This is a genomic window from Paracoccus laeviglucosivorans, assembly GCF_900182695.1.
GTDB lineage: Bacteria > Pseudomonadota > Alphaproteobacteria > Rhodobacterales > Rhodobacteraceae > Paracoccus > Paracoccus laeviglucosivorans.
Genome location: NZ_FXTK01000019.1, coordinates 1 through 57671, shown reverse-complemented (window position 1 = coordinate 57671; position 57671 = coordinate 1). Strand labels below are relative to the sequence as shown.

Sequence of the window (57671 nt, the reverse complement as noted above, 5' to 3'; positions counted from 1 at the left end):
GCGATCCTGCGCACCGTCCAGACCGCGCCAAACGGTATATTTCGCGTTCTGCGTGATGGGTATGAAGAAATGCTGGACGCTCTGCGATCGGGGCGGCTGGATTATGTATGTACCACCGTGCGCGACGGCATCCCCCCAGATATAGAGGGGCTGGCGCTGGGTCAGACGGTCACGCGCGTTTTCTGTCGACAGGATCATCCGCTGATGCAGGGTGCGCCGCGCTCGCTGGCAGAACTTGCGCGTTACCCTTGGGTCGGGCCGCCTGCAGAAACCGGCGCGGCGCAGGCGTTTCGTGATACTTTCAGCCAAGCAGGGCTTGAGCCGCCGATCTTTTCGGTTGAAACCGTTTCGACAGAATGGACCGGGCGGCGGCTGGCGCAAAGCGATTATCTGGCGCTGTTCACCGTGCTTGCGACAGGCACGGATTACGGACTTAAGGATTTCGCCTCATTGCCAATGCTGATAATCGGCGCCCCCCGCACGGTCTGGCTGATCCACCGCAAAGGGTGGGAACCCACTCGCCTGCAAAACCTGTTTGCCGAAAATATTCTGGGCTGAATCTCATAATGCGGGCCTAGCCGTGGGGCATGTTCTGCCGCTGAAACTGACACGTCTGAGGTTAAAGTTTCAGGCTATTTGGCAACTGTATCTGTCAAATTGGATGGGCCGCGCCGGTTGCGCCCCAAGAATTTTTCGATCAGGGGAAATATATCGGCCAAGGGTACGAATATCTCGCACGCCATCGTCGATGGCCCGTTCCAAGACCAGAATTAATCTCGCGAAAGGAAAGCCTTGGTTCTGCAGCGAACAGGAAGCCATCGCGGCGGGATGGCTTGTGCCGGATGATCTCTGCTGGCTCTGTCGGTTCGCCAGCACAGCCTTCCGTCAAGGTCGCCTTGTTCCCCCGCTTCTGGCTGACACGCAGGTAACATCCGGGATCGAGCCATGGCAAAACCACCGGTCCGATTGATCATGGTGAGGGTCAGCAACGGATCGCCTCCTCTCAAGGCTGAAGCTGGAACCGGCAACCCGCAAAGTCTATCAGACCCGCGACGAAAGGCACACGAACGTCTTTGACTACGTGGAGCGCTTTGAACCCGCATCGGCGCTACTCGAAACAGGCAGCAGCTTAGCGCCCGCTGTTAGCCCAGCGTTCCCGGACACATCACCCCAGCGCCATACCTGCGCAAGGCAGACGGCAGACCTGCTCCAAGCCACCACCCTGACGATTGCGGATCAGGATATGGCCGCCGAAACGTTCAATTATCTCGCGCGCGATGGCAAGACCCAGACCCGCGCCGGGAAAGACCTTGCGACGGGCCTGATCGACACGGAAAAACGGCTCAAAGACACGATCCAGCAAATCCTCGGGGATGCCCTGCCCGCGATCCAGAATACGGACGACCGCATCCTGCCCCTCGATTGTCATGGCAAGTTCGGCTCCGCCACCATGGGTCGCGGCATTGGCAATCAGGTTGCGCAGGGCACGTTTCAGCGCCATTGGCCCCACCGTCACGCTGACCGGCGGCAGCACGGAGCGCGTCACCTGATGACCCAGCATCCGCAACTCGTCGGATATCTCGCCCAGCATACGATCCAGCCGCACCTGCTCCAGCCCATCGGCGCCGATTTCCTCGCGCACCAGCCGGATCGCGCTGTCTGCGATCAAGTCGAGTTCCTCAAGATCGGCCAGCCATTTGGCGCGGTCGGTATCATCCTCGATGAATTCGGCGCGCAGGCGCATCCGGGTCATCGGTGTGCGCAGGTCGTGCCCCGCCGCAGCGACCAGCCGCATCCGGCTTTCCATCGCATGCCGAAGCTGCGCGGACAGCCGGTTCAGCGCCTTGGCCGCCGCGCGCACTTCGGCCGTGCCTGCTTCGGGAATATGGCCGATCAGCCCGTCGGGTCCGATACGGTCCGCCGCTCCTTCCAAAAGATGCAAGGGCCGCGTCAGGCGGCGCGAGACGTGGATCGCGATCGCCGCGCTGCCGATAGCGATCAGCGTCAGCCACAGGGCAAGCACCTTCCAGCGACCGGGTGGCGGCGACAGGTCGGGGATTTCCATGACCAGCCAGCCATCGTCGCCCGCAGGAACGGATGCGGTCAGCGACTCCTGCCCCTCGCGTCGCGTCACCTGCACTTCAAGCGGTTCGCCGGTATACATCAGCGCGCGGCGCAGGAAATCGGTCATGCGGGGATCGGGAACGCCTTGCGCGGCTTCGGGATGCAAGGTGTCGCGGTCCTGCGGCTGGCCGTGACCCATCAGCGCCAGCGTCATGTGGATTTGCCGCGCCACCGGCTCCATCGTGGCGCGCGGTGATGGTGGCTGCATTACGCGCGTCGCGGTGAAGGTCGCCAGCATGACAACCGAGAAGATCGACACGATCAACAAAACGGCGATCCGCGTCTGTAACGAGTTCACGGCGCCACCTCATGCGTGACCGGCGCGGCAAGCTGATAGCCGCCATTTCTGACCGTACGAAAGATTGCCGCGGGTTCGCGTTCGGCCAGCTTGCGGCGCAGCCTGCTCATCAGCACGTCGATAGAACGATCCAGCGGATCGCGGTCGCGGCCCTGCGTCAGGTCTAAAAGCTGGTCGCGCGACAAAAGCCTGCCGGGACGGTCCAGAAATACGCGCAGCAGATCGAATTCCGCGCCGGTCAGCTCAATTTCGGTCCCGTCGGCGGCCAGCACGTTGCGCTGACTGGGATCGACTCGGAACCCGGCAAAGGCATAGATGCGGTGTTCCGGCGCGGGTGCATCGTCATGGCCGCGACGGCGCAGCACCGCCTTGATCCGCGCGACCAGTTCGCGGGGATTGAAGGGCTTTCCCAGATAATCATCTGCCCCCAGTTCAAGCCCGATGATGCGGTCCACGTCCTCTTTCAGTGCGGTCAACAAGATCACGCGCAGGTCGGGACGGTGTTCGTGCAGGCTGCGGCAGATATCCAGACCCGAGCCATCGGGCAGCATCACGTCCAGAACGATCAGGTCCGGGCTGCTATCCGCGACCCGGCTTTCGCATTCGCGCCGGTCGGCCGCGGTCGAGACGCGAAAACCCTGCCCCTCAAGATAGCGGCGCAGCAGGTTGCGGATTTCGGGATCGTCATCGACGATCAGGATATGGTTCATCGTCAGGTCCGGGGCTGGGATCGCGACCGTTCTATCCGGTTTCGCATCCCCGCGCTGCGCCAAATTTGTGACGAAACTTTGCTGGCGGTGGGTCCGAAACGCTGGGTTACAAATCCGGCCCGCATGGAAAGGTTTCGTCACGCGCCAGACCTATGACGGCAAAGCAATGGCCCTAGCCCTGTCTTCATGGATGAATGACGGAAGGCTTGTCATATGAAGACATTTGCAATCAGCGCAATTGTCGCCGCCGCTGCGCTCGGGGCCGTGACCGCTCCGGTCGCAGTGCAGGCACAGCGCGCCGAAACAATACGCTCCGCAGGGCCTGACATGCCCCTGCCCCAATCGCCGGGCATTGCACTGGCGGCACATCTGGCGGCAGCGCAGGTCTATCTGGGCATTGCCCCCGCCCAGCAGGAAGCGTGGCAGATTTATTGTCAGGCCCTGATCGCGTTTCTTGAACCCCCGCCCGCTGAGCCTGATGCGAAAGCCAGCCTGCATTCGGAACGCATGGCGCATGACGTGCTGCGCCGTGCGGACAAGGCGCAGGCCTTGCTGGACGGCGCCGCAGCCCTGCGCGGCGTTCTGGAGCCCGATCAGATCGCGCGCCTGGAACGCAGCGAACCGGGCGGCGCGTCCGCCCGGACCACCACACCCCCCAATCTCAACAAACCTAAACCCGAGTGAGCCAGCGATGAAACTGCAACGCCTTTTGATGATTTCCACCGTGGCTTTGGCCGGGCTTGGTGCCGGTCAGGCCGCTTTTGCCGATCAGCGCCCTGACGGCCCGCCGCCGGAATGTCGCCAGCACGACAAGAAATGCCCCAAGCCCAAGGATGCCCGTCACGCCCCGCCGCCGGCTGAGGGTGGGCGTCGCGAAGCGCACCCCAACCAGCTGGAGGCAGTGCGCATCGGTGATGACGCGCGCGACGGCCGGGTCTTCAAGCCGCAGAAGCACGGCAACCTGCGCGCCGCCCCGCGCGGTCAGGAATACCGCGTGATCCGCGACCAGCTGGCGCTTGTCAGGAAAAAGGACGGGCGCGTCCTCTCGGTCCTTGGCCCCATGCAGGAGCGCCGCTGATGACTGTGCTGACGGCAAGACGACTGACGATTTCGGCGGCACTTGTGCTGGTCCACATCCTGTCCACGCCCGCCCTTGCAGGGCCAGGGCACCAGACCCCGGATTGCGCGGCGCAAAAGGTCTGCAAAAGCGAGCTAAAGGCCGATACCAAGTCCAAAGGCCCCAAACGTGGCGAGACGATACATGGCGGACGCAGCCTGAACACAGCAGAACAGCGCCATCTGGCCAAGCCCAACACCGGACGCGCCTATCGCGTGGTCGAAGATCGCGTGGTGCTGGTCGATCAGAAAAGCATGAAGATCGTTCAGGTGCTGGGCATGGCATCGGACCTGCTGCACTAGGACGCGGCTTAGGGATACTAACGGCGGTCGGAATACTTCCGGCCGCCGCTTTTTCATGTCAACGCCCGCGATATGTGGCGGGCACCGTCTGCAAGATCGTCCCATCGGCGCGGGTCAGTAGAAAGGCGCCGGAAACCAGCAGCCAGCGCTGGCCTTCCTCGGGTTCGTTCAGCGCATGATTGCGGTAATCGACGATCTGCGCCATGCCGTCATAACGGATGCCGGGCTGATAGCCGGTCGCCGCCACAGCCGCAGTCGCGGGATAGCGAAACACATGCTCGACCGGTTGTTCGGGGCCACTGCAGGCCGCAAGGCCCGAAAGCAGGATCAGCGCAAGCGCAGGCTTCATGGTTATTCCTTTCATGGATATGTCAGATGGGGCGATCAGCCCCGTGCCAGGGCTGCTACCGGATCAAGCCGCGAAGCGCTGGCCGCAGGCAGATAGCCAAAGGCGAGTCCGATGCCGCAGGAACTGGCCATGGCCGCCACGATGGACAGCGGCGAATAGACCAGCGTGAAATCTCCGCCAAAGCGTTCAAAGACCTGCCCGGACCCCAGCGCGAACAGCACGCCCGCGATACCGCCGATGATGCAGACCAGCACCGCCTCGATCAGGAATTGCGCGCGGATATCGGAACGCCGCGCACCCACCGCCATCCGCACGCCGATTTCTGTAATGCGTTCGGTGACGGAAACCAGCATGATGTTCATCACCCCGATCCCGCCCACCAGCAATGAAATCACAGCAATCGCCGCGATCAGCAGCGTCATGGTTTGCGTGGTGCTGGTGATTGTCTGGCGGATTTCGTCATTGTTGACGATGAAGAAATCCTTGCCGCCGTGGCGCTGGGTCAGAAAGCTGGTGACGGATTGCTGCGCCAGCGCCATGTCGGTATCGTCACTGACCCGCAACGTCAGACCGCTGACGATGGTGGTGCCCAGATAACGCGCCTGCACCGTGGTATATGGCGCATATATCGTCAGGCTGGTGCTGCCGCCCGGTCCGTTCTGGCGCGCTTTCGCGATGCCGATGACGCGCAGCGGAACCTGCCCTGCCATGAACGTCTTGCCCAGCGGGTCTTCGTCGGCAAACAGCGCGGCGCGGGTGTTTTCGTCGATCACGACGTCCTGGCTCATCTGTTGCACGGCGTTGGCGTCAAAGGCGCGGCCTGCGGTCAGAGTGATACCCGCCACGTCGAAATATTGCTCGCTGACGCCGCTGATCTGTGCGCTTGCCTCGGTCGCGCCATAGCGCAGCGTGGGGCTGGTGCTGACCGTGGGGCTCACCGATGCAACAAAGGGCTGGCGGGCAAGCTGCACGCCATCCTCGCTGACCAGCGTTGTCACCCGCCCCGAACGCATGTCGCCAAAGTTTTCGCCGGGGAATATCTGCAAGGTATTGGTCCCCAGCCCCGAGATGTTTTGCAACACCTGCTGGCGCGACCCTTCGCCAAGCGCCACCACCGACACGACCGAGGCGATGCCGATGATGATGCCCAGCATGGTCAGAAAACTGCGCAGCTTATGCGCGCACATGGCCAGCACGGCCATTCGCGCCGCTTCGGCCAGCTGTCCAATGCCGGGGCTGGCGGCAGGTGGCTGCGCCACCAGCGCGGCGCGGCCTTGGACCAAGCCGCTATCCGCGATGACCTGACCCTCCGCGATTTCGATGATCCGGTTCGCGCGGGCGGCGACCTTGGCATCATGGGTCACGATGATGACCGTGCGTCCGTCGCGGCGGTGCAACTCCTCAAGAATGGCCAGCACTTCGTCGCCGCTACGGCTGTCCAAGGCACCGGTGGGTTCGTCGGCCAGAATGATGCGGGCGTCGTTGACCAGCGCCCGCGCGATCGACACACGCTGCTGCTGGCCGCCTGACAACTGTCCGGGGCGATGGTTCAGCCGATCTCCCATGCCCAACCGACCCAGCAGCGCCGCTGCTTTTTCGTGCCGCGCATGTGGCGACATGCCGCGATAGATCGCCGGAACCTCGACATTGCCAAGCGCCGTCATCTCCGGCAGCAGATGGTAATGCTGAAAGATGAAGCCCAGAAATTCGCGCCGCAGCGCCGCACGACTGGCGGCTTCCATCTTTGCCACTTCTTTCCCGTCAAGGCGGTAGCTGCCGCCCGAGGGCGTATCCAGACAGCCGAGGATATTCATCAGCGTGGATTTCCCGGACCCAGATGCGCCGATAATCGCCACGAATTCGCCCTGCGCGATGGTCAGGTCCACACCGCGCAGCACATGAAGCACGCCATCGCCCGAGGGGTAATCGCGGGTGATGCCGGACAGTCGGATGATAGGCTCCATCGTCTTAGCCCCCCATCGGCGGCGGGCCCATCATGCCGCCCGGCCTGCAGCCGCTTTGCTGGGGTGTGGTGACTGTGGCTTCGCCTGTCACGACCTGATCGCCTTCGTTCAGGCCCGAGACAACCTCGGCCACGACCTTGTCGTTCAGCCCGATCTGCACGTCGCGCTGCCGGACACCGCCGCCCAAGAGCACGCGGACCGGATAGCTGCCATCGGACGCACGCGTGCCAAGCGCCACCGCGGGGATAGTCAGCACATTGCGCGCCTCGCCCTGCACGATGCTGACCTGCGCCGTCATATAGGTGCGCAGATGCCCATCGGCGTTATCCACCGGAATAATGCCGGTGTAGTATACCGCAGCAGTGTCGCTGTCCGATGCGCTGTCGGGATCAATGGCGCTGTCGTTGACGATGCTCTGCGGCGCGGGCGCAATGGCCTGCAATTCGGCTTCATAGCTGCGCGCGGCGTCACCCAGCAGATGAAAACGCACTTTCTGGCCCACGCCGACTTTGCCGATATCCGCCTCGGAGATCTTGGCGTGGACCGCCATGCGGTCAAGCTGGCCCAGAACGACGATTGTGGGCGACGACTGGACCGCATTCACCGTCTGGCCGGCCTGATTAACCACGGCCAGGACCGTGCCCGCACTGGGGGCCGTGATACGGGTATAGGCAAGGTTTGCCTGCGCGGTTTCGATTGCCACCTGCGCCTGAGCCAGTTGTGCCACAAGCGCGGCGATCTGGGCCTCGGCCACCGCGACCTCTTGTTCGGCGGTGTCGAAATCGCTGCGGGTCGAGACGTTGGTGCGCACTAACGCCTTTTGCCGGGTCAGATTCTTTTCGGCCAGCGCCAACACCGCCTGCTTTTCGGCCCGCTGCGCAGTGATATTGGCCAGCGCGGCCTGTGCCGTGCGCAGATCGTTTTGCTGCGTGACCGAGTCGATTTCCGCGATCAGGTCGCCCTGCTGCACCCGGTCGCCCAGCTTGACGGCCAGCCGCGTGATCCGCCCTGATACCTGCGCCCCCACGGCGACAAGATTCTGGGGCTTCAGCGTGCCTTCGGCCATCACAGTCACCTCGACATTCCCGCGCGTGATGGCTGCGGTCATATAGGCAGGCGCTGACGCATTCACCGCGATGGGCGCAAATTGCAGCGCTGCGATGGCGGCGATCAGGGCCACACCAGACAGAGCCAGCATCATGGGCTTTCTAATGGTCATTCCTTGGCTTTCGGTCAGCGAATCGCGGCGAAATCCCGCTTGCATGACCGCCAGATAGGGCGTGGCTGTTTCGCGCATTGGTCCCTTGCGTGACCAAGCGTTTCCAGAAAAGCCGATTTGTAACTCAATGTTGCTGGGATGGGGGCTGCAACACTTCCTTACAAAACAGTTCGTACCGCCCGCGCAGGTCATGGCAATCCATAGGCAACCGACCAAGAACAGCAACTTGCCAAAGGCCAGGACATGGGCAGAACCTACCGCACACCTTGTCCCGACAAACGGGGGCGAAAGGCATGACCACGGGGCGCGATTTCCACAGTGCGGTCTGCTGGCTTGGCACGGCAATCTGGGTTGCCATGTGGCTGGCCCTTGGTGCCGAGATCGGCGCGGCGCTTGGCTGGATCATCGGCCAGACGGAACGCGGCGCATGGGCCGGGTTGTTGCTGCAAGGTATAATCTTGGCTTGGCTTCTGCGCCCGCTAGCCCAGAATGTCCGCTAAGCCGTGCCATATTCAAAGGAATTCCCATGATGCGTGACATTGCCCTTGGCGCCTGCGCTGCCGCGATGATTGCCTGTCTGTCGCTTGGTGGGGCGCAGGCCCAGCAACAGCCTGCACAGGGACCAAAACAGGTGGGCGTGGTGACGCTGAACATGCAGGCCGTGCCGCAGGTGGTGACGCTGCCCGGACGCGCCGTGGCGCGTGATGAGGTGTCGATCCGCCCCCGCGTGGACGGCTTTGTGGCCGAGGTCCTGTATGAACCGGGCCGCCCGATCACGACCGGCACGCAGATGTTTCGCATCGACGCCACCACCTATGAAGCCGCGGTGGATGAGGCGCGGGCCAATCTCGCCTCGGCAAAGGCCGCCGTGCCGCAGGCCGAGGGTGCCTATGAACGCAGCCGCCGCTTGCTGGGCACGGGTTCGACCCAAGCCACGCTTGAAGAGGCGCAGGCCACGATGGAACAGGCCCGCGCCGCCGAAAAAGCCGCCGAGGCTGCCTTGAAGACAGCCGAAACGCAGCTTGCATGGACGACGATCACCAGCCCGCTGGACGGCCTGCCTTCGGTCGCCGAAGTGTCGGTCGGCGATCTGGTGACGGCTGGGCAAAGCGATGCGCTGGCGACTGTGACGCAGCTCGATCCGATAGACGTCGATATGTATGAACCCTCGGCCCGGTTGCAGCGTATCCGTGACCGGATCGAGTCCGGTCAATTGAAGATGACTGACAAGCTCGCCGCGCGACTGACCCTGGAAAACGGCGTCAGCTATGCTGCGACGGGGCAACTGGTCGCGCCGGGCTATACCGTTTCGACATCGACCGGGGCCATCGACTTTCGGTTCCGCTTTGAGAACCCCGAACGGCGCATCCTGCCCGGCATGTTCGTACGCGGCGAGATCGAGATCGGCAGCATTCAGGCGATCCTTGTGCCACAGATGGCAGCTACGCGCGGGCGTGACGGCACGTTGTCCGCATGGATTGCCAAGGACGGCAAGGCCGAAAGCCGCAAACTGACCGAGGATGGCATCCACACCAGCAACTGGATCATCACCGGCGGAATCGAGAATGGCGAACAACTGATCGTCAACGGCACGACCGGACTGGCGGACGGAGCCGAAATCGCACCCGTCCCCGTTCAGATCGACGAAAACGGCGTGGTCCGCGACACCGCAGCCCCCAAGGCGACGGAGTAATACATGGCCCGCTTTTTCATACACCGCCCCGTCTTTGCGTGGGTGCTGGCGATCATCGCCATGCTGGCAGGCGTCTTTGGCCTGTCCAGCCTGCCCATCGCACAATATCCCGACATCGCGCCGACCACCGTGCGGATCAGCGCCACCTATACCGGCGCATCGCCCGACATTGTGGAGAACTCGGTCACGACAATCATCGAGGACGGCATGACCGGCCTTGATGGCCTGACCTATATGACCTCGACCTCCAGCGAGGGGTCGGCGTCGATCCAGTTGACCTTCGACGGCAGCGTGGACGCCGACATTGCGCAGGTGCAGGTTCAGAACAAGCTGCAACTGGTCAATTCGCAGCTGCCCGATGCGGTGCAGCAACAAGGCGTCTCGGTCAGCCGCTCGACTTCATCTATCTTGTTGGTGGGCGCGCTGACCTCGCCCGATGGGCGCTATACCTCGTTGGAGCTGGGCGATCTGGTCGCGCAGGTAATCGAGGATCCGGTCAAGCGCACCACCGGCGTCGGATCGGTGCAAAGCTTCGGCTCGGGCTACGCCATGCGCATCTGGCTGGACCCGGTGCGGATGCTGCAATATCAGGTCACCCCTTCGGACGTGGTGTCCGCCGTCAGTGACCAGAACACCAACGTCACGGTGGGCAGCCTTGGATCGCAACCCACGATCAAAGGCCAGCAACTGAACGTTCAGCTGTCAGCGCAGTCGCAGCTGACCTCGGTGCGGGAATTCGAACGTATCCTGTTGCGCACCGATACCGACGGCGCCACCGTCTTTCTTGGCGACGTGGCCCATATCGAGATCGGGCAGGAAGATTACGGCAGCTCGTCGCGGTTCAACGGCCAACCCGCTGCGGGCTTCGGTGTGAACCTTGCGACCGGGGCCAATGCGGTCGATACCGCCAAAGCCGTGCGCAGCGTGCTGGACGGGCTGCAAACGTCGCTGCCCAGCGGTGTGCAGATCGTCTATCCCTATGACACATCGCCCTTTGTTCAGGAATCCATCAGCCAAGTCTATCACACGCTGATTGAGGCGGTGGTGCTGGTCTTTGTCGTCATCCTGATCTTTCTGCAAAGCTGGCGCGCAACGCTGATCCCGACGCTGGCCATTCCGGTCGTTCTGCTGGGGACATTCGGCGTGCTGTCCGCCTTTGGCATGTCCATCAACACGCTGACCATGTTCGCGATGGTGCTGGCCATCGGTCTGTTGGTCGATGACGCGATCGTCGTCGTCGAAAACGTCGAGCGCGTGATGGAGGAGGAAGGACTTGGCCCCGTCGAGGCGACCGAGAAGTCGATGGACGAAATCTCCTCGGCACTGGTCGGCATCGTGCTGGTCCTGTCGGCGGTGTTTTTGCCCATGGCCTTCATGTCGGGATCGACCGGGGTGATCTATCGCCAATTCTCGGTCACGATCATCAGCGCCATGGTGCTGTCGCTGGCCGTCGCGCTGATCCTGACGCCTGCGATGTGTGCGACCTTGCTGCGCCCGCGCGGGCATGGCGACGGCATCGCGCCGGCGCGCTGGTTCAACCGCAATCTGGACCGCGCGACCAACGGCTATGCCAGCACGGTGGGGCGGTTCGTCAAGCGCCCGTTCCGCTTTCTGATCGTGTTGCTGGCCTTTGGCGCGGGCGCTTACATGCTTTACCAAAAGCTGCCGGGGTCGTTCCTGCCGCAGGAAGATCAGGGCGTGCTGATGGTCATGGTCGAAACGCCCGAAGGTTCGACCGCCGAACGCACCAAGGCGTTGGTCGAGGAGGTCGAGCAGTTCATCCTGACCGAGGAAACCGACACCGCCCAAAGCGTGTTCGCGGCGCTGGGTTTCGGCTTTGGCGGCTCGGGTCAGCGCAATGCGATGATCTTTATCAGCCTGAAGGACTTTGCCGACCGCAAAGGGCTGGATGCCGCATCGCTGGCGACACGCGGCAACATGCGCTTTATGACCAACAAGAACGGGCGAGTGTTTTTCCTGCAACCGCCCGCGATCCAGGGGCTTGGCAATTCGTCAGGCTTCACGATGCATCTGATCGACCAGTCGGGCAACGGACAACAGGCGCTGGCAGCGGCAGCCGATGAACTGGTCGCCAAGGCGACTGCCGATGGCCGCGTCATTAACCTGCAAGGCAATGATGCGCCCTTCCAGACCTCGCGCAAGATCCAGATCGACCAGCAGAAAGCCGCGGCCTATGGGCTGGCGATTGCCGATCTGAACACCACGCTGTCGGTGATCTTTGCCAGCTCCAACGTCAACGACTTCTCGTTGGGGAACGAATTGCGACCGGTGATCGTGCAGGGCGCGGCAGATGCACGAATGCAGCCCGACGACATCGAGAAATGGTATGTCAGAAACACCGATGGCGACATGGTGCCGTTCACCGCATTTACATCGCAGGGATGGGGCCAACAGGCGCAAAGCCTTGCGCGATATGGCGGCACGCGGTCGCTGGAAATCTCGGGCGCTGCGGCGCAGGGCGTCTCATCCGGGACCGCGATGGACGTGATGCAGGAACTGGTGGCCGACATGCCGGGCGGTTACGGCACCGCATGGACGGGCCTGTCCTATCAGGAACGGCTGTCTGGCAATCAGGCCCCGATGCTGTTTGCGCTGTCGGCGCTGGTCGTGTTCCTTGCGCTGGCCGCGCTTTACGAAAGCTGGTCCGTGCCCTTGTCGGTCATGATGACCGTGCCAATCGGCATTGTCGGCGCAATGGCCGCAGCCCTGATCTTCGATCAGTCGAACGATGTCTATTTCAAGGTGGGTCTGCTGACGACGATCGGCCTTGCGGCGCGGAACGCTATCCTGATCGTCGAATTCGCCGAGATGCTGCGAAAACAGGGCAAGCCCCTGCTGGACGCCGCGATCGAGGCATCGCGGATGCGGCTGCGTCCGATTCTGATGACCACGCTGGCTTTCATGCTGGGAGTGCTGCCGCTGGCCCTTGCCAGCGGAGCAGGCGCTGCGGCCCAGCATTCGATCGGGATCGGCGTATTGGGCGGGATCGCCGCCTCGGCGGTGATCGGGATATTCATGGTGGCCGTCTTCTATGTCGTCGTCCTGCGGACGGTAAAAGTCTTCGTGCGAAGGAAAGAGGACGCGTAAAGTGTAAGATGCAACTGATTGTTCCGATGCTGGTTCTGCCGGCATCGGATCTAACGCCTGATGCGCGGCCCAGCAGGACGCCGCGCAACATTCGCCAAGGCGACGCAGGATCGCTGGGCAAAGTCGCGAAGCGCGCGTTCTGGGGCGAATATCGCACCCAACATTGAACAATCTGATCGCGCGTGGCCTGAAACAGAACCTTGACGAAGCGCGGCCCGCTGACAACGGCTCGCCCTACATCTGACGAAACGCAGATCTTCGCTCGTCAGCTAATGGTCTACCCGTCTCGGAGGCGCGACAAGATCAGGCGATCCAAGCCCGGATCGAGGATCATGAAAGCCCGAGCTACCGCCGCGATGGGGCGGCGCGCATGCAGCCGCAGAACGGCAGACTTTTGTGTCCCCACGCCCGAGACAAAATCGGGACACGCGCGATTCTGGATAAACGCAACAGTGTCGCTGCGCGTGGTCGAAACCGCCGAGGCAGGCGGCACGCCCGCCATCATGCTGGAAGTGTCAGGCTGGGCGTGGCTGACCGGCATCTCATATTACGGCGTCGATCCAGAAGATCCGTTCCCCGAACGCTACCGCCTGCCCGATACGTGGTTCGCATAAGGCCTGAATTCGGCAGGCGGGTGTCATTCGGTTTAGCGGGCCTAAGCTGCAACTCAGAGGCTGTAAGAATGCGCATGCGGGGCTGATTTCCGCTGACGGGCGGGGTTTCGCATTCGGCTGCATGAAACGAATGAACGACGCCCGGCCCGGATCAGTTATCGTCGTAATTTGCCAACAACCAATCTGCGAACAGCCGCGCTTTGGCGCTTGCCTTGGGGTTGACCTGCAGCTGAAAGGATTGCGGTGACTGGATGTGATCCGCGACCAGCTGGACCAGCCGCCCGCCCTTCAGGTGCCGTCGGACCAGACCTTCCCAACCCAGCACCGCGCCCATGTGATCTTCAGCGGCCTGTAAGGCGATCATGTGGTTGTTGACATAGAAATTGCGCCCAGAATTGGCAGGCAGCCCCAGTTCCTGAAACCATTCGGCCCAGCCGGTCCACTTTATCTGATCATAGCTCATATGTATCAGCGGCGCGCGCAGCAGGTCCGCGACGCAAGTGATACCTTCGGTGCGGGCAAATTCTCGGGTGCCGAGCGCGATGATCTTGTCACGATAAATCTTATGCACCTGACCTATCGCTTCATCCGCCGATCCGTATCCTACCGCGATGTCGCAGCGCGTGTTGGCACCCAGCACGTCGCTGACAATTTGCGACACGGTGATGGTCGGATGCTTGCGCCAGAATCGCGTGATCTGAGGCGTCAGCCACAAGGCGCTGACAGCCGTCGTCGCCCGGATCGTGACATCGACATGTTCGGGCCGCCGCTTCAGTTCGATCACCGCATCCGAGATGCTTTCGAGGCCGCGCTGCAGTCCCAACAGCAGGAAGGCGCCTTTTTCGGTCAACTCAACGCCGCGATGCAGCCTGCGAAACAGACTGCATCCCAGATCCTGTTCCAGGGCCTTGATCTGATGGCTGATTGCCGCGGGGGTAACGTTCAGTTCACGCGCCGCCGCCTTGAACCCCAGATTGCGAGCCGCCGCTTCAAAGCAGATCAGCGCAGTCATGGATGATGTGTCATAGGGTCTGGGCATATCGGATCTTTGGCTTATCTCAGCTAAGTCAGGATGAATTTTTCTGCCGTTGTCAAGTTTGACCGTCAGGCGGATGTTCGCTGTCAGATAACCGTCATCTGGAAGCCAGTCATGTCAGCAACCCAATCCAGCATTCAGGAGCTACTTGCGCGCCGCGTCCCCGGATATGCGCTTGAGCAGCCCTTTTACACCTCGCCCGAGATCTACCAGCTTGATCTGGAAAACATCTGGTACAAGGAATGGCTGTTCGCGCTTCCGGCGGCGCAGCTGCAAAAAGCGGGCAACTTCAACACGATGAAGATCGGCACCTATGAGGTCATCATCATAAGGGGCCGCGACGGTGAAATCCGTGCATTCCATAACTCGTGCCGTCATCGGGGGTCACAGATTTGCAAGACCCGCGAAGGCAAAGTGGCCAAGCTGGTCTGCCCCTATCACTCCTGGACCTATGATCTGGACGGCAAGCTGGTCTGGGCCGACAAGATGAACGCCGATTTCGATCCCTCGAAACACGGCCTGCGCGAAGTTGCGCTGCGCAATGTCAGCGGGTTGGTCTATATCTGCCTGTCGGACAATCCCCCGGATTTCGAAGAATTCGCCAGGACCGCCGCGCCCTATCTGGACGTGCATGACCTGAACGATGCCAAGGTCGCCTACAGTTCCTCGATCATTGAAAACGGCAACTGGAAGCTGGTCTGGGAAAACAACCGCGAATGCTATCACTGCAGCGCCAACCACCCGTCGCTGTGCCGGTCCTTCCCGCTGGACCCCGAAATGTCGGGGATCATGTCGGACGGCAGCATCTCGGCCAAGCTGCAAGCGCATTACGACCGCTGTGCCGCTGCCGGCGCGCCGGCGCAATTCGTCATCAATGAAACCGGCCAGTTCCGGCTAAGCCGCGTCCCGCTGGAAGGCGCTGCCGTCAGCTATACCATGGACGGCAAACCCGGCGTGACCAAACCGCTGGGCCGGGTGACCGTGCCGGATGCGGGCACGCTGCTGGTCTTCAACTATCCCACGACCTGGAACCATTTCCTGCCCGATCAGTCGATGGCCTTTCGCGTCATGCCGATCAGCCCGACCGAAACCGAGGTGACGACCTTCTGGCTGGTCCACAAGGATGCTGTCGAAGGCGTGGATTACGACCTTCAGCGTCTGACCGAGGTCTGGATCGCCACCAATGACGAAGACCGCGAAGTGGTCGAGGCGAACCAGAAGGGCATCAACAGCCCGGCTTTCGTGCCCGGACCTTACTCGGAATATTGGGAAAGCGGCGTGATCCAGTTCGTGGACTGGTATGCCGATACGATGGAACGCTCGCTGATGCCGCCGACCCGCATGGCGGCTGAATGAACGCACCGACCAAACCCCGGCTTGCCTTCTGGACGGATGCCGAAGAACTGGAATGCGCCTCGTTTCTGAACGAGGTGCCCAATGTAATGACCTTCACGTTCCAGTCGCCATCCGGGGCGCTGTTCAGCTTTGAACCCGGCCAGTTCCTGACATTGGAACTGCCCGTGCCGGGCGGGACGGTGCATCGGACCTATACCATCTCATCCTCGCCCTCGCGGCCCACATCGCTGACCATGACGGTCAAGGCGCAGCCGGATTCCATCGGCACGCGCTGGATGTTCGACAATCTGCGGCCCGGCGTCCGCATCAAGGCGATCGGGCCTGCGGGCCGGTTCTCGATGATGCAGAACCCGGCGGATAAATACCTGTTCATCTCGGCGGGGTCGGGCATCACGCCGATGATGTCGATGACGACGTTCATGTATGATTCCGGTCGCCAGCCCGACATCGTTTTTGTCAACTGCGCCCGCCGCCCGTCCGAGATCATCTTTCGCGAGAGGCTGGAGCACATGGCCTCGCGGATGCAGGGCATCGACCTGAAATGGATCGTCGAGGAACCCGACCCCTATCGGCCATGGACCGGCTATCGCGGGTTCTTCAACCAGCTGATGCTTGGGCTTATGGCCCCGGATTATCTGGAGCGTGAGGTGTTTTGCTGCGGCCCCGAGCCGTTCATGCAGGCTGTCCGCGATGCACTGGCGGGCCTGGGCTACGACATGGACCGCTATCATCAGGAAAGCTTCGGCGGCCCGCCGCAGCAGGCCGAAGCGGTTCCCGATGACATCGTGCCGCAGGATGACGCAGCGGCCGAGGTGACGTTTTCCGCGTCGGGCAAGACCGCGAAATGCGCCCAGACCGATACGATTCTGGCCACCGCCCGCGCGGCGGGCATCCCGATCCCCTCGGGCTGCGCCATGGGCATCTGCGGCACCTGCATCGTGCAAAAGCTGGATGGGCAAGTCCACATGGTCCATAACGGCGGCATCACTGATGACGACATCGAAGCGGGCTATATTCTTGCCTGCTGTTCGCGTCCGATCGGCAACGTGACCATTGACCTGTAGATTATGGCCTGCAGCCAGCTTAGTCGTCTGCCGATAGGCTATTTATCACGGGGCGGACCGCAGGTGATCCGGCAGAGTCGCCCCTTTTTGCTCATCGAACGTGCGAATCCGGCGGAGCATTTGATTTCCACTGAGACTTGATCTGGTGGCACGCGATGCATCTGATGCGTAAGTTCGATAATCGCGATCAGGGTGAAAATGCTTGCCACAAGCCGACCGCACCTTGGCAAGAGCCGGCTTTGGCACAGCCGCGATAGCCAAAGCGGGCTCTGTTCCGATACCGAAAAGCGGATGCGATTGCGGATCAAAATATACATCCGCAGGTATTTTGCGGGAACATCCTGCCCTGTCGGCGTTTGTGTGAACGAATGGCGGGGGAAGGTGTGCAGGGGCCGCGAAGCGACAAAGCCATATTGCCACGGCGCGCCGTGTGCCTTTTGCCGCTGGTGCTGATCGCAGGATGCACGGGCCGGCAATCTGCGCTGGCCCCGGCGGGCGAAGATGCCGCACAGCTTAAGCTGCTGCTTCTGGTCATGTTGGCGGGCGCGGTCGTACTGTGGCTGGCGCTGAACGGGCTGTTCTATTACGTCACCCGCATCCGTCCCGGCGCGTTTCATATCCGCCACGCCAACCGGCTGATTATCGGCGCAGGGGTCATCTTTCCGACCGTGCTGATCGGGGCGCTGTTGGCTTGGGGCCTGTCGATCATGCCGGGTCAGCGCGCGCCCGGCGACGGGCTGGTCATACGCGTCAAGGCCGAGGAATGGTGGTGGCGCGTCGAATACTGGCCGCAGGGGTCGGATGCCCCCATCACTTCGGCCAATGAAATCCGCCTGCCGACCGGCAGCCGGACCGAGCTGCGGCTGACTGCGAACTTGTACATCCATTCGCTGTGGATTCCGGCGCTTGGCGGCAAGATGGACATGATACCGGGGCGGGAAACCGTGCTGACGCTGCATCCCCAAGCTGCCGGAACCTATCGCGGCCAATGCGCCGAGTTCTGCGGCGCATCGCATGCGCTGATGGCGTTTGAAACCGTGGTGATGGAACCTGACGCATTTGCCGAATGGCTGCGGGCCGAGGCGGCGCCTGCCGCCGCACCCGGCGGTGCGGGCGCGGCGCTGTTTCGCGACGAAGGCTGCGGTGCATGTCACACCATTCGCGGCACCGATTTCGCGGGGACCGTCGGCCCGGACCTGACGCATCTGGCGTCCCGCGTCTCGCTTGGGGCGGGGATCATGCAGGTCAGCCGCGACGACCTGAAACGTTGGATCGCGCATACCGGAGACATCAAGCCCGAGGTGGCGATGCCAGCCTATGACTGGCTGTCCGATGCTGATCTGGACCATCTTGCGACCTATCTGGAGGGGCTGAGATGACTGACCGCACCCCGCGCGGCCCCTATCCCCCGACCGAGGAGATGCTGGCCGAGCCCGTCCCCGAGGAGATCCAGCGGGCGCAGTCCGAACGGCTGCGCAAGGTGTGGCAAACCAAGACCGGCATCCGCTATCTGATGTCCGTGAACAATTCCGAGGTCGGCAAGTGGTATTCGCTGACCTGCCTGGCCTTCATGCTGGTTGCGGGGGTGCTGGCGCTGCTGATGCGGGTGCAACTGGCCTATCCGCAGATGCAGTTTCTGGATGCCGACCGCTTCAACCAGTTCTTCACCATGCACGGTTCGGCGATGATGTTCCTGTTCGCCGTGCCCCTGTTCGAGGCAATGGCGATCCTGATCCTGCCCGCTTTCCTTGGGGCGCGCGACATGCCGTTTCCCCGCCTGTCGGCCTTTGGTTACTGGTCGTTCCTGATCGGCGGCATCTTCGTCCTTGGCTCGGTCTTTTTCGATGCCGCACCGAAATCGGGCTGGTTCATGTATCCGCCATTGGCGACCGAGGATGAGGGCGTCGGATCCGATATCTGGCTGCTGGGGCTGTCATTTATCGAGATCGCCTCGATCGCCGCTGCGGTCGAACTGATCGTCGGGGTGCTGAAATGCCGCCCGCCGGGGATGCGCGTTAACATGATGCCGCTTTACGCATGGTATGTTCTGGTCGTGGGCGGCATGATCCTGTTTGCATTCCCACCCCTGATTGCGGGCGATCTGCTGTTCGAGTTGGAGCGCGCGCTGGACTGGCCGTTCTTCGACCACACGCGCGGCGGCGATCCGATCTTCTGGCAGCACCTGTTCTGGATCTTTGGCCACCCCGAGGTCTATATCGTCTTTCTGCCATCCATCGCCATCGCGGCCATGGTGGTGCCGACTGTCGCACAGCGGCCCATCGTCGGCTATTCGTGGATCGTGCTGTCGGCGGTGGGCACGGGTTTTCTGTCCTTTGGCCTGTGGGTGCATCACATGTTCACCACGGGGCTGCCGCTGATCTCGCTTGGGTTCTTCTCGGCCGCGTCCGAGGCGGTGGTGATCCCGACCGGCATCCAGATTTTTGCGTTCCTTGCCACGTTGATGGTGGGGCGCGTGACGATCAGCCTGCCGCTGCTATGGATCGCGGGCGGGCTGGCCATCTTTACCGCAGGTGGACTGACAGGGGTGATGCTGGCCATCGCGCCGTTCGACTGGCAGGTGCATGACACCTATTTCGTCGTGGCGCATCTGCATTACACGCTGTTCGGCGGCATGATTTTGCCCGTCATGGCGGGGGTCTATTACTTCTTTCCGTTCTTCACCAAGCGGATGCTGTCCAAGCGTCTGGGCAAATGGGCTTTCTGGCTGATCTTTGGCGGCTTCAACCTGACATTCCTGCCGATGCATCTGACCGGGCTGCTGGGGATGCCACGCCGGGTTTTCACCTATCCCGGCGATCTGGGCTGGAACACGCTGAACCTGATTTCTACCGTGGGCGCGTTCATCATTGCGATGGGCTTTCTGATCTTTACCTACGACCTGCTACGTCCCGGCAAACCGCGCCTTTCCAGCCGCAATCCGTGGCGCGCGGGCACGCTGGAATGGTCCGACACCAAAACCGGCGAGGATTGGGGCGTGCGCTCGATCCCATATATCACCTCGCGCTATCCGCTTTGGGATCAGCCGAAGCTGGTCGAGCGGATGGATGCCGGCCGCTACTACCTGCCCGACGCTCCCGAGGGGCTGCGCGAAACCATGGTGACATCCGTGATCGACGCAAAGCCGGTGCAGGTCCAGCGCGTCACCGGGGACGCATGGATCACGCTTTGGGCAGCCGGGTTCACGGGGGGCTGTTTCATCCTGCCGACGTTCCATCTGTATGTGCCTGCGGTGATTTCTGGCGCGTTTGCGGTCGTCTGCATCCTATATTGGCTATGGACCTCGACCGCGCGAAAACCGGAAAAGCCGATGAAGGATGCGGGGCTGGGGTTAAGCTTGCCTACCTATTCCGCGGGGCCCGAGTCGGTCGGCTGGTGGGCCATGTGGATCACTATGCTGGGGGATTCGACGGCATTCGCATCCATCGTCTTCGGCTTCTTCTTCTATTGGACCAGCCGCGCAGATTTCCTGCCCGAAGGCGCGGCTCATGCCGATGCAGCGCTGTTGGCACTGTCGGTCATGGCGTTGGCGCTAGCCTGGGCGCTGACTTACGCCGCGCGTCACCTGAACCGCGCGGGACGCATCGCCGCCTGCCGCGCCGCGCTGATTGCCGCGCCGTTGCTGGCAGTCGCGGGTGGTGGGGTAATGGTGCTTTCAGTGATGCAGCTTGCGCCCAGCAGTCACGTCTATCCTGCCGTGGTCTGTGCTCTGGTCATCTGGACCGTCGCACATGTAGCGGTCGGTGTAGTGATGCAGCTTTACTGCCTTGCGGGCAGCGCTTTTGGCAAGATCGACCCCGACCATGACGCCGATCTGTGGAACGTCACGCTGTATTGGCATTTCCACGTCCTGACGGTGCTGGTCACCGCTGCCATCATCGGCCTTGCGCCGCGATTGCTATGAAGGGGACGGGATGAGCCATCAGGACCAAGACGAGTTTCGCGACGAAAGCGTCAGCCTGTGGCGCATCGCGTTTGCACCCACGGTCTGGGCGTTCCATTTCCTGCTTTGCTATGCGGGCGGCGCGGTCTGGTGCGCCAAGTTCGGTGCAGCGCAGGGCGTCGGGTTTCTGCGCATCTCGGTTCTTGGGCTGACGGTTCTGGCATTGGCGCTGATCGTCTGGCAGGGCTGGCGATCCGCGCGCCAATGGGAACCGCATGACGCCAGCGCCACCGACCTGCACCGCCCCGAAAGCCGCCACCGCTTTCTGGGCCATGCGGCATTTCTGTTGTCGATCATCTCGGGCGTGGGGGTGATCTACGTCGCCCTGCCCGCCCTGTTCATCACAAGCTGCCGATGAGCGCGCGCCCCGCATATGCCGTTGTCGGGCTGGCGCTGCTGGCCCTGATCTGGCTGTTGCCCGACAGCGCGGCCCCACGCTTTCCGCTGCATATGCTGCGACATATGGTGCTGGTGGCGCTGGCCGCGCCGCTGCTGGTGCTGGGATTTCCAAGATTGGGTCGCTTGATGGCGATGCCCGCATTGCTGGCGACCGGGCTGGAATTGCTGCTGGTCTGGGGCTGGCATCTGCCCGCCGCACATGGCGCCGCTTACCGGATGCCCACGGCCTTTGTGCTTGAGCAGGCGACATTCCTGCTCGTGGGGCTGTTCGTCTGGGCGGGCTGTCTGCACGGGCCAAGGCTGGTGGGGGCCGGTGGATTGCTGCTGACCTCGATGCATATGACCTTGCTCGGCGCGCTGCTGACGCTGGCCCCGCGCGATCTTTACGCGCAGTTTTGCGGGACGCCCCCCGACCCGGAGGGACAGGCCGTGGGCGGTATGCTGATGCTGGCCATCGGCACGCCCATCTATCTGCTGGCTGGTGTGGCTTTGGCCGCCCGCGCCTTGTCTGATCGCGAGGCTGCGATATGAGGCTTGTCCTTGCCACACTTGCCGCTGTAGCCGCACTGGCCGGAATTGTCGGGGCGGCGGTGGTCTTTCTGGGCCTGTTCGACACCTCGGCCCGGAAAGGCCATTGGAAGATCACCGACTGGGCCATGCACACAACTTTTGAAAATGCGGTGGCATGGCGCGCAGATGCGGACCCGCCGCCCGATCTGGACGATCCCGCGCTGATCGAACTGGGCGCGCGGCATTATGACAGCGCCTGCAAGATGTGCCACGCCGTGCCGGGCGAACAGGCCAGCGCCACCATCGCAGCGATGGTCCCCCCTCCTCCGCCGATCACGCGCGCCGTGCAGCCGTGGACCCCGCAGGAAATGCATTGGATCGTCGATCAGGGCGTGAAGATGACCGGAATGCCCGCATGGCCCACTGCTGGGCGCAAGGATGAGGTCTGGGCAGTCGTGGCCTTTCTGGCGGCCATACAGCGCGGCATGGATGCCGCCGGATACGCCGCCCTGACCGCCCCCGCGCCCCAAGGATATTGCGCCAGTTGTCACGGCGCACAGGGAACCACCCGCGCCCCGCGGCTGGACATCCTGACGCCGGAATACATCGCCGATGCGCTGGCGGCATATCGTTCCGGCGCGCGGCCCAGCGGGATCATGGCCCATGCCGTGGCGCAAATCCCGCCGCAGCGCGACAGTGAACTTGCCCGCGCGCTGGCCGCATTACCCGGACCCGCAGACCCGCAGCCCAAGGCGCCGGGTATCGGGGAAACGCTGGCTGGGGCGGGCCGCAAGGGTGTGCCCGCCTGTCTGGCCTGCCACGGTGTGTCGAATGAAAATCCGCGCATCCCCCGACTGGATGGGCAGGGCGCGGAATATCTGCGCGCGCAACTGTTTCTGTGGCGCGACGGGCATCGGGGCGGCGCAGCGCGGCATCCGCTGATGTCTGCCGCCGCGCAAGACCTGACCGATGCCGAAATCGACGCGCTGGCCGATTACTTTGCCCGAAAGTGACGCGCCTGCACCGAAGGCGAAAGGCTTTGCCGCCTGTGGAAAATGCTCTGAAACCGGCAGTCATCCGCTTGATTGCGGACGATAATGCCGCGCGGCCTGTCGTTTAGGTCATGCAGCCCGCCACGGCCCGTTAATTGGATGCTTTCTGCCTGCCCCGTTATAAACTGAAGACCTCTGCGGTGGCCTGCCTGCCGCAGCCCAAAGCGAGTGTCCAAAGGACGCCAAGAACACGGCCAACGCGCCGAAATCACCAACGGGAGTTCAACAAGACATGAAAAAGATACTGTTCCTGACCTCGGCAATATGCGGGCTGGCGGTCGCCGCCCAAGCGCAAGAGGTCAACGTCGTCTCATGGGGCGGATCCTATGAGAAATCGCAGGTCGAGGCTTATAACAAGCCCTTTACCGAAAAGACTGGCATCAAGGTCAATATGACCGCCGCCGACAACCCCGCGACCCCGCTCAAGGCGCAGGTCGAGGCGAAGAACATCACGGGCGACGTCTTCGACATCGAGACCTCGGACGCGATCCGGCTTTGCGACGAAGGTGCGCTGGTCGAAATCGATCCCGCCAGCCTGCCCGCCGCACCAGACGGCACGGCGGCATCCGACGATTTCATCCCCGGCGCGCTGCAGGATTGCGCGGTCGCCAATATCTTCTGGGGCACGGTCATCGCCTTCGATACGACCAAATTCTCGGGCGAGAAGCCTGCGAAGGCGGCGGATTTCTTTGACACGGCCAAGTTTCCCGGCAAACGCGGCCTGCCCAAGAACCCCAAGCGGACGCTGTATCTGGCGCTGATCGCCGATGGCGTTCCGGCGGCAGATGTCTATGACGTGCTGTCCACGCCCGAAGGTGTTGACCGCGCGTTCGCCAAGCTGGAAACGATCAAGGCCGACACGGTTTGGTGGGAGGCAGGCGCGCAGCCCGTGCAATTGCTGGCCGATGGCGAGGTCGTGATGGCCACCGGCTATAACGGTCGCTTTTTCGATGCCATGGTCGCCGAGGGTAAACCCTTCGAGATCATCTGGGACGGGCAGTATATGGACATGGATATGTTCGCCATTCCCAAGGATTCGCCCAATCCCGAGGCCGCGCTGGAATACCTGAAATTCGCCACCGACACGCAGCGGCTGGCCGATCAGGCGAAATGGATCGCCTATGGCCCGTCGCGCAAAAGCTCGGCTGCACTGGTGGGGATGTATCAGGACGGCAAGACCGAAATGGGTCCACATATGCCCACCAACCCCGAACATATGACGACCGCCGTGATGGATGACCCGGAATTCTGGGTCGATCATCAGGCCGAACTGTCCGAACGCTTCAATTCCTGGCTTGCAGCCAGCTGAATCGCGACCGCCGTCCGGGCCCTGTCCGGGCGGCATACCAACTGTCCGGGTGTGTGCAGCATTAAAAAACTTGCTCCACACAAGGTCTGTGTGTAGCAAAGATATGTTTGATGCGCATACAGCCAAGGAAACAGCGTGCCAGCATTGTCCCACTCCAGAACGGCGCAGGTCGCCTATCTTGACCTGTTGCGCCTGCATCTGGATGAACATGCCGCCGACCTGATCGGCAGCATCGAGGAACGGCATCGCAACGGTCGCACCTATCTTTACGACCGTTTCCGCATCGGGACCGAAATGAAAAGCTGCTATCTGGGCGAGGACACCCCGGCCCTGCGCGAAAGGCTTGCAAAGGCGGCGGCGCTAAAGGATCAGGCAACGGCACGCAAGGACAAGATGTCGCGTCTGGCCCGCGTGCTGCGCGCCGAAGGTTTCATCCCGACAGACCGCGACACCGGATCGCTGCTTATGGCGTTCGCGCGTGCCGGAGTGTTCCGGTTGGGCGGCACGATTGTCGGCACCGCCGCATATGCGCTGTACCAGGGCGAACTGGGCGTCCGGTTCGATACAGACGAACTGGCACAGACCGGAGACATAGATTTCGCCAGTTTCGAAAAGCTGTCGGTGGCCTTGGGCGATAGGGTCGAACAAGAGCCGGGTCAGATCCTTCAATCGCTGAAATTCGATCCCGTGCCCGGTATCGGCGACCGACAGGTCTGGAAATGGCGTCAGAACCACGGGGATGCCATGGTCGAATTCCTGACGCCCGCATTTGGCGATGAACGGGTCAAACCTCTGCCAGCCCTGGGCGTCAGCGCACAGGGATTGAATTATCTGAACTATCTGCTGGCCGAGCCGATCCATGCCGTTGCGCTTTACCGCTCGGGCGTGCTTGTGCAAATTCCACGCCCCGAGCGTTTCGCGATCCATAAACTGATCGTTGCGGACCGCCGACGCGGCGGCCCCGCGCAGCTGAAGGCGCGCAAGGATCTTGGTCAGGCCGCATTTCTGATTTCGGTGCTGGCCCAGGACCGACCCGACGATCTGCTGGCCGCCTATCAGGACGCCCTGTCGCGTGGCCCGCGATGGCGTGAACGGATCGCGTCCAGCCTGTCGAAAATGCCCGATACCGCAAAGGAATTGGGCCAGTTGGCCTGATCGCGGCTCGCTTTGGCGCCGGGCATGGTGCGGGCCGTCAAGGCAACCCTATCGCCCGATGCGACCATTTCGTGGTCAACGCGAAGGTCATGTTTCCTGCGCCAGCATCGCCACCAGCTCTGTCAGCGGCCTTGATCGCTCCGCGCTTGCGGGCCAGACCAGATAATAGCGCCCCTCGACAGTCAGATAGTGCGGGAATGCCGGTGACAGGCGACCACGCAGAAACTCCGCTTCGGCCAGATAATCCGGCAGCAGGGCAAGGCCGAAACCCAATACGGCACCTTCGGTCAAAGTAAGATACTGGTCGAACAACATGCCGCGCAGCCTTGCGGCCTCAACGCCTTGGGCGGTAAACCACTCCTCCCACGCGCCGGGGCGGCCTTCCAGATGCAGCAGTGGCATGTCCAGAAGCGCGGCGGCGTCGCCATGCCGCTTGGGCCGCAGATCGGGCCTGCAACAGGGGATCACCCGCTCGCCGGAAAGCGGAAGCCAGTTCACGCCCGGCCAATCCTGCAAGCCGAAATGCACCGCCGCATCAAAGCCGGTCTGCGCGAAATCGAAAGGCGCAAGCCGCGTGCTGAGGTTGATCGAGATTTGCGGATGTTCTGCCGCAAAGCGGTGCAGCCTTGGTGCCAGCCAGTGCATCCCGAAAGCGGGTCGGATCGCAAGGTTCAGACTGGCGCGCTCGCCCGCCGCCCGGATCTTCAGACTGGCATGTGCCAGATCCTGCAGATAGCCGCGCGCCGACTGCGCATAGGCGCGTCCGCTTGCGGTCAGTGCCACGCCGCGCCCGTCACGACGCACCAGCTCGACCCCCAACTGTTCCTCAAGCACCTTCAGCTGGCGGCTGACCGCAGAATGCGTCAGCGCCAGATCATCCGCCGCAGCGGTGACCGAGCCAAGCCGATCTACCGCCTCAAGCGCAAGCAGGGAATTGACCGAAGGCAGGAATCGTCGCGGTGCGATCATGTGAGTTTTTCTTTATTATCCGTCAAAAATCTACGCTATTTCCCAAGGACCGGCCAGGTAATCTGGAACCAGATCAAACATAATGAATGGCGGGCCGGATGATCGGCAAAGGAAACCTGTGGCGGGCTACTGCCTGTAATTCGACGGAAACGCCGATGCTGGACAGCGACCTGACGGTCGATCTGGCGATCGTCGGCGGCGGGTTCACCGGCAATGCCGCGGCGCTTGAGGCGGCCAGACGCGGCGCAACGGTCGCCATGTTCGAAGCGAAAACCATAGGCCATGGCGGGTCGGGTCGGAATGTGGGTCTGGTCAATGCGGGCTTGTGGCTGCCCCCCGAACAGGTGATCGAGCAGATGGGCGCCAAGGCCGGTCAGCGCCTGATGGGGTTTCTGGCGGATGCGCCCGCGCGTGTCTGGGCGCTGATCCAAAACCACGGCATAGATTGTGAAGCCAAGCGTAACGGGACGCTGCACCTTGCCCATTCCCCAGCCGGTCAGCGCGATCTGGCCCGGCGTCACCGGCAGGGCCGCGCCATGGGTTGGCCGGTCGCGTTGCTGGACGCCTCCGAAACGGCGCGTCGCACGGGCAGCACCGCGTTTCACGGTGCGCTGTTCGATCCGCGTGCCGGAACCATCCAGCCGCTGTCCTATGTCATGGGCATTGCGCGGGCCGCGACCGCTGCCGGGGCACATCTGCACGAAGGCAGTCGTGTCAGCCATATCCGCCGTCATCAGGGCACGTGGCATCTGACCGTAAACGGTCATCACGTTCGCGCGGCAAATCTGCTGCTGGCGACCAACGCCTATTTCGACGGGATCGAGATGGGCTTTCAGCCCCGGATCGTCGCCGTCAGCTACTTCCAGATCGCCACCGCGCCGATGCCGCAGGCCATGCGCGACCGTATCCTGCGCAGAGGCGAGGGGTGCTGGGACACCCATACCGTCATGTCGTCCTTTCGCACCGATGCTGCGGGCCGTTTCATCATCGGCGGCATCGGTAATCTGGAAGGTCCGGGGCGCGACATCCATTTGGGCTGGGCGCGCAGAAAGCTGAAACAGACCTTTCCCGAACTGGCCGACCTGCCCTTTGAATACGACTGGCGTGGGCGGATCGCGATGACCAGCGACCACATCCCCAAACTTGTGCGGTTCGGACCCGATGCATTGGCCGCGTTCGGATATTCCGGGCGCGGGATCGGGCCGGGCACGACCTTTGGCACGCTGGCAGCAGTGGCCTTGCTGGAAAATGACGATACGGTTCTGCCAGTGATGCCGGTCGATGCGCATGACGAACGCCTGACGACCCTGCGCGAGGCCTATTACGAGAGCGGCGCGATCCTGACCCATGCGGTAGCCGCACGCGGTTGATCCCGCTTCGGCCGCATATCGGTCGCTGCACCTGCCGCAGACCGTATGGCACTGGGGAATGCGTTACATATCCTTGACCAGCCGCAGCGCGTCATAGATCGCGGCGTGGGTATTGCGGGCGGCCACCGCGTCACCGATGCGGAACAGGCGGAATTTGCCTTCGGGGTTTTTGCACAGCGATTGCAGACCGCCGGTGGTCAGCGCCTCGTAATCCACCTCTCCCAAATTCGACGATTGGGGTTTCAGGTCAAAATAAAGCTCATCCAGCGGCCGGGTGCCGTGGTTGACCACCACCTGATCGACCAGCCGGTCGCGGCTGACGCCGCCGTAATCGCTGCCCAGCGTGGCGCGCAGCTGGTTGCCGTCGCGCGCCACCGACATCAGCCGCCACGTCACCGTGAAGATGGTGTCCAGCTTTTGCAGGCTGCGCATATAGGGCACCAGATTCATCGCCATCACCTCGGGCGAGAAGGCGCGGTCGGGGGTCACGATCTCGACCTTGGCGCCGGTCGCTGCGATCAGATCGGCGGCTTGCAGCGCCGCGTGGTCGCCCGCATCGTCATAGATCAGCACGTTCTGGCCCGGCTTCACGTCACCCGCCAAGATGTCCCAGGCCGAGACGACCAGATCATTGCCCGCGTTCAGCACCTCGGTATGGGGCAAACCGCCGGTGGCGATGATGACCTCGTCCGGGTCGGTCGCCAGCACATCCGCTTCATCGGCGAAGGTATTGAAATTGAACGTGACCCCATGCTTTTCGCACATCGCCTGACGCCATGCGATGATCGAGATCATCTCGCGCCGGCGTTCCTGCAACGCGGTCAGGCGGATCTGGCCACCGGGCTGGTCGGCGGCCTCGAAGACGGTCACGGCATGGCCGCGTTCGGCTGCGACGCGGGCGGCCTCCATCCCCGCAGGACCGGCGCCGACAATGGTGATGCGTTTCTTGACCTCGGCCGCCGGGATGGTCTGGGGCATGGCCTCTTCGCGGCCCGTCGCGGCATTGTGCAGGCAGAACGCCATGCCGCCCTGATAGATGCGATCGAGACAATAATTCGCGCCGACGCAGGGCCGGATGTCGTCTTCGCGCTTTTCGACGATCTTGCGGACGACATGCGGGTCGGCCATGTGGGCGCGGGTCATGCCGACCATGTCGACCAGCCCCGCCGCGATGGCGTGGCGCGCGGTCGGCACGTCGGGGATTTTGGCGGCGTGGAAGGTGGGGAAGTTGGTGGCCTTCTTGACCTGGCCCGCGAACTCCAGATGCGGCGCGTTGCGCATCCCCTGCACAGGGATCACGTCGGTCAAGCCGGCATCGGTGTCGATATGGCCGCGCACCACGTTCAGGAAATCGACCAGCCCGCTATCCTTCAGCTTTTGCGAAATCTCGATGCCGTCCTTGGCGTCGAAACCACCCGGCAGATCCTCGTCGCCAGTATAGCGCACGCCCAGCAGGAAATCCTCGCCGCAGCGTTCGCGGATGCCCCGCAGAACGTCGAAGGTGAAACGCAGGCGGTTATCCAGACTGCCGCCATAGGGGCCGTCCAGATCGTTGGTCAGGGGGGACCAGAACTGGTCCATCAGGTGGCCATAGGCCTGCAATTCCAGACCGTCCAGTCCCGCCGCCTTCATCCGCTCGGCGGCATCGACGTAATCGCCGATGATGCGCTGGATGTCCCAATCCTCCATCTTCTTGGGGAAGGACCGGTGCGCGGCCTCGCGTTCATGGCTGGGCGACACGACAGGCAGCCAGTCGGCCTTGTCCCAGCGGGTGCGGCGGCCCAGATGGGTCAACTGGATCATCACGGCGCAGCCATGGTCGTGGCATTCATTGGTCAGCTGTTTCATCCAGCCGACGACCTCGTCTTTCCAGGCCAGGATGTTGTTGAAGACCGGCGGGCTGTCGCGCGACACCGAGGCCGATCCCGCTGTCATCGTCAGCGCCACGCCCGCCTTTGCCCGCTCAACGTGATAGGCGCGATAACGATCCTTGGGCATCCCGTCTTCGGGATAGGCAGGTTCATGGCTGGTGATCATGATGCGGTTGCGAAGCGTCAAGTGCTTCAATTGGAACGGTTGCAGAAGGGGATCGTTCGACATTGGCTCTGCCCGGAAAGGTGGAAATGCTGACGGCAAGAAATCATTAAAATGTTCACCTATGTCAATTAGAAAATCATTCGTGAACGGGCTGCGCCCAAAAATGCACATTCGTCTTGCCGTGTCGCCTAATCCGCCCTATCAGGAGCGTATGGAGCAAGTGAACGCATCCGAAACAGGTTGGCGCGGTTCGCGCGAAGGATGGCTGGAAGCAGGCTATCAGGCGCTGATCGACAGCGGTATTGATGCAGTCAAGATCCTGCCCTTGGCCAAGCGGCTGAACCTGTCGCGCACCAGCTTTTACTGGTTCTTTGAAGATCGAGAGGCCCTGCTCGCGGCTTTGCTCGAGGGGTGGGAACAGCGCACCACAAAGCCCTTGATCGAATCCACGACCGCCTATGCGGAAAGCCGCGCGGAAGCGATGCTGAACGTGCTGACATGCTTCCTGTCATCCAACAGCTTTGATTCCAGATTGGAATTTGCAGTGCGTAGCTGGGCCTTGCAGGACGACCGGGTGGCTGCACGGATGAAAATCGCCGATGAGGCGCGACTGACGGCATTGTCGCGGATGCTTGTGAAATGGGGCATCAGCGAACAGGAAGCCGATATTCGGGCACGGACGATCTACCTGACGCAGATCGGCTATATCTCGATGCAGGTGAGCGAAGATATTGAGACGCGCTTGATGCGCATTCCCCTTTACGTCAAGATTTACGTAGATCAGGAACCGCAACCTCGCGAGATCGCAAGGTTCAACGCCAGGTTCCGCGCCCCGGTATTGTGACGGCATCGGACGATCCTGTCCGGCCGCATTTCTTAGATTTAGATCAGGCAGGCGTTTGCATCCTTGCCCGCTTGTGGCGATGCCGCTGTCCTTGGCGTGCCTGATTATGTTCAGCCAAGTCACGCACAGGTTCTGTTATGAATGCGCAATGCTCGCATCTGAACTTTTTACCGACAGTAATGAACATTTTGTTGCAAGACTGTGATCGACTCTGTAGCGAAGAAACGGGGAACGCTTTCTACGATTCAAGGATCGACGACATGCGTGTGGGTATCATCGGTGGAACGGGATGGCTGGGATCAGCCTTGGGCCAGCGTCTGCTGGCACAGGGCATCGTGTCGCCTGACGATCTTATCTTGCTGAACCGCAGCGGCCCCAAGGAAAGCTTTCATGGTCATCGCGTCCGCTGGGCGCAGGATGCGTCCGAGCTTGCAGCACTGGCGGATGTCATCGTCGTTTCCGTGCGTCCGCAGGACTGGCCTGCTGTGCAATTTGACGCCTCGGGCAAACTGGTCATCTCGTTCATGGCCGGCATACCGTTCAGCGACATGACGCGCGTGGGCGGCAGGGTCGTGCGGGCGATGCCGAACGCGGCAGCCGAAATCGGCACGTCTTATTCGCCGTTCTGGGCCGGGCCGGGTGTAACCGATACGGATCGCGGCGTGGTCATCCGGCTGCTGTCGGCTATCGGAACCACCGACGAACTGGGCAATGAGGAACAGATCGACCTGATGACCGCCCTGCCCGGCTCGGGCGCGGCCTATCCCGCGCTTATGGCGGTTGCCATGGCGCGTTTCATGCAGGCGCAGGGCGTTGCCGAAGACATCGCATGGCCCGCGACCGAAGCTGCGGTCTGCGGCGGGGCCGCGATGCTGGTCGGGCAGACGCAGAAAGCGGAAAGCCTTTTGGCCGCATATCTTGATTATCGCGGCACCACTGCGGCTGGCATCGACGCCGCCGAAGCGGCCGGCTTCAGCGCCGCTATCACGCAGGCGTTGCAGGCCGCCACCGAGAAAACCCGCCGGATAAGCGCGGAACTGCCCGGTTAGGGCCAGATTGCCATTGCCCGATGACGAAGCGGTAGCGTCGCGGGTCAAATCATCAAGACCGCAACAGGGAAAACATAATGAACAGACTTGCTTTCACGATTGCCGCGGCCATCCCGGCTATCGCATTTTCAACGGCTGCCAGCGCGGAATGCGGATCGTTCACCATCGCCAGCATGAACTGGCAAAGTGCCGAAGTGTTGGCCAATCTTGACCAGCTTATCCTGAACGAAGGCTATGGCTGCGACGCCGAGATTACCACCAGCGACACGGTTCCCGCCATCACCTCGCTAGTAGAAAAGGGCCAGCCGGAAATCGTGCCGGAATCATGGGTCGATCTGGTCCCCGAGGTGGTTGCAGGCGGCCTGAAGGACGGCAAGATCGTTGAACTGTCGCGGTCGCTTTCCGATGGCGGGCAGCAGGGCTGGTTCATTCCCCGCTATATGCTGGATGAACACCCCAACCTGAACAAGATCGAAGAAATCCTTGCCAATCCGCAGCTGTTCCCCGCGCCGGAAGATGCCTCAAAAGGCGCGGTTTATAACGGTCCCGCCGGCTGGGGCGGCACGATCATCACCAGCCAGCTTGCCAAAGCCTTCGACATCGAAGGCAAGGGTTTCACACTGGTCGATACCGGATCGGCCGCTGGGCTGGACGGTTCGATGGCGCGGGCCTATGAACAAAAGGCACCCTGGCTGGGCTTCTATTGGTCCCCGACTTCGATGCTGGGCAAATATGACATGGTGCCGGTCGATTTCGGCGTCCAGAACGACATGGCGGAATGGAAGCGCTGCACTTCGGTCGCGGATTGCACCGATCCCAAGCCGAACGCCTTTCCGCGCGACAATGTCTTCACGCTGGTGTCGTCGGAATTCGCCGAGAAATCCGATCCGGGCGTGATCGACTATCTGAAGAAGCGCAGCTGGGACAACAACACCGTCAACCAGTTGATGGCATGGATGACCGACAATCAGGCGACCGGCGAAGATGGCGCGCGCGAGTTCCTGAAGCAGCATCCCGACATGTGGACGCAATGGGTCACGCCGGAAGCGGCTGAAAAGATCAAAGCCGCCCTTTGAACGGACCGGGGCCGCTGCGCGCGGCCCCCATCCTTCCTGTCGTAGCCCACCCATTGATGAGGTCGCCATGACTTGGTTCAACAAATTCCCCCAACTCGATGACGGATTTCTGCGAGATCTGAAAAAGGTCATCGACGACGGCTTCCGGTCCTTCACCCGCAACTATGGCGACGCCATCGAAAGCATCTTTGAGCCGCTGCGCCACTTTCTGGTCTGGTCCGAAAACCTGCTGACGAACACGCCATGGCCCATCATCCTGATCGTCATCGCGGCCATCGCTTGGTTCGCCAGCCGCAGCATCAAGATCGTTCTGGCAAGCATCATCACCCTATGCCTGATCGGCGCGTTCGGCATGTGGGACGACACGATGAAGACCATTTCGATGATCCTGACATCCACCCTGCTGGCGATCGCGGTCGGGCTGCCGATCGGCATCCTGATGTCGCGATCGGACCGGGTGCAGGCCTTCGTCAACCCGATCCTTGACGTGATGCAGACCATGCCCAGCTTCGTCTATCTGATTCCGGTGGTCATGCTGTTGGGCATTGGCAAGGTGCCGGGCCTGATCGCGGTCGTGATCTATGCCATCCCGCCGATGATCCGCCTGACCAATCTGGGTATCCGGCAGGTCGATGGCGAGGTGCTTGAAGCCGCCGACGCCTTCGGGTCGTCGAAATGGCAACGGCTGGTCAAGGCCGAGCTGCCGCTGGCCCTGCCGACCATCATGGCGGGCATCAACCAGACCATCATGATGGCGCTGGCCATGGTCGTCATCGCCTCGATGATCGGCGTGCAGGGGCTGGGTCAGCCGGTGCTGAAGGCGATTTCCAACCAGTATTTCACGCTGGGCCTGTTCAACGGCCTTGCAATCGTCGGCATCGCCATCCTGTTCGACCGCATCAGCCAGGCCTGGGGCCAACGCCTGCAAAAACACCGCGGAGGTGGCCATGTCTGAACCTATCGGCATCGAAATCAAGAACCTGTTCAAGATCTTCGGCGCGCGTGGCCGCGACTTCATCGACGCCATCAACCGCGGCATGACCAAGCAGGAACTGAACGACCAGCACCGCCATGTCCTTGGGCTGCGTGACATCAATATCAGCATCCCGGCGGGCGAGATTCAGGTTGTGATGGGGCTGTCCGGCTCGGGCAAGTCCACGCTGATTCGCCATATCAACCGCCTGATCGACCCGACCGCCGGCGAAATCCTGATCGAAGGCACCGATGTGGTGAAGATGTCGCCCGAGACGCTGCGCGCGTTCCGGATGCGCAAAACCGCCATGGTTTTTCAAAAGTTCGGATTGCTGCCGCACCGAACCGTCATCGAAAACGTCGGCTACGGGCTGGAGATTCAGGGCGTCGACGCCGCCGCGCGCAACAAGACCGCAATGCGCTGGATCGAACGTGTCGGCCTTTTGGGGTTCGAGACGAAATATCCGGCCCAGCTTTCGGGCGGGATGCAGCAGCGCGTCGGGCTGGCCCGCGCCTTGGCTAACGACGCCCCGATCCTGTTGATGGACGAAGCCTATTCGGCGCTGGACCCGCTGATCCGCTATGACATGCAGACCGTGCTGCTGGACCTGCAACGCGAGGTCCGCAAGACCATCGTCTTCATCACCCATGATCTGGACGAGGCCTTGCGCATTGGCGACCGAATCGCGCTTTTGCGCGACGGCTCGGTCATCCAGCAGGGCACGGGTCAGGACATCGTGCTGAACCCCGCCGACGATTACGTCGCGAACTTTGTCCAGCACGTCGATCGCGGCAAGGTGCTGCGTGTCGGCTCGGTCATGGAGCCGCTGAACGGTGCCAGCCTGCCCGAGGCCGTGGTCCGTTCCGACCTGTCGCTGGCCGAGGCGCTACGCGATATGATGACCCGCGGTATCCAGAACCTGGGCGTGCATGATCCAAACGGAACGCCTGTCGGGCAATTGTCCATGCAACGCGCTATCGCGGTTTCGGCTGGGGCCTGACCGGAACGGCGCGCCAGTGCTGCTGGCGTGCCGCTGCGAAGGCGATTTAAGCAGCGTAACCCGAAGACGATTCGACTGGCGGAACAGGGTCCAGTCCCTATTCGATTCTGTCCTCGGCTGCTTGTAACGCGATCATACATTGGTTGATGCGCCATCCGCAGCTGGCGGCACTCCCACGCAGCGACGTCTTGTTCCAATGTGCACGAACCCAAGGTCCGTTCCGCTGTTACCGGCCTTTATCCGGCGCGACCGTTTCCCAATGAAGCATCGGATTAGTCTTTGTCCCGCAGATGGTGCCGATCTCTGGGGGATTTGGCATCATTGCCCAAACTTTAGGCATTTATTCCTTGGGGCTAATTTATTCTCTCACGAAGAAAGTTTTCATTTGAGGAAAATCATCTTCCTGCTAATCAATAAGCAGAGAGACATTCATGGCACGGAGAAGAACATGTGCGGCATCGTTGGCCTGTTCCTGAAAAAAGAGGACCTGCGCCCTCAGCTGGGCGAGCTGCTGACCGACATGCTCATCACCATGACAGATCGCGGACCCGACAGCGCCGGCATCGCGATCTATGGCGATGACAGCGGCAAGCTGAAGATCACGGTCCAGTCAGATACACCTGACGCGACGTTCGAAGGTCTGGACGCCGCACTGTCGGCGGCGCTGGATGCCCCGGTTTCGATGCGCGTCGTCGATACCCACGCCGTCCTGACGCTGCCCGACGGTGCCGAGGCGCAAGCCCGCGCTTTCATGGCCGAAAAAGGCATCCGCATCATGGGTGCCGGCCATTCGATGGAAATCTACAAGGAAGTCGGCCTGCCCAAGGATGTGGCCGAGCGTTTCCACCTGCGCGACATGGTCGGCAGTCACGGAATTGGCCACACCCGCATGGCCACCGAAAGCGCCGTGACGACGTTGGGTGCGCACCCCTTTTCGACCGGGGCCGACCAGTGTCTGGTGCATAACGGGTCGCTGTCGAACCATGCCGGGATGCGGCGTGAACTGGCGGCCAAGGGCTTCCTGACCCAGACCCAGAACGACACCGAAGTCGCCGCGACCTATATCTCGTCCCGTCTGGCCGAAGGGGCCAATCTGGGGCAGGCGCTGGAAGGCACGCTGGACGATCTGGACGGCTTCTTCACCTTTGTCGTCGGCACCAAGAACGGCTTCGGCGTGGTGCGCGACCCCATTGCGTGCAAACCTGCCGTCATGGCCGAAACCGATGATTACGTGGCCTTTGGCAGCGAATACCGCGCCTTGGCCAACCTGCCGGGCATCGAAAACGCCCGCGTGTGGGAACCCGAACCCGCCACCGTCTATTTCTGGGAGCGCTGATAAGATGCAGACCATCGACATGGCCAAGACCGAGTTGCGCGAGCTGAACCAGACGCTGCAAGCCCAAGCCAAGGACACCAACCAGACTGCTTGGGTGATCGAAAACCCGAAAGGTGCCCATGCCATTGCCGTCGGCCTTGATGCGCCGATCGAGGTCACGGTGAAAGGCTCGACCGGCTATTACTGCGCGGGCATGAACAAACAGGCCACCGTGCATGTGACCGGCTCGGCCGGTCCGGGGGTCGCGGAAAACATGATGTCGGGCACCGTCATCATCGAAGGCGACGCCAGCCAATATGCCGGAGCCACCGGCCAGGGCGGGTTGCTGGTCATCAAGGGCAACGCATCCTCGCGCTGCGGGATTTCGATGAAGGGCATCGACATCGTGGTGCATGGCAATATCGGCCATATGTCGGCCTTCATGGCGCAATCGGGCAACCTTGTCGTCTGCGGCGATGCGGGCGACGCGCTTGGCGACAGCCTTTACGAGGCGCGGCTTTTCGTGCGCGGCAGCGTCAAGTCGCTGGGCTCGGACTGCATCGAAAAGGAAGTGCGCCCGGAACATCTCGACATCCTGCGCGACCTGCTGGAACGTGCGGGCAGCGATGCCAAACCCGAGGAGTTCAAGCGTTACGGCTCCGCCCGCAAGCTTTACAACTTCCACGTCGATCACGCTGGCGCCTACTGATGAGGGACATCATGGAAAAGACCCCCCAAACGCTGCCCCGCGACAGCTGGACCTATTCGCCCGAGATCAACGCCGAAATCCGCCGCGCTGCCGATACCGGCATCTATGACATTCGTGGCGGTGGTGCCAAACGCAAGGTGCCGCATTTCGACGACCTGCTGTTCCTTGGCGCGTCCATCAGCCGCTATCCGCTGGAAGGTTACCGCGAAAAATGCGACACCTCGGTCGTCCTTGGCACGCGCTTTGCCAAGAAGCCGATCGAACTGAAAATCCCCGTGACCATTGCCGGCATGTCCTTTGGCGCGCTGTCCGGTCCGGCCAAGGAAGCCTTGGGTCGCGGCGCGACGCTGGCAGGCACCTCGACCACCACCGGCGACGGCGGCATGACCAACGAGGAACGCGGCCATTCGGAAAAGCTGGTCTACCAGTATCTTCCCAGCCGCTACGGCATGAACCCCGACGATCTTCGTCGCGCTGACGCCATCGAGATCGTGGTCGGCCAAGGCGCGAAACCCGGCGGCGGCGGTATGCTGCTGGGCCAGAAGATCACCGAGCGCGTGGCCAAGATGCGCAACCTGCCCATCGGCATCGACCAGCGTTCGGCCTGCCGTCACCCCGACTGGACCGGCCCGGACGATCTGGAGATCAAGATCCTTGAGATCCGCGAGATCACCAACTGGGAAAAACCGATCTACATCAAGATCGGCGGCGCCCGCCCCTATTACGACACCGCGCTTGCGGTGAAGGCCGGGGCCGATGTGGTGGTGCTGGACGGCATGCAGGGCGGGACCGCCGCGACGCAGGACGTGTTCATCGAAAATGTCGGCCAGCCGACGCTGGCCTGTATCCGCCCCGCCGTGAAGGCGCTGCAGGATCTGGGGATGCATCGCAAGGTCCAACTGGTCGTGTCTGGCGGCATCCGCACCGGCGCGGATGTGGCCAAGGCGTTGGCACTTGGGGCCGACGCGGTTGCCATCGGGACCGCAGCCTTGATCGCTTTGGGTGAAAACGACCCGAAATGGGCCGCCGAATATGAGGCGCTGGGAACCACCGCCGCCGCCTATGACGACTGGCACGAAGGCAAGGATCCGGCGGGCATCACCACCCAGGACCCCGAGCTGATGAAGCGCGTCGATCCGGTCGAAGCCGGTCGTCGCCTGCGCAACTACCTGGCCGTGATGACGCTGGAATGCCAGACCATCGCGCGGGCCTGCGGCAAAAGCCACGTCCACAACCTTGAACCCGAGGATCTGTGCGCCTTGACCATCGAGGCCGCTGCCATGGCGGGCGTGCCGCTGGCAGGGACCAGCTGGATCCCCGGCCAGACCGGTTTCTGATCCACGACCAGAAGGGCGGGGCCATGCCCCCCGCCCCGGTCCTGAACGAAATCCAACAGGGAACTGACATGACCGATCTTGCCGAATTCGCCCGCGAAAAGGGCATCAAATACTTCATGATCTCGTATACGGACCTGTTCGGCGGCCAGCGCGCCAAGCTGGTTCCGGCGCAGGCCATCGCGGACATGCAAAAGGACGGCGCGGGTTTTGCAGGCTTCGCCACATGGCTTGACCTGACACCGGCGCATCCCGACATGATGGCGCTGCCCGATCCGTCCGCCGTGATCCAGCTGCCATGGAAAAAGGACGTGGCCTGGGTGGCCTCGAACTGCATCATGTCCGGCAATGGCGCGCTGGATCAGGCGCCGCGCAACGTGCTGGCCCGGCTTGTCGCCGAAGCAGCCGAGCTTGGTCTGGACATCAAGACCGGGGTCGAGCCGGAATTCTTCCTGCTGTCCCCCGAAGGCACCTCGGTCGCCGACACTGCCGATACTGCGGTGAAACCCTGCTATGACCAGCAGGCGGTAATGCGCCGCTATGACGTGATCGCGGAAATCTGCGACTACATGCTGGAGCTGGGCTGGGAGGCCTATCAGAACGACCACGAGGACGCGAATGGCCAGTTCGAGATGAACTGGAAATACGACAGCGCCATGGCGACGGCCGACAAGCACAGCTTCTTCAAGTTCATGACGCGATCCGTCGCGGAAAAGCACGGGTTGCGCGCGACCTTCATGCCCAAGCCGATCATGGGCCTGACAGGCAACGGCTGCCATGCCCATATCTCGGTCTGGACCAAGGACGGCAAGAACGCATTTGCCGACGACAGCAAGGAACTAAGCCTGTCCGATCAGGGTCGCCACTTCCTTGGCGGCATCATGAAGCACGCATCGGCGCTGGCCGCGATCACCAATCCTACGGTGAACAGCTACAAGCGCATCAACGCGCCGCGCACCACATCGGGCGCGACATGGGCACCGAATTCGGTGACATGGACGGGCAACAATCGCACCCACATGGTGCGTGTCCCCGGTCCGGGTCGGTTCGAACTTCGCCTGCCCGACGGCGCAGTGAACCCGTATCTGTTGCAGGCGGTCATCATCGCGGCGGGCCTTTCGGGGCTGAAATGCAAGGCCGATCCGGGCAAGCGCTGGGACATCGACATGTATGCCGAAGGCCATAAGGTCACGGATGCACCGAAACTTCCGCTTAACCTTCTGGACGCCATCCGCGCCTATGATGCCGACGAAGGGTTGAAAGAGGCGATGGGCAAGGAGTTCTCGGCGGCCTATATCAAGCTGAAAACGCAGGAATGGAATTCCTACACCTCGCACCTGACCCAGTGGGAGCGGGATAACACGCTGGATATCTAAGCCAATATCGCCAAACTGGCGCAATTGGTTCAATGCTCTCTGGTCTTCCCAAGGACGGCGCGCTACCCTCGCGTCGTCCTGTTTCTTTCGGAGGCCGCATGTCGTTCCTGCCGCAATCCGCGCCGCGCGGCCAAATCGACAAGGCGCAAGGCTCGACCGTGCAGATGGTGGTCGAAGCGTTGGCCGCACGCATGGCGTCGGGGGATTACCCGCCGGGCAGCCGCCTGCCCGCGGAACGCCAGCTTGCCGAAAGCCTGAAGGTTGCGCGCAACACGCTACGCGAGGCGCTTGATATTCTTGAGGTGCGCGGGCTGATCATGCGGCGCGCCGGTGCCGGATCATTCGTCACCGAACCGGGCGGCTGGGACGGCTCGGCCCCGGTCATCGCCGCAACCGGCCCGCTGCATCTGCAAGTCATGCGCGGCATCCTTGAGCCAGAGATGGCACGGCTGGCCATCGTCAACATGCCCCCCGCCACGATCGAGGCGCTGAGCCGCATTCTGGACCAGATGCACAACGACGCCGACCCCGCGCAATTCGCCCGCCACGAGGAGGAATTTCACCTGCGACTGGCCGAAGGCACCGGCAATCCGCTGCTGGTCGCGTGCTACAATCTGGTCGTCAAGGCCCGCCGACAGCCGCAGCGCGCCGCCATGCTGCGCCGCCACATGACGCCCGAACGCATCCGCAGCCAGCGCGAATCCTATGCCGCTCTGGTCGGCGCATTGACCGCCCGCGACATTCCGCACGCCATGGAACTGGTGCAGCAAGCCCTGCTGGAAGAACAGCGCCTGTTCATGCAAGAGGACTGACGCGCTGGTGCCATAGCAGCCCCAGCGCACCCAGTTCTTGCAGCAGCAGCGCCTCGTGCTGGGCCAGCCAGCCAAGGACTGAGCCGAACTCGACGATCCGCGCGACGCCGTCCTGCACCTGCACCACCGGCCAGCTTCCGATCAGCGCATTGTCGATGCCAAACAGCGCCTCGCCATGCCAGCGGGCCGGGCCGAAGACCTGCATCATCTGACCGCCACGCTTGATCGCGGCCAGAACCGCCATGGGATCGGTCGTGCCCGCGATTTCGACAGCCGCCTGCCAAAGATCCAGAATCGCCGGATATTCCCAGCTGACCGCCGACCAATGGCCGGGAAATCGGTCGCCATAGCTGGCATGAAACGCCGAGGGCTGGCGAAAAAAGAACGTCCGCCCCGCCAGCAAGGGATCATCGAAATCCGGGAAGTGAAAGATGAAATTCCGCATGAATTCCACCGAGGTCCGCGCCACCAGCCGCCGGTAGTTATCGCCCGTGCAGCTTAGGATCGGACCGTCGAAACCCGCGTGATACGCGGCTTCGGTCAGGGCATGGATCATATGCGGCTCGGACGAACACCAGCATAGCGCCTGCGGATCATGGGCCAGCATTGCATCGACCATCGCCTGCGCGTCGCGGGCATCGGGATCGTAGCGGATCTGACTGACGACCTCGATCCCCTCGGCCGCGAAGGCCGCGCGATATGTGGCAAGCGAAGGCAGGCCCATCAGGTCTTCCTGACTGCACAGCGCCACACGCTTCAGATCGGGACGGTTGCGCGCCAGCCATGCCACCCCCGTCACGACAAAGATCGGATGTATCTCGGCGGGTGCGATCAGGCTGGGCGTGCGCGGCGACAGATCGAATGGCAGCAGGGTCGAGGTCAGCACCCCCCGCGCCATGAGCCAGGGCAGCACAGGGCTAAGGCTGTCGCCACCCAGCGCAAGCAGGATACGCACGCCCGAACGCTCGACCAACTCGCGCCCGGCAAGCACCGTCTCCTCGGGGGAAAGGGCGGCGTCGCGGGCCACGATCTCGACCGGCTGGCGGCGATTGCCGACGATCAGCCCGCCCTGACCGTTCACCCAATCGGCCCAGATCATGCAGCCGTCCAGCCCCGGACGGCCCCAAGGCGCAGACGGACCGCTAAGCGGCGCAAGAAATCCGATTCGCACCGCGCCTGCATCGGCACGCAGATGGCGGGGCAAGGCGCCGGTCACGGCCAGTCGTTGTGCAAGCGATGCGGTCATTTCCTGCCCCCTTAATGATCGGATTCTGGCCGATCCCCGCCGGAAGTCAAAAAGATCACCCTTCATGCGAAGAAAAATTCTTGACCTGCAAGGAATATGAGCGGGTAATTGGTTCATGCCAAATAATACGTGATCATAAACTGGTCCAAACCAAAGCAGGGAGACTAAGATGACGCAGCGTGTCGCCGTGATCGGCGCCGGGCCTTCTGGGCTTGCTCAGCTACGCGCTTTCCAGTCCGACGCGGCCAAGGGCATCAACATCCCCAAGGTGGTCTGCTTCGAAAAGCAGTCGAACTGGGGTGGCTTGTGGAATTACACATGGCGCACGGGTGTCGACGAACATGGAGAGCCGGTGCACGGCTCGATGTATCGCTACCTGTGGTCGAACGGCCCGAAAGAGGGGCTGGAATTCGCCGATTATTCCTTTGAAGAGCATTTCGGCAAGCAGATCGCGTCATACCCGCCCCGCGCCGTGATGTTCGACTATATTCAGGGGCGGGTGAAAAAGGCGGGTGTGCGCGACTGGATCCGCTTTTCGACTGTGGTGCGGAACGTGACCTATGACGCGGACAGCGACAAGTTCACCGTCACGGTCCACGATCAGGCCACCGATCGCATGTATTCGGAAGTGTTCGACTGGGTCGTCGTCGCGTCGGGGCATTTCTCGACCCCGAACGTGCCCGAGTTTCCGGGGTTCGAGCGGTTCAATGGCCGTATCGTGCACGCCCATGACTTTCGCGATGCCTGCGAATTCAAGGACAAGGACATCCTGATCGTCGGCACCTCGTATTCGGCCGAGGATATCGGCTCGCAATGCTGGAAATACGGCTGCAAATCGGTGACGGTCAGCTATCGCACCGCGCCCATGGGCTTTGACTGGCCCGACAACTGGCGCGAGGTGCCGATCCTGCAGCGTGTCAGCGAGGACACCGCCTTTTTCGCGGACGGGACCAGCAAGCGCGTCGATGCGATCATCCTGTGCACTGGATACAAGCATTACTTCCCGTTCCTGCCCGATGATCTGCGGTTGAAGACCAGAAACCGGCTGGCGGCGGCGGACCTGTATATGGGCGTGGTCTATGTCCACAATCCCAAGCTGCTTTACCTTGGGATGCAGGACCAGTGGTTCACCTTCAACATGTTCGACGCGCAGGCATGGTATGCCCGCGACGTCATCATGGGCCGCATCGCCGTGCCCGATGACAAGCAGGCGCTGATGGCCGATGTGGCCGAACGCGAGGCGCGCGAAGATGCCGGGACCGACAATAAATATGCGATCCATTATCAGGGCGATTACGTCAAGGAACTGATCGCGCTGACGGATTACCCCGATTTCGATGTGGACGGCGCCTGCGACGCATTTGTCGAATGGAAGAACCACAAGGCCGAAAACATCATGGGTTTCCGCAACAACTCCTATCGCTCGGTGATCACCGGGACCATGGCGCCCCAACATCATACGCCGTGGAAGGACGCGCTGGACGACAGCATGGAAGCCTATCTGCGCAACTGATCCCCCTGGCGGGGCAGCCGACACCTGCCCCGCCCTTTTTACCATGAGGGTCGCATGACCAGCCAACCCCGCCAGTTTCGCCCCGGCCCGCCGCAACCCAGCGGTATGCGGCGGGCCAATGCCGCGCCCCAGCGGCTGACCGTGCCCGGTGGTGGCGCGCTGATGCTGGCCGTGGCCGCGGGCGACCGGATCAAGATCACCAATGCCGAAGGCGGACAACGCGCCGAACTGGTCGCAGCCGATCCGCAGGGCCGCGCCGACGCGGATCTGCTAGGCATTCCCGCGACGGACGAACCGCATGGGCTGCGCAATGCCCTGACCCGTGGCGATGTCAGTCTGGCCCGGCTTGCCCGCAGCATCGCAGCGCGCGGAATTGACCTGTCCGGTCGCTGTGCCATCACGCTATTTGGCGCGGCAAGCCCCGCAGGCGACCGGGCCGAGTTTACGGCCTGCGGCGCGGGCTGGTTGATCGTGGCCGCACCTGCAGCGCCGATGTCGCCGGATGCGCATGACACTGCATCGCCCCTTGTGCTGCATATCGACCGGGCCTCGGCTCAAGCCAAGGCCGCGTTCGACCTGCCTGACCCGCTGGCCGACCCGATCCTTGACCTGCGGGTGAAATCCGCGACCGCGGAAAGCTATCTGATCCGCGCCGGGGAATATATCCAGATTCTGGACGTGGACGGTCGGCAATGCACCGATTTCCAGTGCTTCGACGCGCGCAAGCTGGATCGCGGTATCCAGAACCCGCTGGACGTGACCACGACCCGCACGATCCTTGGCCACAGCTACGCAATGCCCGGACTTTATTCGAAATATTTCGATCAGGACATGACGCCGCTGGTCGAGGTGGTTCAGGACACCTGCGGCCGCCATGACGCCTTCGCCATGGCCTGTGCCGCGAAATATTACGACGATATCGGCTATCCGGGCCATGCAAACTGCTCGGACAATTTCAACGCCGCGCTGTCACCTTACGGGGTCAGCCCGCGCAAGGGCTGGATGGCGGCGAATTTCTTTTTCAACACATGGATCGACGCTCAGGGTGCGCTGCTGACGGATGAGCCGTGGTCACGCCCCGGCGATTACGTCCTGATGCGGGCGCTGACCGATATTGTCTGCGTCTCCTCGGCCTGCCCGGACGATACCAGCCCGGCCAATGGCTGGAACCTGACCGACATCCATGTGCGCAGCTATGCCGCCACCGAAACATTCCAGCGCGCCACCGCATGGCGCCCCATGCCGGATGCAGAGCCGATCATGACCCGCCAGACCGCCTTTCACGACCGCTTTGCCGCGCTGACCCGCGATTTCACCGAATACAAAGGCTTCTGGCTGCCGAACAGCTTTCCCTGCTCTTCGCCCGAGGAGGAATACCGCGCCTGCCGCAGTGGCGTAACGGTCATGGACCTGTCCGCCCTGCGCAAGTTCGAGGTGACCGGACCGGATGCCGAAGCGCTGCTGCAATGGGTGCTGACCCGCGACGTGAAAAAGCTGGGCGATGGTCAGGTGGTCTATTCGTCGATGTGCTATCCGCATGGCGGCATGATCGACGATGGCACGCTGTTCCGCATGAGCTATGACCGCTTCCGCTGGATCGGCGGCAGCGATTATGGCGGCGAATGGCTGCGCGAACAGGCCGCTGCGCTGGGGCTGAACGCGATGGTGCGCGGCTCGACCGATCAGCTGCACAATCTGGCGGTGCAGGGGCCGAAATCGCGCGACCTGATGGCCGAAGTGGTCTGGACCGCACCGACGCAGCCGACGGTCCGCGAACTGGGCTGGTTCCGTTTCGCCGTGGGGCGCATCGGTGGTCCCGAAGGCGCGCCGGTCGTCCTGTCGCGCACCGGGTATACGGGCGAGCTGGGCTATGAAATCTTTTGCCACCCCAAGGATGGCGCGGCGGTCTTCGACGCGATCCGCGCAGCGGGCGAACCTCTGGGGCTGAAGCCGATGGGTCTGGCCGCGCTGGACCTTTTGCGCATCGAATCCGGTCTGGTCTTTGCCGATCACGAATTCACCGACCAGACCGACCCGTTCGAGGCGGGCGTGGGCTTTACCGTGCCGCTGAAAACCAAGCCCGACGACTTCATCGGGCGCGAGGCGCTGATCCGGCGCAAGGAAAGCCCGCGTTTCCGCCTTATCGGGCTGGAAATCGACAGCCGCGTCCCCGTCCATCACGGCGATTGCCTGCATATCGGGCGCGCGCAGGTGGGAGAGGTTACCTCGGCCATGTGGTCGCCGCTGATGGACCGTCAGATCGCGCTGGCGCGCGTCGACGTGACCCATGCGACCGAAGGCACGGACATCGAAATCGGCAAGCTTGACGGCCAGCAAAAACGTCTGCCCGCCCGCATCACGCCGTTCCCGCATTACGACCCCGGAAAGGAAAGACCGCGGTCCTGAGCCGCATATCACACCAGCCGCGCCCAAGACGGCCGCAAGAAGACCGCAGGGTGCATCTGGTCCAACAGGGAAGAGGAAAATGGTGGATCGAATGACATCCGGCGCGGTGGCCGGAAGTTTGGGGGATCAGGGCATTGCCAACCCCGGCACTTTGCATCGCAGCCTTGACTGGCGCGGCGCGTTCTGGGTGGCCGCAGGGGTGCCCCCGCTTGTGCTGTTCTCGATCGGGGGGATCGCGGGCGTCGCAGGCAAGGCGGCCTTCGTCGTCTGGATGGTGTCGATGTGCATGGGCTTTCTGCAAAGCTTCACCTATGCCGAAATGGCGGGGATGTTCGGCAACAAGTCGGGCGGCGCCTCGGTCTATGGCGCCACGGCATGGCTGCGCTATTCCAAGCTGATCGCGCCCTTGTCGGTGTGGTGCAACTGGTTTGCATGGTCGCCCGTGCTATCCTTGGGCTGCGCCATCGCTGCGGGCTATATCCTGAACGCGCTGTTTCCGATCCCGCTGGCGACCAGCCAGCCCGTGATGGATTGGGTGGCGGCCAATATCGGCAGTTACACCGCGCAGACGCAGGCGGTCATCGACTATATCGCTGCCAATCCCGGCACTGCCGCCGATGCGGCCATTCAGGCCGTCGCGCGCACCGATGCCGTGGCCGCCCTGACCCCCGCATTCCGCACATGGGAAGCGCTGGCGCTGACCATCCCCGGCCTTGGCACGCTGCATTTCAACGCGACCTTCGTGATCGGCGTGCTGCTGATGCTGGTGATCTTTGCGATCCAGCATCGCGGCATCTCCTCGACCGCGAAATCGCAAAGGCTGATGGCGATCATCGTGCTGATCCCGCTGCTGCTGGTGGGGCTGGTGCCGCTGCTGAACGGCTCGATCGACAGCATGAACGTCACCGGGATCGTGCCGCCGACGGCCGCCTATGCCGCGTCGGACGGGGTTTGGGATATCGGCGGCTGGACGCTGATCCTTGGGGCCATGTATATCGCGGCATGGTCCACATACGGGTTTGAAACCGCCGTCTGCTACACGGCCGAGTTCCGCAATCCCGCCACCGACACCTTCAAGGCCATCTTCTTTTCCGGACTGCTTTGCATCGTGTTTTTCTTCCTGATCCCCTTTGCCTTTCAGGGGGTGCTGGGTCACGAAGGGATGCTGTCGCCGGGCATCGTGGACGGCACAGGCGTCGGCGCGGCGCTGGCCGGGCTGGTGAATGGCGGACCGGTCATCACCCAGATCCTTGTCATCCTGATGATCATGGCGCTGTTTCTGGCGATCATGACCGCCATGGCCGGATCGTCGCGCACGCTTTATCAGGGCTCGCGCGATGGCTGGCTGCCACGATACCTGAGCCATGTGAATGAACACGGCGCACCGACACGCGCGATGTGGACCGATCTTGGCTTCAACGTGTTCCTGCTGGCCCTGGCCTCGGATGCGACGGGGTATTTCTACGTTCTGGCGATTTCGAACGTGGGCTATATCCTGTTCAACTTCATGAACCTGAATGCCGGCTGGATCCACCGCATCGACAGCCCGCATCTGGCGCGTCCGTGGAAGGCGCCGACGCTGCTGATCGGCATCAACACCTGCCTTGCCTTCGTCAACGCCGTGTTTCTGGGCGCGGGGGCCAAGGTCTGGGGCTATTCCGGGGCGCTGTGGTCGGGGCTGATCTTTGCCAGCCTGATCCTGCCAGTGTTCTGGTATCGCCATTACCATCAGGACAAGGGCCATTTCCCACGCGAAGCGATGGAGGATCTGGGCCTGACCGATCACGGCGATCTGGGTCCGCGGCGCGCTGGCATTCTGCCCTATCTGACGCTGATCGCGGGCGCGGCTGTCGTTCTTTTCAGCAACTGGTTCTTTCAGCTTCCGGGCTAGGCCGAAACGCGCGGGGCCGCGCAACCGGCCCCGCCATGATGTTCTGTAACACTGGAGATGAGACATGACGAATTCCTGGCGCTTCTCGACCCTGGGCGACCGCCATCGCGCGCTTGGATCCCAGCTTGAGGATTGGAGCGGCATGGGCACTGCGTGGTCCTATGCGTCGGGCGACCCGGATGCCGAATACATGGCGATCCGCACCAAGGCCGGGCTGATGGACGTGTCGGGGCTGAAAAAGGTGCATGTCACCGGCGCTGCCGCCAGCCACGTCATCGAACGCGCGACGACCCGGAACATGGAAAAGCTGATGCCGGGCCGCTCCGTCTATGCGGCGATGCTGAATGACGGCGGCAAGCTGATCGACGACTGCGTGATCTATCGCATGGGGCCGAACTCCTTCATGGTCGTCCACGGCTCGGGTCAGGGGTTCGAGCAATTGACCATGGCAGCATCGGGCCGCGACGTGTCGGTGCGGTTCGACGACAACCTGCACGACCTGTCGCTGCAAGGTCCGCTGGCGGTGGATTTTCTGGCCAAGCACGTGCCGGGCATCCGCGATCTGCCCTATTTCGCGCATGTCCAGACCTCGCTTTTCGGCAAGCCCATCATGATCTCGCGCACCGGCTACACCGGTGAGCGGGGGTATGAGCTGTTCGTGCGCGGGCAGGATGCGCCGATGATCTGGGACCGCATCCTTGAGGAAGGGGCGGAAATGGGCATCATCCCTTGCCGCTTCACCACGCTGGATATGCTGCGGACGGAAAGCTATCTGCTGTTCTTCCCCTATGACAATTCCGAGATGTATCCCTTTGACGACCAGCCCGGCGGCGACACGTTGTGGGAACTGGGGCTGGATTTCACCGTCAGCCCCGGCAAGCAGGGCTTTCGCGGCGCCGAGGAACATTACCGCCTGAAGGGCCGCGAACGCTTCAAGATCTGGGGGCTGAAGCTGGAAGGCGACAAGGTTCCCGGCAACGGCGCGCCCGTGCTGCAGGACGGCAAGCAGATCGGCGTCGTGACGCAAGCCATGCATTCGCCGCTGAACGACTGGACCCTTGCCATCGCGCGGCTGCCCGTGGACTGCGCGAACGAGGGCACGAAGCTGATGGTGAACTGCGCCACGCATGGCGAAATTCCCGCCACGACCGGCGCGATGCCCTTTTACGATCCCGAAAAGAAGCGCCGCACGGTCAAGGGCTGATCCCTTCGCGGCGGGGGTCGCACGACCCTCGCCGATCCTTAGCATTCACGCCAGGACACTTGATGACCTCTGCCCACTCCATCGCCAGCAGCCCACGCTATGCCCCGCTTGAACCGCGCGCCTGTTCGGCGGCCTTGATGATTGCCGATGATGCGGGCATGGCTGCCATCGACGCGCTGATCGGCCAAAACCCCGAACTTGGCCGCAAGGCCACCATCCTGCGCATCGGCGCAACCGCCCCGCCCGACACGCTGCCTGCGGCGCTTGACGGCGCGCTGTCGCAGGCACGCATGGGCTTGCAGGTCTGGCTGGCGGGATCGCAGGGGCTGATCGCACGGGCGCAGGCCCTGCTTCTGGCGGCAGGACTGCCCAAGGGCGCGATCCAGTCCGAACATCGCGGCACGGCGGCGCGGCGGATGCAATGCGTCCACTGTAAGACCCTTGCCGAAGGCGTCACGACCGACCCCTATACCTGCCCCGGCTGCGGACGGGCGCTGTTCGTGCGGGACCATTTCTCGGCCCGGCTGGGGGCGTTCCAAGGGGTCTGCATCGACGCCGAAACCCCCGGAGACATCCCCGAACCGCAGGAGTTGCGCCTGTGATCCAGCTTCGCCTGACCGACAAGACCCCGCTTTCGCCGCGCATCACGCGCTTTCGCTTTCAGCATCCCGACGGTGCGCCGCTGCCGGTCTTTTCCGGCGGCGCGCATGTCATGGTTGAAATGCAGGACGGCGACATCCTGCGCCGCAACGCCTATTCGCTGATTTCCGACCCGCAGGACGGCTCGGGCTATGAAATCGCCGTGCAGCGCGAAGATCAGGGCCGGGGCGGATCGCGCTTCATGCATGAACAGGCGCAGCCCGGAATGCTGATGCGGCTGGGCCAGCCGGTGAACCTGTTCGGGCTGAACCTGACCGCGCGCAAACACCTGCTGATCGCGGGCGGCGTCGGCATCACGCCCTTCCTTGGCCAGATCCCCGAACTGGACCGGCTGGGCGCTGATTATGAGCTGCGCTATTGCGTGCGTTCCCGCGACGAGGTGGCGGTCGATCTGCCGGGGGCGCAGCTGCATGTCAGCGACGAAGGCTCGCGCATGGACCTTGACGGCGTGCTGGGCGCACAACCCATCGGCACGCATCTTTACGTCTGCGGATCAGCCCGGATGATCGCGGCGGTGCTGGACCGCGCCACCGCACTGGGCTGGCCCCCTGACGCGCTGCATTCCGAAGAATTCCTTGCCCCCGCACCGGGCGAACCGTTCGATGTCCATTGCGCAAGGTCGCACAAGACCCTGACCGTCGGCGCCCACCAAAGCATGTTGGAGGCGCTGGAGGCCGCAGGCATCGACGCGCCGTGGCTGTGCCGTGGCGGGGCCTGCGGGCAATGCGAAACCGACGTTCTGGCCTGCGACGGGCAGATCGACCATCGCGACCACTGGCTGCATGACGACGAACGCAACCGCAAGATCATGCCCTGCGTCTCGCGCTTCCGGGGCCAGCTTCTGACCATCGACCGATAAGGAGGGTCCGATGACCATCACCTTCAACAAGGAAAGCTTCCGCGGCGATTACAGCTACCACAACTCGGCCACAGCGATCCGCCGCTTTCCCTTTCCCTTCGACCGCGACGAATACATGTATTCCGTCAACATGGAGCCGCATAAGGGTGGTCGCCCCGGCAGCGTGTTCGAGGCCCGCTTTGACGTGGACGAACATTACGTCGCCGAGATGGAGGACCGCGCCATCACCCTGTCGCGCGACCCGATGCGCTGCCAATCCCTGCCCCACATGACGCTTGCGGGCTGGGACGTGCTGGAACTGATCATGACCAGCAAGGCACAGGATTACCCCGATCTGTTCGAACTGCATCGCGACGGCAACCGCTGGCGCTGGGTGAACAGGCCCCTGGGCATCGATGACACCTTCACCTTTCTGGACGAAACCACGCTGCCTTATGGCCCGATGGAATACATCACCCGCCAGACGCAGGGCGATTTCGCCGTGCTGGACCAGCGCGAAGGCAATCTGTGGATGGATGCGGGCATGGTCACCAGCCAGGCCGACTGGAGCCTTGATTTCGACATCGGCATGAACTTTTTCGAATGGCACGCCCCGGTCCCCCGCGCCGCCGAAATGGGCATCTTCCAACGCGCGCTGAAGTTTTTGCTGAACATCCAGCAGGACACGCCTGCGCGGCGGCTGAACTGGACCATGACCGTCAATCCGCGTCTGGACACCAGCCCCGAAACCTATCCCGAATGGGGCCCGGAAAAGCGCAGCCTGACGCCGGAAAACCTTGGCCAGAAACAATATCTGCGGGTCGAGCTGCAAAGCTTCTGGCGGCTGCCGCGCTCCAACGGGTTGCTGTTTCCGATCCGCTGCTATCTGATTTCACTGCAGGATCTGGTGACCGTGCCGAAATGGGGCCGCCGTTTTCACCGCGTGATCCGTGACCTGCCCGAAGATCTGGCGACCTATAAGGGCTTCATCGTCAACCGCCCGATGATCGTCGATTACCTGTCGCGCTTTGACGATGGTGCGCCGACCTCGCCGGGAATCTGGCCGGATTGACCCTTGCGCCGGGCGGCTTGTCTGCGCTTGCCCGGCGCCATGCCAAAGCGTTCGCCATAAAGCCGCGAAAAATGCGCCGCGCTGACAAAGCCCGTCACCTGCGCCACGTCCAGCATGGAAAGGCCGCTTTGCTGGACCAGCTCATCGGCCTTTTGCAGCCGCATCTCGCGATAGAACTGCATCATCGAACGGCCAAGCTGGTCGCCGAACAGCCGTTGCAACTGGCGCGGGCTGCAACCGACCTGCGCCGCGATCTGTTCGGGCGACAAGGGATCGGCCAGATGGCTGAACATCAGGTCCACCGCCTGCACCAGCATCGGATGACGCAGATCGAAGCGTTCCGCGACGGGCGAACGCTGCGGCTCATCCGCGGTGCGCGGGCGGGGGTGGATGAACCAATCAGCCACGGCGCGCGAGAACTCGGCCCCATGATCGCGGGCAATGATCGCGCACATCATGTCCAAAGCCGCGACCCCGCCCGCGCAGGTATAACGGTCGCGGTCGATGACATATAAAGCGCGCTCGATCAGCAGATCGGGATAGGCTTCGGCCAAAGCCTCGATATGAGCCCAGTGCAGGGTAAAGCGCCGCCCTTCGATCAGCCCCAGTCGCGCAAGGATCGCGGCCCCGCCCGAGATGCCGCCCATCGCGACCTTGCGTGCCTGCAACCCGCGCAGACCCCGTGCAAGCCCCGGATCATCATAGCGCATCGGATTGCCCCCCGCGACGATCAGCGCCAGATCCAGCGGCCCGGCCTGCGCCAGCGGCTGCGTCTGAAACCCCCCGCCCGAGGTCGAGGCGGCAAAGCCCCCCGCCACCGAATAATAGCTTGGCCGGTAAAGTTCGCGCCCTGCCAGATGGTTCGCCGCTCGCAACGGCTCGACCGCCGACCCAAGCGACATCAGCGCGTAATCCGCCGTCAGGATGAAACCGATGCGTAGGGGTTCGTTCATGCCGCCATCTAGCGGCAGGCTGCGCGCATAGGCAAGAACCCGTCCGCCATGGACAAAAGACGGTTCAGATTTTCACCGCAATTAAAAATTCGTTCTTCCTTGCCAAAACAGACAACTGGATGTCTGCCACAGGCAAATATGACGATTCCGTCACGGCTAATCTGAGCATGTGAATCGGCTTACAGGAGCGGCAGGGCAGTGCGATATTCAGGGCTGAGGGTCATCAAGGAGGCGCTGACCGGCCATAAGGGCTGGAAGCCGATCTGGCGCAACCCCGAACCGCAATCCTCGTATGATTACATCATCATCGGCGGTGGCGGGCACGGGCTGGCAACAGCCTATTACCTGTCGAACACCTTCAAGAAGGCGCGGATCGCAGTCCTTGAAAAAGGCTGGCTGGGTTCGGGCAATATCGGCCGGAACACCACGATCATCCGCTCGAACTACCTGCTGCCGGGGAATGAGCCGTTCTACGAATTCTCGATGAAGCTCTGGGAGAACCTTGAGCAGGAATTCAACTTCAACGCCATGGTCAGCCAGCGCGGCATCCTGAACCTGCTGCATACCGACGCGCAGCGCGACGCCTATCGCCGCCGCGGCAATGCCATGATCCTTGCCGGTGCCGATGCCGAGCTGCTGGATCAGGACGGCGTGCGCGCCATGTATCCGTGGCTGAACTTCGACAATGCCCGTTTCCCGATCAAGGGCGGCTTGCTGCAACGCCGCGCGGGCACCGCGCGCCATGACGGCGTGGCCTGGGGCTATGCCCGTGGCGCGGATCTGAAAGGCGTGGACCTGATCCAGAACTGCGAAGTCACCGGCTTCCGCATCGAAAACGGCACGATGCGCGGCGTGGAAACCTCGCGCGGCTATATTGCGGCGAACAAGGTCGGCGTGGCCGTTGCGGGTTCGACCGGGCGCGTCATGGCGATGGCCGGGATGCGGATGCCCATCGAAAGCCACGTCCTGCAAGCCTTCGTGTCCGAAGGGCTGAAACCCACCATCGACGGCGTCATCACCTTCGGCGCGGGACATTTCTATGTCAGCCAGTCCGACAAGGGCGGTCTGGTGTTCGGCGGCGACATCGACGGTTACAACTCCTACGCCCAACGCGGCAACATGGCCGTGATCGAGGACGTGGCGCAGGGCGGCATGGCCCTGATGCCCGCCATCGGGCGCGCACGGCTGCTTCGCGTCTGGGGCGGCATCATGGATATGTCGATGGATGGCAGTCCGATCATCGACCGCACGCCGGTATCCGGCCTCTATCTGAATGCGGGCTGGTGCTATGGCGGCTTCAAGGCCACGCCCGCCAGCGGCTATGCCTTTGCGCATCTGCTGGCCACTGACACCCCGCATGAAACCGCGCGCGCCTACCGGCTGGACCGGTTCGAGCGCGGACTTCCCATCGACGAAAAAGGCATGGGCGCGCAGCCCAACTTGCACTAGGCCAACTGAGGAACCGACCATGCTGATCCCCCACCCCCTGCTTGGCCTGCGCGACGCCGAAGAGTTCACCTATCTGGGCGATGCGCGTCTGCTGGACCGTCCCGACGGCATGGCCGAAGGTGCCGCCGCTGCGTTCTATGAATATGTCCACCTGCGCGACAACCCCGCAGGCGTTCACCGCGAGCTGTGGTTTCACGAACAGGGCGACCGGTCCTGGCTGGTCGTGACCCGCAACACCGTGACCCATGAAATCCTTGGCGCGGAACTTGCGCGCAATGTGAAAGGCGGTGCGGCATGACGCGCCTGACCGGGGGGCTGATCGACCGTTCGCGCAGCCTGAACTTCACCTTTGACGGCAAGTCCTATACCGGACATGCGGGCGACACGCTGGCCTCGGCTTTGCTGGCCAATGACGTGCGCCTGATGGGCCGCAGCTTCAAATATCACCGCCCGCGCGGCGTGGTGTCCTCGGGGTCCGAGGAGCCGAACGCGCTGGTCGAACTGCGCAGCGGCGCGTGGCAGGAACCCAACACCCGCGCCACCGTGGCCGAGCTGTTCGACGAGCTGGAGGCGAAATCCCAGAACAAGATCGGCAGCCTGTCCTTTGACTTTCTGGCGGTGAACGACCTGCTATCGCCGTTCTTCGCGGCGGGCTTTTACTACAAGACCTTTATGTGGCCCCGCGCCTTCTGGGAAAAGCTGTATGAACCGGCCATCCGCCGCGCGGCGGGTCTGGGCAGCCTGACGCATGAAGCCGATCCCGACAGCTATGATGCGGGCTTCCTGCATTGCGACCTGCTGGTGATCGGCGGGGGTGCGGCTGGCATTGCCGCCGCCCTGACCGCCGCCCGCAGCGGCGCGCGGGTGATCCTGGCCGACGAAGACTTCCGCCTTGGCGGTCGTCTGCTGGCCGAAAGCAACCCGCTGGAACAGCCTGCGACCGACTGGATCGCGGGGGTCGAGGCCGAATTCGCCAGCCTGCCCAATCTGCGCGTTATGCGCCGCACGACCGTCTGGGGCGCCTTCGATCACGGCGTCTTCGGCGCGGTCGAACGTGTGTCCGACCACCTGCCAACGCCGGGCAAGCGCGTGCGCCAATCGCTGTGGCGCATCACCGCCAAACGCGCCGTGCTGGCCGCAGGCGCGACGGAACGCCACATTCCATTTGCCAATAACGACCGCCCCGGCGTGATGCTGGCGGGGGCGATGCGGGCCTATGCCAATCGCTGGGCGGTCAGCCCGGCGAACCGTGTGGCGATCTTCACCAGCAATGATGAGGGCCACCGCACCGCCGTGGATCTGGCCGCCAAAGGGGTCGAGATCATCGCGGTCGTCGATGCCCGCACGGGCGCGAAATCGCAGGGCGGTTACCGCACCATCGCGGGCGGTCATGTGACCGACAGCAAGGGCCGCCTTGGCCTGACCTCGGTTCAGGTGACGGCAAACGGACAGACCGAGTGGCTGGATTGCGGCGCGCTTGGCGTCGCGGGCGGCTGGAACCCGAACCTGCATCTGGCCTCGCATCACCGGGGCCGCCCGCAATGGGACGACGCTGCGCAGGCGTTCCTGGCGCAGGACGGCGCGGTTCCCGGACTGACCATCGCGGGCGCGGCGGCGGGCAAAGGCTCGACCGCGCAGGCACTGGCATCGGGCGCGCAGGCGGCGCAGGCGGCACTGGGCGACCTGGGTATCACCGCCACCCTGCCCGATCTGCCGCGCGGCGAAGATGCGCAGATGAACCAGCATGCGCTGTGGCATGTGCCGGGCAAGGGCCGTGCATGGGTCGATTTCCAGAACGACGTGACCGTCAAGGACGTCAAGCTGGCGCATCAGGAAAACATGGTCCCGGTCGAGCATCTGAAGCGCTGGACCACGCTGGGGATGGCCACCGATCAGGGCAAGACCTCGAACGTGACGGCGCTGGCGGTCATGGCCGAACTGACCGGCAAGTCGATCAATCAGACCGGCACGACCATCTTCCGCCCGCCCTATACGCCGGTGTCGATGGGTGTGCTGGGTGGCGGCGATACGGGTGTGCATTTCCGCCCCCGCCGCCTGACCCCCACGCATGAGTGGGCGAAATCCCAAGGCGCGGTCTTTGTCGAGGTCGGCCAGTGGATGCGTGCGCAATGGTATCCCAAACCCGGCGAAACCCATTGGCGCCAGTCGGTGGACCGCGAGGTTCTGGCCACCCGCAAGGGCGTCGGCATCTGCGATGTGACCACGCTGGGCAAGGTCGATGTGCAGGGCGCGGATGCGGGCGAATTCCTGAACCGCGTCTATGCCAATGCCATGGGCAGTCTGAAGGTCGGCATGGTCCGCTATGGCCTGATGCTGCGCGAGGATGGCTTTGCCTGGGATGACGGCACCTGCGCGCGACTGAGCGAAACGCAATATGTCGTCACCACCACCACCGCCAACGCGGGCACGATATATCGGCATATGGAGTTCTGCCGCCAATGCCTGTGGCCGGAACTGGATGTGCAGCTGATCTCGACCACCGACGCATGGGCGCAATTGTCCGTCGCCGGTCCCAATGCCCGCAAGCTGCTGGAGCGCGTGGTGGACGGCTTCGATCTGTCGAACGAGGCCTTCCCCTTCATGGCCTGTGCGGCCCTGACGATCTGCGGCGGGCTGCGGGCGCGGATCTTCCGCATCAGCTTCTCGGGCGAACTGGCTTATGAGATCGCGGTCCCGGCACGTTACGGCAATGCGCTGATGGCGCGGCTGATCGAAAAGGGCGCCGATCTGGGCGCCACCCCCTATGGCACCGAGACGCTGGGCGTGTTGCGCATCGAAAAGGGCCATGCCGCGGGCAACGAACTGAACGGCCAGACCACGGCGCAGATGCTGGGCATGGGCCGGATGGTCAGCACGAAAAAGGACAGCATCGGCGCGGTCCTGTCGCGGCGCGAAGGCATGGTGGCCGACCGCCGGGTTCTGGTCGGGCTGCAACCCGTCGATGCCGCCGATCCGGTCGTGGCAGGTTCGCACCTGTTCACCCAAGGGGCGGAACAGAACACTGCGACGGATCAGGGCTGGATCACCTCGGCCTGCTTCTCGCCACATATCGGCTCCGCGATCGGGCTTGGTTATCTGGAAAACGGGGCTGAGCGGATGGGCGAGGTCATCACCGCCGCCAACCCGTTGCAGGGCCAAAGCGTGGCAATGCGCATCGTCTCGGCCCATTTCGTCGATCCCGAAGGAGGGCGTCTGCGTGACTGACCTGCATCCCATCTGCGCCCTTGGCGCAACCCAGCCGCAGACGCGCCGCTTCGGGCCGCTGACGCTGGCCGAGAATTCCGAACTGGCGCTGGCGTCGGTCGCGCTGCGGCGGGACGCGGCCAGTCCCGACCTGCCGCAACCCGTTCCGGGCGAATGGCAGGCGGCGGGCGACATCGCCGCCTTCTGGACCGGCCCCGATCAATGGATGGTCGAGGGGCCGGGCTTGGCCGCCACCGACTTCGCCGCACAGATCGCGGCGCGGGCGCCCGGTTGCTCCGTCACCGAACAGACCGACGGTTTCGTCGCCTTCGAGATCACCTCGACCACCGGCCCCGGCCCGATCCGGGCGCTGCTGGAAAAGCTGGTGAATGTCGATGCGCATCGCTTTACCGCCGGCCACGCCACCCGCACGGGTTTTCACCACATGAGCGTCTTTGTCATCCGCCGCGCCGATGATCGGCTGGCGCTGATCGGGATGCGTTCGGCTGCGGGCACGATCTGGCACGCGCTGACCGATGCCGCCGAACAGTTGGAGGTCATGGCATGAATGTGGTCACTCAGGCCGCGCTTATCGACGGCAAGACGTTTTCGTCTGGCATTCGTGGTCGCGTTGCGGCGGGGGTTTCTGACCTTTCTGGTCGTGGGATCGTGCCGGGTCTTGCGGTGGTTCTGGTGGGCGAGGATCCGGCCTCGGCGGTCTATGTCAAGAACAAGGGCATCCAGACGCGCGAAGTGGGGATGAACAGCTTTGAACACAAGCTGCCCGAGACGACCTCGCAGCACGATCTGCTGGCGCTGATCGGCCGGCTGAATGCCGATCCGGCGGTGCATGGCATTCTGGTGCAGCTGCCGCTGCCCAAGCATGTGGACGCCGAGGCCGTCCTCAATGCCATCGAGCCCGCCAAGGATGTCGATGGCTTCCACGTCATCAATGCGGGCCGGCTGGCCACCGGGCAAAAGGCCATGGTGCCCTGCACGCCGCTGGGCTGCCTGATGATGCTGCGCGACCG

Annotated in this window: 50 protein-coding genes (1 of these 50 running past the window's edge); 40 read left to right on the top strand and 10 right to left on the bottom strand. The window is 62.8% G+C overall.

All coding sequences use genetic code 11. The features are described 5' to 3' along the window. Positions 1 to 558, top strand: the 3' portion of a protein-coding gene (locus FN835_RS16735) for a LysR family transcriptional regulator (RefSeq protein WP_142664377.1). Its footprint begins 408 nt before the window's first position; only the last 558 of its 966 coding nucleotides appear in the window; its start codon lies beyond the left edge, outside the window; its stop codon occupies positions 556 to 558. Positions 559 to 1165: 607 nt separating this feature from the next. On the opposite strand, the gene FN835_RS16730 is transcribed toward FN835_RS16735, so the two are convergent. Continuing rightward, complete coding sequence (locus FN835_RS16730) at positions 1166 to 2422, bottom strand: ATP-binding protein (RefSeq protein ID WP_142664376.1); 1257 nt, start codon at positions 2420 to 2422, stop codon at positions 1166 to 1168. Next, on the bottom strand, positions 2419 to 3132 hold the full coding sequence (locus FN835_RS16725; RefSeq protein WP_142664375.1) for a response regulator: 714 nt from the start codon (positions 3130 to 3132) through the stop codon (positions 2419 to 2421). Before FN835_RS16725 ends, FN835_RS16730 begins: the two co-directional genes overlap by 4 nt. Before the next feature lie 213 nt (positions 3133 to 3345). Here FN835_RS16725 and FN835_RS16720 point away from each other — a divergent pair, with 213 nt between their 5' ends. The 3 genes from FN835_RS16720 to FN835_RS16710 are packed head-to-tail and all read left to right on the top strand — an operon-like array spanning position 3346 to position 4551. Then, positions 3346 to 3816, top strand: a complete 471-nt coding sequence (locus FN835_RS16720) for a hypothetical protein (protein WP_142664374.1) — start codon at positions 3346 to 3348, stop codon at positions 3814 to 3816. A 7-nt stretch (positions 3817 to 3823) separates the two neighbouring features. Further along, positions 3824 to 4210 (top strand): hypothetical protein, encoded by a 387-nt coding sequence (locus FN835_RS16715; RefSeq protein WP_142664373.1) that lies wholly within the window; start codon positions 3824 to 3826, stop codon positions 4208 to 4210. After that, positions 4210 to 4551, top strand: coding sequence for a hypothetical protein (locus tag FN835_RS16710; RefSeq protein WP_142664372.1), 342 nt, complete (start codon positions 4210 to 4212; stop codon positions 4549 to 4551). Before FN835_RS16715 ends, FN835_RS16710 begins: the two co-directional genes overlap by 1 nt. Positions 4552 to 4609: 58 nt before the next feature. Here the strand turns inward: FN835_RS16710 and FN835_RS16705 are convergent, their stop codons facing one another. The 3 genes from FN835_RS16705 to FN835_RS16695 are packed head-to-tail and all read right to left on the bottom strand — an operon-like array spanning position 4610 to position 8161. Next, positions 4610 to 4900, bottom strand: a complete 291-nt coding sequence (locus FN835_RS16705; RefSeq protein WP_185958727.1) for an RcnB family protein — start codon at positions 4898 to 4900, stop codon at positions 4610 to 4612. A 35-nt stretch (positions 4901 to 4935) separates the two neighbouring features. Beyond that, positions 4936 to 6864, bottom strand: a complete 1929-nt coding sequence (locus FN835_RS16700) for a MacB family efflux pump subunit (RefSeq protein ID WP_142664370.1) — start codon at positions 6862 to 6864, stop codon at positions 4936 to 4938. 4 nt (positions 6865 to 6868) lie between these two features. Beyond that, a complete protein-coding gene (locus tag FN835_RS16695) occupies positions 6869 to 8161 on the bottom strand; it encodes an efflux RND transporter periplasmic adaptor subunit (RefSeq protein WP_246098779.1) in 1293 nt (430 codons plus the stop codon). 215 nt (positions 8162 to 8376) lie between these two features. Between FN835_RS16695 and FN835_RS16690 the strand changes: the two genes are divergently transcribed. The 4 genes from FN835_RS16690 (at position 8377) to FN835_RS21480 (ending at position 13498) form a co-directional block, all read left to right on the top strand. Next, positions 8377 to 8583: a hypothetical protein gene (locus FN835_RS16690; RefSeq protein WP_142664369.1), complete on the top strand. Its 207-nt coding sequence runs from the start codon at positions 8377 to 8379 to the stop codon at positions 8581 to 8583. A 29-nt stretch (positions 8584 to 8612) separates the two neighbouring features. Next, a complete protein-coding gene (locus tag FN835_RS16685) occupies positions 8613 to 9776 on the top strand; it encodes an efflux RND transporter periplasmic adaptor subunit (RefSeq protein ID WP_246098778.1) in 1164 nt (387 codons plus the stop codon). A gap of 3 nt (positions 9777 to 9779) precedes the next feature. Continuing rightward, entirely contained in the window at positions 9780 to 12884 is a 3105-nt protein-coding gene (locus FN835_RS16680; protein ID WP_142664367.1) for an efflux RND transporter permease subunit, read from the top strand. A gap of 452 nt (positions 12885 to 13336) precedes the next feature. Beyond that, positions 13337 to 13498, top strand: coding sequence for a proline racemase family protein (locus FN835_RS21480; protein WP_221930455.1), 162 nt, complete (start codon positions 13337 to 13339; stop codon positions 13496 to 13498). Positions 13499 to 13649: 151 nt separating this feature from the next. On the opposite strand, the gene FN835_RS16670 is transcribed toward FN835_RS21480, so the two are convergent. Next, positions 13650 to 14537, bottom strand: coding sequence for a LysR substrate-binding domain-containing protein (locus tag FN835_RS16670; protein WP_142664366.1), 888 nt, complete (start codon positions 14535 to 14537; stop codon positions 13650 to 13652). Positions 14538 to 14648: 111 nt separating this feature from the next. Between FN835_RS16670 and FN835_RS16665 the strand changes: the two genes are divergently transcribed. From FN835_RS16665 to FN835_RS16625, 9 genes are all read left to right on the top strand, one after another. After that, positions 14649 to 15890, top strand: coding sequence for an aromatic ring-hydroxylating oxygenase subunit alpha (locus FN835_RS16665; protein ID WP_142664365.1), 1242 nt, complete (start codon positions 14649 to 14651; stop codon positions 15888 to 15890). After that, a complete protein-coding gene (locus tag FN835_RS16660; protein WP_142664364.1) occupies positions 15887 to 16954 on the top strand; it encodes an FAD-binding oxidoreductase in 1068 nt (355 codons plus the stop codon). Before FN835_RS16665 ends, FN835_RS16660 begins: the two co-directional genes overlap by 4 nt. Before the next feature lie 368 nt (positions 16955 to 17322). Further along, on the top strand, positions 17323 to 18333 hold the full coding sequence (locus tag FN835_RS16655) for a cytochrome c oxidase subunit II (protein ID WP_142664363.1): 1011 nt from the start codon (positions 17323 to 17325) through the stop codon (positions 18331 to 18333). Continuing rightward, positions 18330 to 20876 (top strand): cytochrome c oxidase subunit I, encoded by a 2547-nt coding sequence (ctaD, locus tag FN835_RS16650; protein ID WP_142664362.1) that lies wholly within the window; start codon positions 18330 to 18332, stop codon positions 20874 to 20876. Before FN835_RS16655 ends, ctaD begins: the two co-directional genes overlap by 4 nt. Positions 20877 to 20886: 10 nt before the next feature. Further along, entirely contained in the window at positions 20887 to 21273 is a 387-nt protein-coding gene (locus tag FN835_RS16645; protein WP_142664361.1) for a hypothetical protein, read from the top strand. Next, the gene (locus FN835_RS16640; protein ID WP_142664360.1) at positions 21270 to 21845 is read left to right on the top strand and encodes a cytochrome c oxidase assembly protein; all 576 of its coding nucleotides are present in this window, start codon (positions 21270 to 21272) and stop codon (positions 21843 to 21845) included. Before FN835_RS16645 ends, FN835_RS16640 begins: the two co-directional genes overlap by 4 nt. Then, complete coding sequence (locus tag FN835_RS16635; protein ID WP_142664359.1) at positions 21842 to 22837, top strand: c-type cytochrome; 996 nt, start codon at positions 21842 to 21844, stop codon at positions 22835 to 22837. The genes FN835_RS16640 and FN835_RS16635 overlap by 4 nt, the downstream gene beginning before the upstream one ends. Positions 22838 to 23108: 271 nt before the next feature. Further along, positions 23109 to 24185, top strand: coding sequence for an ABC transporter substrate-binding protein (locus FN835_RS16630; RefSeq protein WP_142664358.1), 1077 nt, complete (start codon positions 23109 to 23111; stop codon positions 24183 to 24185). Positions 24186 to 24320: 135 nt separating this feature from the next. Then, positions 24321 to 25340 carry a nucleotidyltransferase family protein gene (locus FN835_RS16625; protein ID WP_142664357.1) on the top strand — a complete coding sequence of 340 codons (1020 nt, stop codon included), beginning with the start codon at positions 24321 to 24323 and terminating at the stop codon, positions 25338 to 25340. 87 nt (positions 25341 to 25427) lie between these two features. Here FN835_RS16625 and FN835_RS16620 read toward each other — a convergent pair whose 3' ends face one another. Then, positions 25428 to 26309 (bottom strand): LysR family transcriptional regulator, encoded by an 882-nt coding sequence (locus tag FN835_RS16620; RefSeq protein ID WP_142664356.1) that lies wholly within the window; start codon positions 26307 to 26309, stop codon positions 25428 to 25430. Positions 26310 to 26407: 98 nt separating this feature from the next. On the opposite strand from FN835_RS16620, the gene FN835_RS16615 reads away from it, so the two are divergent. Beyond that, complete coding sequence (locus tag FN835_RS16615; RefSeq protein ID WP_142664355.1) at positions 26408 to 27679, top strand: NAD(P)/FAD-dependent oxidoreductase; 1272 nt, start codon at positions 26408 to 26410, stop codon at positions 27677 to 27679. Positions 27680 to 27742: 63 nt separating this feature from the next. Here the strand turns inward: FN835_RS16615 and hpbA are convergent, their stop codons facing one another. After that, the gene (gene hpbA, locus FN835_RS16610; protein WP_142664354.1) at positions 27743 to 29779 is read right to left on the bottom strand and encodes an N-methyl-L-proline N-demethylase HpbA; all 2037 of its coding nucleotides are present in this window, start codon (positions 29777 to 29779) and stop codon (positions 27743 to 27745) included. 148 nt (positions 29780 to 29927) lie between these two features. Between hpbA and FN835_RS16605 the strand changes: the two genes are divergently transcribed. From FN835_RS16605 to FN835_RS16560, 10 genes are all read left to right on the top strand, one after another. Next, the gene (locus FN835_RS16605; RefSeq protein ID WP_142664353.1) at positions 29928 to 30560 is read left to right on the top strand and encodes a TetR/AcrR family transcriptional regulator; all 633 of its coding nucleotides are present in this window, start codon (positions 29928 to 29930) and stop codon (positions 30558 to 30560) included. A gap of 260 nt (positions 30561 to 30820) precedes the next feature. Further along, positions 30821 to 31609 carry a pyrroline-5-carboxylate reductase family protein gene (locus FN835_RS16600; protein WP_142664352.1) on the top strand — a complete coding sequence of 263 codons (789 nt, stop codon included), beginning with the start codon at positions 30821 to 30823 and terminating at the stop codon, positions 31607 to 31609. Positions 31610 to 31686: 77 nt separating this feature from the next. Next, on the top strand, positions 31687 to 32685 hold the full coding sequence (locus tag FN835_RS16595; protein WP_142664351.1) for an ABC transporter substrate-binding protein: 999 nt from the start codon (positions 31687 to 31689) through the stop codon (positions 32683 to 32685). A gap of 67 nt (positions 32686 to 32752) precedes the next feature. Continuing rightward, entirely contained in the window at positions 32753 to 33640 is an 888-nt protein-coding gene (locus tag FN835_RS16590) for an ABC transporter permease (protein WP_142664350.1), read from the top strand. Further along, the gene (locus tag FN835_RS16585) at positions 33633 to 34658 is read left to right on the top strand and encodes a quaternary amine ABC transporter ATP-binding protein (protein ID WP_142664349.1); all 1026 of its coding nucleotides are present in this window, start codon (positions 33633 to 33635) and stop codon (positions 34656 to 34658) included. The genes FN835_RS16590 and FN835_RS16585 overlap by 8 nt, the downstream gene beginning before the upstream one ends. A gap of 448 nt (positions 34659 to 35106) precedes the next feature. After that, positions 35107 to 35994: a class II glutamine amidotransferase gene (locus tag FN835_RS16580; RefSeq protein ID WP_142664348.1), complete on the top strand. Its 888-nt coding sequence runs from the start codon at positions 35107 to 35109 to the stop codon at positions 35992 to 35994. A gap of 4 nt (positions 35995 to 35998) precedes the next feature. Further along, positions 35999 to 36682 (top strand): GltB/FmdC/FwdC-like GXGXG domain-containing protein, encoded by a 684-nt coding sequence (locus tag FN835_RS16575; RefSeq protein ID WP_142664347.1) that lies wholly within the window; start codon positions 35999 to 36001, stop codon positions 36680 to 36682. An 11-nt stretch (positions 36683 to 36693) separates the two neighbouring features. Continuing rightward, positions 36694 to 38019, top strand: coding sequence for an FMN-binding glutamate synthase family protein (locus FN835_RS16570; RefSeq protein WP_142664346.1), 1326 nt, complete (start codon positions 36694 to 36696; stop codon positions 38017 to 38019). A gap of 68 nt (positions 38020 to 38087) precedes the next feature. Then, positions 38088 to 39392: a type III glutamate--ammonia ligase gene (gene glnT / locus FN835_RS16565; protein ID WP_142664345.1), complete on the top strand. Its 1305-nt coding sequence runs from the start codon at positions 38088 to 38090 to the stop codon at positions 39390 to 39392. A gap of 98 nt (positions 39393 to 39490) precedes the next feature. After that, complete coding sequence (locus FN835_RS16560) at positions 39491 to 40204, top strand: FadR/GntR family transcriptional regulator (protein ID WP_246098776.1); 714 nt, start codon at positions 39491 to 39493, stop codon at positions 40202 to 40204. Here the strand turns inward: FN835_RS16560 and FN835_RS16555 are convergent. After that, a complete protein-coding gene (locus FN835_RS16555; protein WP_142664344.1) occupies positions 40188 to 41450 on the bottom strand; it encodes an ABC transporter substrate-binding protein in 1263 nt (420 codons plus the stop codon). The two genes, FN835_RS16560 and FN835_RS16555, sit on opposite strands and share 17 nt — an antisense overlap. A gap of 169 nt (positions 41451 to 41619) precedes the next feature. On the opposite strand from FN835_RS16555, the gene FN835_RS16550 reads away from it, so the two are divergent. The 7 genes from FN835_RS16550 to FN835_RS16520 all read left to right on the top strand — a co-directional run bounded on the left by FN835_RS16550 (position 41620) and on the right by FN835_RS16520 (position 51034). After that, positions 41620 to 42963 (top strand): NAD(P)-binding domain-containing protein, encoded by a 1344-nt coding sequence (locus tag FN835_RS16550; protein ID WP_142664343.1) that lies wholly within the window; start codon positions 41620 to 41622, stop codon positions 42961 to 42963. A 54-nt stretch (positions 42964 to 43017) separates the two neighbouring features. Continuing rightward, positions 43018 to 45369 carry a trimethylamine N-oxide demethylase gene (locus tag FN835_RS16545; RefSeq protein WP_142664342.1) on the top strand — a complete coding sequence of 784 codons (2352 nt, stop codon included), beginning with the start codon at positions 43018 to 43020 and terminating at the stop codon, positions 45367 to 45369. Between the two features lie 79 nt (positions 45370 to 45448). After that, the gene (locus FN835_RS16540; RefSeq protein WP_142664341.1) at positions 45449 to 47260 is read left to right on the top strand and encodes a trimethylamine N-oxide permease; all 1812 of its coding nucleotides are present in this window, start codon (positions 45449 to 45451) and stop codon (positions 47258 to 47260) included. 64 nt (positions 47261 to 47324) lie between these two features. Further along, a complete protein-coding gene (locus FN835_RS16535) occupies positions 47325 to 48464 on the top strand; it encodes an aminomethyl transferase family protein (protein ID WP_142664340.1) in 1140 nt (379 codons plus the stop codon). A 62-nt stretch (positions 48465 to 48526) separates the two neighbouring features. After that, the gene (locus FN835_RS16530; protein ID WP_142664339.1) at positions 48527 to 49066 is read left to right on the top strand and encodes a dimethylamine monooxygenase subunit DmmA family protein; all 540 of its coding nucleotides are present in this window, start codon (positions 48527 to 48529) and stop codon (positions 49064 to 49066) included. After that, complete coding sequence (locus FN835_RS16525; RefSeq protein ID WP_185958726.1) at positions 49063 to 49983, top strand: PDR/VanB family oxidoreductase; 921 nt, start codon at positions 49063 to 49065, stop codon at positions 49981 to 49983. The genes FN835_RS16530 and FN835_RS16525 overlap by 4 nt, the downstream gene beginning before the upstream one ends. Positions 49984 to 49993: 10 nt before the next feature. Beyond that, positions 49994 to 51034 carry a heme-dependent oxidative N-demethylase family protein gene (locus FN835_RS16520; protein WP_142664337.1) on the top strand — a complete coding sequence of 347 codons (1041 nt, stop codon included), beginning with the start codon at positions 49994 to 49996 and terminating at the stop codon, positions 51032 to 51034. Here FN835_RS16520 and FN835_RS16515 read toward each other — a convergent pair. Next, positions 50977 to 51987 (bottom strand): GlxA family transcriptional regulator, encoded by a 1011-nt coding sequence (locus FN835_RS16515; protein WP_142664336.1) that lies wholly within the window; start codon positions 51985 to 51987, stop codon positions 50977 to 50979. The two genes, FN835_RS16520 and FN835_RS16515, sit on opposite strands and share 58 nt — an antisense overlap. 198 nt (positions 51988 to 52185) lie before the next feature. Between FN835_RS16515 and FN835_RS16510 the strand changes: the two genes are divergently transcribed. From FN835_RS16510 to FN835_RS16490, 5 genes are all read left to right on the top strand, one after another. Then, on the top strand, positions 52186 to 53436 hold the full coding sequence (locus FN835_RS16510) for a sarcosine oxidase subunit beta family protein (protein ID WP_142664335.1): 1251 nt from the start codon (positions 52186 to 52188) through the stop codon (positions 53434 to 53436). A 19-nt stretch (positions 53437 to 53455) separates the two neighbouring features. Then, positions 53456 to 53734 (top strand): sarcosine oxidase subunit delta, encoded by a 279-nt coding sequence (locus tag FN835_RS16505; protein ID WP_142664334.1) that lies wholly within the window; start codon positions 53456 to 53458, stop codon positions 53732 to 53734. Next, positions 53731 to 56661 carry a sarcosine oxidase subunit alpha family protein gene (locus FN835_RS16500; RefSeq protein WP_142664333.1) on the top strand — a complete coding sequence of 977 codons (2931 nt, stop codon included), beginning with the start codon at positions 53731 to 53733 and terminating at the stop codon, positions 56659 to 56661. The genes FN835_RS16505 and FN835_RS16500 overlap by 4 nt, the downstream gene beginning before the upstream one ends. Further along, positions 56654 to 57208 (top strand): sarcosine oxidase subunit gamma, encoded by a 555-nt coding sequence (locus FN835_RS16495; RefSeq protein WP_142664332.1) that lies wholly within the window; start codon positions 56654 to 56656, stop codon positions 57206 to 57208. The genes FN835_RS16500 and FN835_RS16495 overlap by 8 nt, the downstream gene beginning before the upstream one ends. Beyond that, the coding region (locus FN835_RS16490) for a tetrahydrofolate dehydrogenase/cyclohydrolase catalytic domain-containing protein (RefSeq protein WP_281285419.1) at positions 57205 to 57671 on the top strand (467 nt) is incomplete at its 3' end. The genes FN835_RS16495 and FN835_RS16490, both read left to right, overlap by 4 nt.

Coding starts and splice junctions, on each gene's coding strand:
- FN835_RS16695 (WP_246098779.1), bottom strand. CDS start 8,161: ATGCGCGAAACAGCCACGCCCTATCTGGCGGTCATGCAAGCGGGATTT.
- FN835_RS16705 (WP_185958727.1), bottom strand. CDS start 4,900: ATGAAGCCTGCGCTTGCGCTGATCCTGCTTTCGGGCCTTGCGGCCTGC.
- FN835_RS16725 (WP_142664375.1), bottom strand. CDS start 3,132: ATGAACCATATCCTGATCGTCGATGACGATCCCGAAATCCGCAACCTG.
- FN835_RS16655 (WP_142664363.1), top strand. CDS start 17,323: ATGGCGGGGGAAGGTGTGCAGGGGCCGCGAAGCGACAAAGCCATATTG.
- FN835_RS16615 (WP_142664355.1), top strand. CDS start 26,408: ATGATCGGCAAAGGAAACCTGTGGCGGGCTACTGCCTGTAATTCGACG.
- FN835_RS16630 (WP_142664358.1), top strand. CDS start 23,109: ATGAAAAAGATACTGTTCCTGACCTCGGCAATATGCGGGCTGGCGGTC.
- FN835_RS16505 (WP_142664334.1), top strand. CDS start 53,456: ATGCTGATCCCCCACCCCCTGCTTGGCCTGCGCGACGCCGAAGAGTTC.
- glnT (WP_142664345.1), top strand. CDS start 38,088: ATGACCGATCTTGCCGAATTCGCCCGCGAAAAGGGCATCAAATACTTC.
- hpbA (WP_142664354.1), bottom strand. CDS start 29,779: ATGTCGAACGATCCCCTTCTGCAACCGTTCCAATTGAAGCACTTGACG.
- FN835_RS16530 (WP_142664339.1), top strand. CDS start 48,527: ATGACCTCTGCCCACTCCATCGCCAGCAGCCCACGCTATGCCCCGCTT.
- FN835_RS16640 (WP_142664360.1), top strand. CDS start 21,270: ATGAGCGCGCGCCCCGCATATGCCGTTGTCGGGCTGGCGCTGCTGGCC.
- FN835_RS16500 (WP_142664333.1), top strand. CDS start 53,731: ATGACGCGCCTGACCGGGGGGCTGATCGACCGTTCGCGCAGCCTGAAC.
- FN835_RS16700 (WP_142664370.1), bottom strand. CDS start 6,864: ATGGAGCCTATCATCCGACTGTCCGGCATCACCCGCGATTACCCCTCG.
- FN835_RS16720 (WP_142664374.1), top strand. CDS start 3,346: ATGAAGACATTTGCAATCAGCGCAATTGTCGCCGCCGCTGCGCTCGGG.
- FN835_RS16590 (WP_142664350.1), top strand. CDS start 32,753: ATGACTTGGTTCAACAAATTCCCCCAACTCGATGACGGATTTCTGCGA.
- FN835_RS16605 (WP_142664353.1), top strand. CDS start 29,928: ATGGAGCAAGTGAACGCATCCGAAACAGGTTGGCGCGGTTCGCGCGAA.
- FN835_RS16550 (WP_142664343.1), top strand. CDS start 41,620: ATGACGCAGCGTGTCGCCGTGATCGGCGCCGGGCCTTCTGGGCTTGCT.
- FN835_RS16665 (WP_142664365.1), top strand. CDS start 14,649: ATGTCAGCAACCCAATCCAGCATTCAGGAGCTACTTGCGCGCCGCGTC.
- FN835_RS16545 (WP_142664342.1), top strand. CDS start 43,018: ATGACCAGCCAACCCCGCCAGTTTCGCCCCGGCCCGCCGCAACCCAGC.
- FN835_RS16660 (WP_142664364.1), top strand. CDS start 15,887: ATGAACGCACCGACCAAACCCCGGCTTGCCTTCTGGACGGATGCCGAA.
- FN835_RS16555 (WP_142664344.1), bottom strand. CDS start 41,450: ATGACCGCATCGCTTGCACAACGACTGGCCGTGACCGGCGCCTTGCCC.
- FN835_RS16515 (WP_142664336.1), bottom strand. CDS start 51,987: ATGAACGAACCCCTACGCATCGGTTTCATCCTGACGGCGGATTACGCG.
- FN835_RS16635 (WP_142664359.1), top strand. CDS start 21,842: ATGAGGCTTGTCCTTGCCACACTTGCCGCTGTAGCCGCACTGGCCGGA.
- FN835_RS16600 (WP_142664352.1), top strand. CDS start 30,821: ATGCGTGTGGGTATCATCGGTGGAACGGGATGGCTGGGATCAGCCTTG.
- ctaD (WP_142664362.1), top strand. CDS start 18,330: ATGACTGACCGCACCCCGCGCGGCCCCTATCCCCCGACCGAGGAGATG.
- FN835_RS16540 (WP_142664341.1), top strand. CDS start 45,449: ATGGTGGATCGAATGACATCCGGCGCGGTGGCCGGAAGTTTGGGGGAT.
- FN835_RS16535 (WP_142664340.1), top strand. CDS start 47,325: ATGACGAATTCCTGGCGCTTCTCGACCCTGGGCGACCGCCATCGCGCG.
- FN835_RS16585 (WP_142664349.1), top strand. CDS start 33,633: ATGTCTGAACCTATCGGCATCGAAATCAAGAACCTGTTCAAGATCTTC.
- FN835_RS16685 (WP_246098778.1), top strand. CDS start 8,613: ATGCGTGACATTGCCCTTGGCGCCTGCGCTGCCGCGATGATTGCCTGT.
- FN835_RS16575 (WP_142664347.1), top strand. CDS start 35,999: ATGCAGACCATCGACATGGCCAAGACCGAGTTGCGCGAGCTGAACCAG.
- FN835_RS16520 (WP_142664337.1), top strand. CDS start 49,994: ATGACCATCACCTTCAACAAGGAAAGCTTCCGCGGCGATTACAGCTAC.
- FN835_RS16595 (WP_142664351.1), top strand. CDS start 31,687: ATGAACAGACTTGCTTTCACGATTGCCGCGGCCATCCCGGCTATCGCA.
- FN835_RS16670 (WP_142664366.1), bottom strand. CDS start 14,537: ATGCCCAGACCCTATGACACATCATCCATGACTGCGCTGATCTGCTTT.
- FN835_RS16560 (WP_246098776.1), top strand. CDS start 39,491: ATGTCGTTCCTGCCGCAATCCGCGCCGCGCGGCCAAATCGACAAGGCG.
- FN835_RS16680 (WP_142664367.1), top strand. CDS start 9,780: ATGGCCCGCTTTTTCATACACCGCCCCGTCTTTGCGTGGGTGCTGGCG.
- FN835_RS16715 (WP_142664373.1), top strand. CDS start 3,824: ATGAAACTGCAACGCCTTTTGATGATTTCCACCGTGGCTTTGGCCGGG.
- FN835_RS16580 (WP_142664348.1), top strand. CDS start 35,107: ATGTGCGGCATCGTTGGCCTGTTCCTGAAAAAAGAGGACCTGCGCCCT.
- FN835_RS16620 (WP_142664356.1), bottom strand. CDS start 26,309: ATGATCGCACCGCGACGATTCCTGCCTTCGGTCAATTCCCTGCTTGCG.
- FN835_RS16570 (WP_142664346.1), top strand. CDS start 36,694: ATGGAAAAGACCCCCCAAACGCTGCCCCGCGACAGCTGGACCTATTCG.
- FN835_RS16690 (WP_142664369.1), top strand. CDS start 8,377: ATGACCACGGGGCGCGATTTCCACAGTGCGGTCTGCTGGCTTGGCACG.
- FN835_RS16710 (WP_142664372.1), top strand. CDS start 4,210: ATGACTGTGCTGACGGCAAGACGACTGACGATTTCGGCGGCACTTGTG.
- FN835_RS16645 (WP_142664361.1), top strand. CDS start 20,887: ATGAGCCATCAGGACCAAGACGAGTTTCGCGACGAAAGCGTCAGCCTG.